We start from the raw sequence: 55,560 nt of genomic DNA, 5'->3' as shown, positions 1-55,560 counted from the left end.
CGGCGAAGAAGCTGTAGAACACCGCCTTACCGGCCGTCATCTTCTGCCAGTAGGTGAGCGGCGCGGCGAAACACAGCGACATCAGGGCCGCCACGTCCAGCCCGAAAATCATGAACATCGCCAGGATGTCCGAGCCCGCCACCTGCGGCTGGCCCCCTTCGCGTCCCTGGCGCGCCACCTGTTCCCAGAAGCCCGGATCGACCGCGAAGCGCGTGATCACGGCCATCAGGAGCGACACGGCCAGGTAGATCAGGCCCACCTTGCACAAATCCTTCACCACCGGCTGGCGGAAGCCCGTCAGCAGCACACCGGGCGTGACCCGTTCGCCGTTCTCGATCATCAGGCAGGCCTTCATGAAGGCCATCGAGAACGACGGGATCAGGACCACCGCGATCATCGGCCCGAGCAGGGGCACGGCACTGATGCCGATGCTGATCAGGATGTTCGCGAACAGCAGCGTGGTCAGCGCGGCCGGTTGTTTGCGGAACAGGCCGGCGCCTTGCTTGAGCCAGTGCCAGCCGGTGATTGCAGGAATAGAGTTCATGTAGGCAGTTGGGGCGCGCCGCGTTCGATGCGGGCGCGCAGGATGCGTTCGAAGTGGGTGGGGTCGTGGGGCGTGAGCAGTTCTGCTTCACGCGGAATATGCAGATCATACAGGCGCGACAGCCAGAAGCGCAGCGCGCCGGCGCGCAGCATCGGCAGCCAGGCAGCCTGTTCTTCCTGGGTGAACGGGCGCACGGCATGATAGGCCTCGAGCAGGGCGCGCACGCGTGCCTCATCGAGCACGCCGCTTGCCAGGTCGACGCACCAGTCGTTGACGGTCACGGCGACGTCGAACAGCCAGGTGTCGACGCCGGCAAAGTAGAAGTCGAAGCAGCCGCTCAGGCGCTCGCCTTCGAACATCACGTTGTTGCGGAACAGGTCGGCGTGTACCGGGCCGCGCGTGAGCGCGGCATAGGTGGCGGTGCGCGCGAAGTCGCTCTGGAAGCCGACTTCATTGCGCAGCAGGTCCGCTTCGGCTTGCGAGATCAGCGGCAGCACGGTGGGCGCGGTCGCCGTGATCCAGTCCAGGCCGCGCAGGTTGGGCTGGTGCAGGGCAAAATCCTGCGCCGCCAGGTGCATGCGCGCCAGCATGCCGCCGACTTCGGCGCAGTGCGCCGGCTGCGGATCGAGCTGCGAGGCGCCGCTCAGGCGGCTGACGATGATGGCCGGCTTGCCCTGCAGGGTGACGACCAGTTCGCCGTCGATCGTCGGCACCGGCGCCGGCACCGGAATGCCGCGCTCGGCCAGGTGGCGCATCAGCTGCACATAGAAGGGCAATTGTTCGAAGCGGAGGTTCTCGAAAATGGTCAGCACGAATTCCCCACGCTCGGTGGTGAGGAAGAAATTGCTGTTTTCAATGCCGGAGGAAATGCCCTGAAGCGCGAGGGCGTCGCCGAGGGGGAACTGCTTGATCCACTGGGAAAGGTCGTCCAGCGAGACCGCGGTAAAAACTGCCATGAGCTAGCAACAAAGGTGAGGGTCGGCTGCGGCCGGTGGCCGCAGCGTCAGGATTATTTTTTTTCGACTGGTTCCAGTGGCGGCGGGGGCGGCACATCGGCGCGCGCGGGCACGCCTGCCTTGGCCGGCGCAGGCGACGGCGACGACGCAACAGGCGTCGGAGCGCTGGTGGCCTGGTCGGTCTGCTGCTTTTTCGGATTGCCGAAGTCGAATTCCATGACCTGCCATTGTGGGGCGCGGATCGCGCTGCTCTGGGCGTCGCCGGGTTGGGCGTTTCCTGGTGCAACGTTGGGTTTCATGATGTAGCGGCTCTTGCCGCTTTGCACTTCCACTTCGGTGACCGAACCGTCGTTGCCCCGCTTTTCGGTGATGCGGGTGCGTTCTTTCGGCGGAATGGTGGTCGCCGGCGTGTCGCTGCCCGGCTCGATACGCTCGAGCTGGGGCGGGGTCTGCGCCGGGCGCTGTTGGGCGGGAGCCTGCTGTTGTGCCTGCGCCGCGGCCAGGCCGGCGTGCGCGATGAGGCACAGCGTCAGAAGTTTCAGGCGGGAGGATGTGCGCAACATGATGGTCACCTTGTGTCGTTTGGTTCATTGTAACAAACAGACACGCTTCCCTGTGAAAAGTGTGTGGAAGTTCGGCCAGGCCGATTCTGCGATAATGCCGGACACTTTGGCGCAGTCGCGCCGGCCTTATTTTGAGATGTCTCCCTATGGAAAATACCCTGCTGCTCGTTGACGGCTCCAGCTACCTCTACCGCGCCTACCACGCGCTGCCCGACCTGCGCAGCCCGGACGGTTTCCCGACCGGCGCCATGCACGGGATGGTCAACATGCTGCGCCGCCTGCGCGCCGACTACCCGGCGGCCTACATCGCCTGCGTGTTCGACGCCAAGGGCAAGACCTTCCGCGACGACCTCTACCCGGAATACAAGGCCACCCGCGCCTCCATGCCGGAAGACCTGGGCAAGCAGATCGAACCGATCCACGAAGTGGTGCGCCACCTCGGCTGGCCGATCCTGATGGTCGACGGCGTCGAGGCCGACGACGTGATCGGCACCCTGGCCGTGCAGGCCGCCGCGCGCGGCATGAAGACCATCATCTCGACCGGCGACAAGGACCTGGCCCAGCTGGTCAACGACAAGGTCATGCTCGTCAATACGATGAGCAACGAGAAGCTGGACGAGGCCGGCGTGCTGGCGAAATTCGGCGTGGCGCCGAACCGCATCATCGACTACCTGACCCTGATCGGCGACACCGTCGACAACGTCCCGGGCGTGAGCAAGTGCGGCCCCAAGACGGCGGTGAAGTGGCTGACCCTGCACGGCTCGCTCGACGGCGTGATCGAGAACGCCCATGCGATCGGCGGCGCGGTCGGCGAGAACCTGCGCGCCGCGCTGGAGTGGCTGCCGAAGGGCCGCGAGCTGATCACCGTGAAAACCGACTGCGACCTGGTGAGCCACGTGGTGTCGTTCGAGGAAACCCTGGTCGGCCGTCCGGAAGACGCCGAAGCCCTGCGCGACTTCTTCCAGCGCTACGGCTTCAAGACCATGCTGCGCGACCTGGGCGGCGCAGCCCGTGCCGACGGCGCGGTGGCGCCGGCGCGCGGCGCGGGTCCGGGCGGCGCACCGCTCAATTCCCCCGAAGGGGCATCCGGCACGCTGCCCGGCATGGCCATCATCAAGGGCGAGTACGAGACCATCCTCACCGACGAGCAGCTGGACAAATGGCTGGCGCTGATCGATGCCGCCGAACTGACCTCGGTCGACACCGAGACCACCTCGCTCGATCCATTGAGCGCCGAGATGGTTGGCATCTCGCTGTCGACCGAGGCCGGCAAGGGCGCCTACATCCCGGTGGCGCACCGCTACGCCGGCGCGCCCGACCAGCTGGGTCGCGAGCACGTCCTGGAGCGCATGCGTTCCTGGCTGGAGGATCCGGCCAAGCCCAAGCTGGGCCAGAACCTGAAGTACGACATGCACATCTTCGAGAACCACGGCATCAGGCTGAAGGGGATCGTGCACGACACCCTGCTGCAGTCCTACGTGTTCGAGTCGCACAAGCCGCACGACATGGACACCATGGCGATGCGCCACCTCGGCTACACCACGATTCCTTTCGTCGACGTGTGCGGCAAGGGCGCCAACATGATCTGCTTCGACCAGGTCGAGCTGGGCCGCGCCACCGAGTACGCCGGCGAGGATTCCGACATCACCCTGCGCCTGCACCAGACCATGCTGCCGCACGTCGAGAGCGACGCCGGACTCACCCGCATCTACCGCGAGATCGAGATGCCGACCATGGAAGTGCTGCAGAAGATCGAGCGCAACGGCGTGCTGATCGATTCGGAACTGCTGCAGGTGCAGTCGGGCGAGCTGGGCGCGCGCATGCTCGAGCTGGAGCAGCAGGCCTACGAACTGGCCGGCGGTCCCTTCAACCTCGGTTCGCCCAAGCAGATCGGCGAGATCTTCTTCGTCAAGCTCGGCCTGCCGGTGATCAAGAAGACCGCCACCGGCGCGCCGTCCACCGACGAAGAGGTGCTGCAGAAGCTGGCCGAGGATTACCCGCTGCCGAAGATCCTGCTCGAGCATCGCGGCATGTCCAAGCTGAAGTCGACCTATACCGACAAGCTGCCCAAGATGGTCAACCCGAAGACCGGCCGCGTGCACACCAACTATGCGCAGGCGGTGGCGATCACCGGCCGCCTGTCCTCGAACGAGCCGAACCTGCAGAACATCCCGGTGCGTAATGCCGAAGGCCGCCGCATCCGCGAAGCCTTCATCGCGCCGCCCGGCAGCGTGATCGTCTCGGCCGACTATTCGCAGATCGAGCTGCGCATCATGGCGCACATCTCGGGCGACCCGGCCATGCTGAAGGCCTTCGCCGAAGGCGAGGACATCCACCGCGCCACCGCCGCCGAGATCTTCGGCATCCCGCCCGAAGAAGTGCAGAGCGAGCAGCGCCGCTACGCCAAGGTGATCAACTTTGGCCTGATCTACGGCATGAGCGCCTTCGGCCTGGCCCAGAACCTGGGTATCGAGCGCGGCGCGGCGTCCAACTACATCGAGCGCTACTTCGCCCGCTTCGCCGGCGTGAAGCAGTACATGGACGAGACCCGCCTGCAGGCCAAGGCGCGCGGCTACGTGGAGACCGTATTCGGGCGCCGCCTGTGGCTCCCCGAGATCAACTCGCCGAACGGCCCGCGCCGCGCCGGCGCCGAACGCGCGGCGATCAATGCGCCGATGCAGGGCACGGCGGCCGACCTGATCAAGCTGGCCATGATCGCGGTGCAGAACTGGCTGGAAACCGACAAGCTCGGCACCCGCATGATCATGCAGGTGCACGACGAACTGGTACTCGAAGTGCCGGAAGCCGAGCTGGAACTGGTGCGCGTGAAGCTGCCGGAACTGATGGCGGGCGTGGCCACGCTGAATGTGCCGCTGGTCGCCGAGACCGGCGTGGGACCGAACTGGGAGCGAGCTCACTGAGCTTGCGCTAACCGAGGATCGACATATGCAAGAACGAAAACTGGGCCGTACCGGCGTCAAGGTTTCTGAAATCGGTTTCGGCGCCTGGGCCATCGGCGGCGCCTGGGGCGACGTCAGCATGGAAGACGCCAAGGCCGCCCTGCATGCGGCCCTGGACGGGGGTTGTACCTTCATCGACACCGCCGACGTCTACGGCGATGGCCGCTCGGAACAGATCATCGCGGAGGTGCTGGCGGAACGTGGCGGTGAGAAGCCGTTCGTTGCCACCAAGGCGGGCCGCCGCCTGGCTCCGCATGTGGCGGAAGGCTATACCAAGGCGAACCTGAGCGACTTCGTGGAGCGCTCGCTGCGCAACCTGCGCGTCGATTGCCTGGACCTGGTGCAGTTGCATTGCCCGCCGCCCGCGGTGTTTTACCGGCCCGAGGTCTTCCAGGCGATGGACGAGCTGGTTGCCGAGGGCAAGGTGCGTCACTACGGCGTCTCGGTCGAAAAGGTGGAAGAGGCGCTGAAGGCCATCGAATACCCGAACGTGGCGACCGTGCAGATCATCTACAACATCTTCCGCCAGCGTCCCGCCACGCTGTTCTTCGAACAAGCGAAGAAGCGCGATATCGGCGTGATCGTGCGGGTGCCGCTGGCGTCGGGACTCCTGACCGGCAAGATGGGCGCCGACACCGCATTCGCCGCCGACGACCACCGCGCCTTCAATCGCAATGGCGAGGCATTCGACAAGGGGGAGACCTTCGCCGGCGTTCCCTACCCATTGGCATTGGAAGCGGTGGAGCACATCCGCAAGCTGGTCCCCGGCGACGCGTCGATGGCGCAGTTCGCCCTGCGCTGGATCCTGATGGAAGAGGGCGTCAGCACCGTGATCCCGGGAGCCAGGAACGCCACGCAGGCAAGGTCCAACACCGAAGCGGCCGCGCTGGCGCCGCTCGCGCCGGAAGTCATGTCCGAACTGCGTGCACTCTACCGCGAGATGATCGCGCCGCATGTCCACCATCTCTGGTAACGCAAGCCGGGCAGGCCGGCTGCTGGCGCTGTCCCTGGCGCTCCTGCTCGCTGCGAGTCCCCGCGAGGCGTCGGCCCTGCCGCCGCCGCCGGAATACGTCGAGCTGACACCGGACACCATGAAGAAGCTGGGAATCGCGTACCGCATCTATCGAAAGGGCGAGATTTCGACCATCGACTTCGAGTATCCCGCCCGCATCCATAAGAAGCTGCGTCCCCGCAGAATATGGGTCGAAACGAAAGATCGGCAGGGAAGGCGGCTGCAGCGCTCGAACATCCATGCACACGAGAAGGGTAGTAACCTCTACCAACTGTTCGATCATCGCCATGTCGACCTGTCGCTCAGCGTGGAATACGGCGAACCCTATGTGTACGCATCCGCCGTGTACGGCATCACCTCGGTGTCGGCCTTCATCACGAAGTACATGAAGCCGAGCGACCTGCTGCCGCCACCGCTCATCGAGTACAAACCCTGAGCGGCATTTCGGTCAGACCAAATTTTTAAAATGGTCTGACCAAATTCGATTCATTTATGCTAACCTGAATCCTCCACTGCCGAGTTCGGCAGCTGGCGCTGAAGCGCTACCGGCCCACGAAGCCGGCAGGGCGGTGCAGCGAGCATCCGCAAGGCGCGGGCTTCATACGCGTCAAACACCGACACCCGGCACTGGCAACGGCCATGCACGGGCCGGGGGGCGGTGTCGTTTCTCCTAGTGACAAGCAATCGCGAACAGCGCGCTCCCAGCGAGGCGGCGGCTGGCGCTCGCCTGTCCACATCATCAATTGACCGATCAGGACCAAGAAATGAAAACAAAAATCATATTGGAGACACTGATACTGGCTGCAGCGCTCACCGCAACCCAGGCGGGCGCCGCACCCATATCCCTGCAAGGCAGCACGATCACCGCGACCTACAATGGCTCCGCCGAAGGCATGCTCGGGCTGGATCACTGGTTCGCTGCAGAACCCGGCAGCAACACGACTGCCATCGATCCCAGCGACGATCCGATGAACCAGGAATTCATCACGAGCGACTTCTGGTTCGCGTTCGACTTTTCGACCACCGGTCGACTGGCCGTCACACTCAACGACGATCCGGCGAATCTACCCGCTGGCGACTACCGTGCGAGCTTCGATTTCGGCGCCAGCCTGGCCAAGCAGATCGGCAGCTTCACGCTGCTGGATACCGGCGGGATTGGCGGCTTGCCTGCCTTGTCCGTGGTGAATGACCACACCATTGCGATCGACCTGTCCTCGGTCACCTGGAACGGCGCGTTCAGCACCTTTTACGCGCAGATCGGCGATGCGGCGGCAGTGCCGGAACCGGGCAGCATCGGCCTGGCGCTTGCCGGCGTCGCCGGCCTCGCCATGAGCCGTCGCCGCAAGGGCGTGGCACGCGCGCAACGTTAAGCATCCATCATCCTGTTCCAGGAGGGCATATGAAACATCCAGGTTTCAAGGCATCGGCTTGCGCCGCTGCCGTGCTGGCGTGCGCGTTCGGCGTGTCCGCAAGCGCGTTCGCCGAACCGGCACGGCAGGTGGCGCCGGCGGACGGCTGGGCTGGCCAGGCCGGCGGCACGCTCGGCGGCTCGGCAGCCGGTACCGAACACATCTACACCGTCAGCAGGCGCTCCGAACTGTTGGCAGCGCTGAACAATGGCGGCGACAACCCGAAAATCATCAAGCTGGTCGGCACCATCGACATGAGCGAGGGCAGGCCCTATACCTCGACCTCCGACCAGGCGGCGCGCGGCGCCATCCGGCTCAAGAGCAATACCACGCTGATCGGCGCCGACGCCAATGCGGGCATCGTCAACGGCACCGTGCTGGTGTCGAACGTCTCGCAGGTCATCATCCGCAACCTCAAGATCGTCGCGCCTTGCGACGTCGAGCCGGTCTGGGACCCGACCGACGGCGCCACCGGCAACTGGAATTCGGCCTACGACGCGATCGGGGTCTCGGGTTCGCACCACGTCTGGGTCGACCGCGTGACCCTGACCGACGTGCCGCTGACCGATGACTTCTTGCCGGTCGAGAACGGCAAAAAGAAGCAATGCCATGACGGTGCGCTCGACATCACCAACGCATCCGACTACGTGACTGTGTCGTACAGCGTCTTCGGCCAGCACGACAAGACCACGCTGGTCGGCGGCGGCGACTCGGCCACCGCCGATGAAGGCAAGCTGCGCGTCACCTTCAGCAACAACGTATACCGCGACGTGGCCCAGCGCGCCCCGCGCGTACGTTTCGGCCAGGTGCACGTGTTCAACAATTACTTCGTTGGCAGCAAGTCCGCCTCGCCGTATGCACACAGCTACAGCATCGGCGCCGGGAAGAATGCGAAAATCCTGTCGTCGAACAACGTGTTCGAGGTGGCCGGTGCGGCCAGCTGCGACGGGGTCGTCACCAACATGAGCAGCGGCAATCCTGGCGCCTTCAAGGACAGCGGTTCGGTCCTGAATGGCAAGGCGCTGGGCGCCTGCGCGGTCTCGAACGCCGTCAGCTGGACCCCGCCGTATGCCTTTGCACCGCGTCCGGTATCGCTGGTGAAGACCAATGCACTGGCCCAGGCCGGCGTTGGCAAGATCAGCACGACGATCAGCGGCACCGGCAAGGTCACGGTGGACCAGAATCCGACCCTGGCATGTCCGGCCACCGGCTTGTATTTCTGCGACGATTTCCAGAGCGGCAGCACTGCCAAGTGGAACCTGCTGCCGTTGGCGGGGCCGAACGGCAAGTTCAGCGTGACGTCCGAGGTGGCTGGCGGCGACAACAAGGTGCTGCAGTACACGGCCGCGACCACGGGTGGCGTCCTCGCCCTGGTCAAGCCGGAAGCCTTCGGCGGCGTGCCTTCGGGCGACTACTTTGTCGAGGCGCGCATCCGCCCGATGACGAACGGCACCACCGGCAACAAGTTCCTGTACCTGGTCACGCGCTACGTCGATCCGGCCAATTGGTACGCGGCCGGCCTGAACGTGCAGAACAGCACCACCAGCACGCGGGTGGAAATCGCCCGGATGCTGAACAATACATTGAGCCGGCCGCGCCAGGTGGCCGAGCCGATCGCGATGGATGCGCAGTTCTATACCGTGCGCTTCGAGATGATCGGCAGCACGCTCACGGTCTATCTCGACGGCCGCAACCTCGGCTCGGTCACCGACAGCTCGTTCGCGGCGCGCGGCCTGATCGGCCTGTACACCGCCAACAAGAGCTTCATGATCGATGACGTACGCGTCGGCGACCCGCGCCTGAAGCCAGTACAGCTGAATGTCGATCCGGCCGGCCTGGCCTGGTCGGCCGAAGTCGGCGACACTCCTTACCAGGTGAAGGTGACGGCGGTTGCCGGCGACGGCCAGCCGGACAGCTTCAGCGCCGAATCGAGCAACCCGGCGGTGGTGACGGTGGCCACCAGCGGCAATACCGTGACCCTCACGCCGGTGGGCGCGGGCAAGGCTGATGTCGTGATCCGGAGCGGCTCCGAGCCCTCGATCGGCCGCACGATCGCCGCCACCGTCGCGCCGCAGTTCATGCAGCCGACCCAGGTGTATGCGATGCAGGGCGCCAGCTTCCCGGCCCCGCTCGACGCGGCGACGCAGGTCGACACGCCGCTGCGGCTGGTCTTCGACAAGCCGCCGACCCTGGGCAGCAGCGGCAGCATCCGCATCTTCCGCAAGATGGACGACGCGCTGGTCGACGTCATCCGCCTGAGGGATGAAAACGACGCGCTGGGCTACGAGGGCCAGGCGCTGGTACGCAAGGTCAACACCACGCCGATCAAGATCGTCGGCAATACCGTGACGATCAAGCCGCACAGCGGCAAGCTGGCCTACGGCACCGAGTACTACGTGGCGATCGCCGATGGCGTGTTCACCGGCACCAGCCTGGGCGGCACGCCTTTCGTGGGCCTGGGCAAGGCGGCCGGCTGGACCTTCGCTACCCGTGCCGGCGCGCCCACCGGCAGCAGCCTGACGGTGGACGACGACGGCGAGGCCGACTTCCGCACCGTGCAGGGCGCGCTCAACCATGCGATGCAGCGTTTCGCGAAGGCAGACCCGGTGACCATCAACGTCCGCAACGGCCGCTACGAGGAACTGCTGTACCTGAACGGCAAGGACAACGTCAGCATCAAGGGCGAAAGCCGCGACGGCGTGATGATCTCGTACACCAACAACGAGACCTTCAACCCGGGTACCGGCAGCAGCCAGCCGGGCAGCGCGGCCGGCACGCCTTCCGGCGGACGCGCGCTGATGCTGGTCGAGGCCTCGGACATGCTCAGCCTCGAGACACTGAGCCTGAAGAACACGACCATCCGTTCCAGCAGCATCTCCGGACAGGCCGAAACCATCTACTTCAACAGCGAGGGCCGACTAGTGGCGAAGAACGCCGGCTTCTACAGCGAGCAGGACACCCTGAACCTGAAGGGCTGGTCCTGGTTCTATCGCACGCTGGTGGAGGGCAACGTCGACTTCATCTGGGGCAGCAGCCGCGCCGCCCTGTTCGAGGACAGCGAGATCCGCTCGGTGGGCGACAGCGCCAATGCCAACAGCGGCGGCTACGTACTGCAGGCACGCGTGCCCACAAGCACCGATATCGGCTACGTCTTCCTCAACAGCGCGCTGACCCATGGTCCAGGCCCGGGGCCGCTGCGTAGCGACGTGCCGAACGGCGCCACCTACCTGGCGCGCAGTTCGGGCAACACCGGCACCTGGGACAATATCGCCTTTATCAACTGCAAGATGGACACGCACGTGGCGGCGGTGGGTTGGGCAGGGCAGGGGGTGAACGGGCAGCCGGCGCCGAATCCGGCCGTGGCCCGCGCCGACGCGGGCTGGCGCGAGTACGGCAGCACCGACATGGCGGGAAATCCGCTCAACCTGGGGGCGCGCGTGGGTGGCTACATCCTGAGCGACACCGACGTGGCGAATCGCTTCGCTTCGCGCGACAAGGTATTCGCGGGGTATGGCAACGGAGCGGGGTGGAATCCGCAGCCCTGATGTGCGTGACCGGCGTTCCTGCAAAGCGGGAACGCCGGCATCCCCTCATTCGGCCAGTTGCAGGCCGTTCTCTTCGCACCAGCGCCGCAGCGCGCTGCGGGTGGCTTCCGCATGAAAGCGTTCCCAGGCTTCGCCCGCGCCGCGCTGCTCCAGCAGGCGGGCGAAGCCTTCGGTGTTACGGTCGCGGAACATGTCGCGCACGGCCTCCTGCTCTTCGGCCAGGTGGGTGGCGGCAAAGCGCAGCACCAGCCCGTCTCCGATGCCGAGCGTGCCCGCGGGCGGTACGGAAACGTAGCGCGCGTCGTCGCCGGACGCCGAGGGCGTTGGCGCCTCCTCGTCCATGTACTCGTCGTTCAGGAGGTGGATCATGCCTGTTTCGCGCGACACCATGGCCGTGACCGACCCGCCGCCATCCTCGACCATCATGGCCGCTCCTTCGAGTTCATCCAGATTGACTGTTGACATGGCTAATCCTGTGCGAGTAATCGGAGGAAGCAGTATGAAGCGCCTGCGTGCGACGGGTGCGCACGGTTAGCGGCAAAGTGAGCTTTCGTGATTTTTCCCGCTTGGCAAGATGCTATGCTGGGTTCAACGGCCGGGCTCGGCCGTCGGCTCCCGGGAACTGATATGCGCAAACTCATCTTGATTGGAATCGCGGCGCTCGCCATCGTCCATCCGCTCCGGGCAGCACCGGCGGCCGGCAACAGCCCACCCTCGGCCAAACCGGCCGGCGTGGCGCAAGCGGTGACGGTGACGGTCGACACCGATTCCACCAAAGCCGTGCTCGACGCGGTCCTGAACCCTGCGCTCACCATGGCGGAAGCGCTGCGCATCGCCGCCTTGCCCGGCAACCAGGGGCTGATCCGGAAGGCCCGTTCCTATGGCCGGCCAGGCACGGACGAGCTGTTCGCGAAAGCGCTGGTGGCCGCGGCACAGCGCGACGACGCCGCGGAGGATCCCGGGAAGTTTCGCTTCGGGCCGGTACGCGAGCATGCTGCGCAGATCAGGACCACCCTGGCGAAGCTGGAGGATCCCGCTTCCAATCTGCTGGCACGCGTCAAGGCCAGGATTGCCGAGTTCACCCCGCCCAGCCTCAACGGACATGTGACAGGCTATCTGATCGTTGGCGGCACCTCGGGCGGCTTCGCCTTCGGCGGGCCGGAGTTTTTCCTCAACCTGGACAGGTTCCCGTCCGCGGCGCTCGCCGCCACGATCATGGAACATGAGCTGTTCCATGCGATCCAGGGCATTGCCCGGACATCGTCGCCGCCGGCAGATGCCGCCTGCCTGGCGAAGATCCCGCACAGCGAGGAGCTGTCGCGGCTATTCATGTCCCTCGAGATGGAAGGCAGTGCCAGCCTGGTTGGCGATGTTCCCGCCATCCCCGCAGGAACCGACGAGGAAAGTGACAAGGTGCGCAAACAGACGCTTCGCAGGATCGACCAGGTCGGCCAGAGCATCACGCTGCTGGAGCTGTCGACCCATGGGCTGAGGACCGGGGCGCAGGTCAGCTACGGCGACATCTATGCGCTGGGCTTCTATGGCGACGAGGTGCTCTATACCCTCGGTTACGTCATGGCCCGCGCCATCGCCGCCGAGGAAGGAAAGGGCGCGATTGCCGCATTGACCGGACGGCCCGGCGCGCTGTTCGTGCAGCGCTACCGCAAGCTGAAAGGCTACGGCAAATCGGAGGATGTTCCGGTGCTGTTTCCTGCAACATTGCAAGCTGCGGAACAGCTTGCGGCCTGTGCGGAGGGCGCGCGCTAGCCAAGCGCCCCTGTCGGCACGCGCTCCGCTCCGGTATCATGCGGGGATGAATGCTATTTCCTCCCAACCGTTTGTGATTGGTGTCGCTGGCGGCAGCGGCAGCGGCAAGTCAACGGTGACCCAACAAGTACTGGCCTCGTTCGGCGCCGAGATGGTGTCGGTGGTGATGCAGGACGACTACTACCGCGACCAGTCCGACCTTACCCCCGAAGTGCGCCGCAAGCAGAACTACGACCATCCGGACGCTTTCGACTGGCCCCTGCTGGTGGATCACGTCGGGGCCTTGCGCAATGGCCAAACGATCCAGATGCCGGTATACGATTTCACGGTCAGCAACCGTTCCGACAAGACGATTCCCGTCAAGCCGGCCCCGGTGATCGTGATCGAAGGCCTGTTCGCCCTGTATGACGCCGATTTGCGCGACATGATGTCGCTGAAGATCTTTGTCGACACCGCCGCCGACGTCCGCTTCATCCGCCGCATGCAGCGCGATGTCGCCGAACGCGGACGCTCGGTGGAGAGCATCGTCAACCAGTACCTGGAAACGGTACGCCCGATGCACAAGCAGTTCATCGAGCCGACCAAGCGCAATGCCGACGTCATCCTGCCGCACGGCGCGAATGGTCCGGCAGTCGATGTCATCACCACCAAGGTGGCGAGCGTCATCGGCCAGTTGAAGCGGCGTTCGACCGATCACTGACAGCCTGTTCCGTTGCATTTCGGACAGCCAAACGCTGCTCATCTGTAAAGACTGTAAGCAACTGTTTCAAAGTGCGCGAAGCCACGTAACAGTTGCTTTTTGGAATGCTAGGATCCTTTCAAAGCTGCTTTTGGCAGACCAAGAAAGGTAATCCATCACATGTTCCAGACCAGATCCCGCCTCGCCCTCGTCGGCGCCACCGCCCTGAGCGCCGCCGTCCTGTCCGCCTGTGGCGGCGGTGGCGGCAGCGATGCCTCGCCCAGTACTCCCGTCAGCACCCTCGGCACCCTGGCCGTGTCGATGACCGACGCCCCCGCCTGCGGCTTCGACGCCGTCAACGTCACCGTTTCCAAAGTGCGCGTACACCGCAGCGAAGGCGCGTCGGAGCTTGATACCGGCTGGACCGACATCACGGTGAACCCGGCGAAGAAGATCAATCTGCTAAACCTGAGCAACGGCGTGCTCGAAGCGCTCGGCCAGACCTCGCTCGAAGCAGGGCGCTACACCCAGCTGCGCCTGGTGCTGGACAGCAATGGCAACACCGTGGTGCCGACCGCCGGCAAGACCGAGCAGCCACTCGAGACGCCAAGCGGCATCCAGAGCGGCATCAAGCTGGTCGGGAATGTCGAGGTGACTGCCGGCCAGAAGACCGACGTCGTGCTCGACTTCGACGCCTGCAAGTCGGTGCTCACCCGCGGCAAGGGCAGCTATGCGCTCAAGCCCGTGGTGAAGGTGGTGCCGGCGACCCTGAACGGCATCTCCGGTGTCGTCAGCACCGCACTGCTGGGCCGCAGCGTGCAGGTCTCGGCGCAGCAGAACGGCCAGATCGTCAGCGCCACCACGCCGAACCCCAGCACCGGCGAATTCGTGCTCTCGCGTCTCGCGCCGGGCAACTACGACGTCGTCATCACCGCCAATGACAGCGCGGCCAGCGTGGTGGCGGGCGTGCCGGTGGCATCGACCAGCAGCACCACGGTGCTGAGCACCTCGGCAGCGCCGATCCTGCTGGCGCCGGGCGCTACCGGTTCGATCGGCGGCACCGTGACCACGACGCCGGCCAGTCTCGATGCGGCCTACGTGTCGGCCAAGCAGAGCTTCGCGGCCGGTCCGACCGTCACCATCAAGTACCAGGGCGCCGACCTGGCCAGCGGCGCCTACACGATCGCCAGCCTGCCGGTGACGGCGCCGCAGTTCGCGACCTATACCAGCACGCTGCCGCTGGCCTTCAGCGCCAGCACCGCGGCACCAAGCGGCAAGTACCGGGTGGAGGCGGCGGCCACCGGCTACGTGACGAAGTCGGTCGACAACGTCGACATCAGCGTGGCCAACCAGTCGAACGTTAACTTTGCACTGAGCCGCTAATACTCAACAGTGAAACGTGCGCCCCTCCGGACTTTGTTAAGATAGCAAGCCTGTCCAACACAACCGGAGGGGCCACATGAAAGATCTCATTCGCGATGCCGAAAGCCTGCTGTCCGCCAGTTCCTTCAGCGAGGGTGTCGACCGCCGCGTCTTCCTGAAAGCCGCCGCGGGCGGCGGATTCGCCGTCGCCGCGCTGCCGGTGGTGGCGCAGACCCAGATCCAGACCAGTACCGAGGGCCTGGACGCCGCCGACCACATCGTCGTCGTCAACGGCCAGGACGTGCCGGTCTACCGCGCCCAGCCCAAGGACCGCACCAACCTGCCGGTGGTGCTGGTCATCTCCGAGATCTTCGGCGTCCACGAGCACATCAAGGACGTGGTGCGCCGCTTCGCCAAGGCCGGCTACCTGGCCGTGGCCCCGGACCTGTTCGTGCGCCAGGGCGACGCCACCAAGACCCCGATGCCGGACCTGATGAAGAACATCATCGCCAAGGTCCCGGACGCCCAGGTCATGAGCGACCTCGACACCATCGTCAAGTGGACCAAGCAGCGCGGCGGGAACACCGCCAAGCTGGGCATCACCGGTTTCTGCTGGGGCGGCCGCATCACCTGGCTGTACGCCGCGCACAACCCGGACGTCAAGGCCGGCGTGGCCTGGTATGGCCGCCTGGTGGGCGAGACCAACCCGCTGCAGCCGAAGCACCCGATCGACATCGCCCAGAACCTGAAGGTGCCGGTGCTCGGCCTGTACGGCGCCAAGGACAACGGCATCCCGCTGGACTCCGTGGAGCGCATGCGCAAGGCGCTCGACGCCGGCAACAGCCGCTCGATGATCCACGTGTACCCGAACTCGGGCCACGCCTTCCACGCCGACTACCGCCCGAGCTTCAATGCGGCCGACGCCAAGGACGGCTGGGCCAAGGCGCTGGACTGGTTCTCGAAGCACGGCGTGGCCTGATCTTGCACGGGCGCGGACCGGGCAGGGTACAATGCCCGGTTTGCTGCTCTGCGCAAGACCAGAACTAGAGGCCTCAAATCGACCCCGTCCTATCTTCCATCCTGCTGGCGACCGTGATCGCCGGCGTCGCCAGCATCACCGGCGCTGCCGTGTTTTCGTTCGCGCTGCTGTCGAAGGTGGTCGAACGGATGGTCAGCCTGTCGGTCGGCATCATGCTGGCCACCTCGTTGCTGCACGCGCTGCCGGAAGCCTTCGAATCGGGCGCCGACCCACGCAGCCTGTTCGCCACACTGCTGGGCGGCCTGCTGGCTTTCTTCGTGCTGGAGAAGCTGGCGATCCTGCGCCACTCGCACCACCACGAGGGCGACGGCCACCACCACGCGCACGGCCATGACGCCCACCAGGCCGGCAAATCCGGCTGGATGATCCTGCTGGGCGACGCGATGCACAACTTCACCGACGGCATCCTGATCGCCGCGGCCTTCCTCGCCAACCCGGAACTGGGCATCGTCACCGCGCTGGCCATCGTCGCCCACGAGATCCCGCAGGAGATCGGCGACTTCATCGTGCTGCTCAACGCCGGCTTCTCGCGCCTGCGCGCCTATGTCTTCAATCTCCTGTGCAGCCTGATGGCGGTGGTGGGCGGCCTGCTCGGCTACTTCACGCTGGACCAGGCCAGCGGCCTGATTCCCTACGTGCTGGTGTTCGCGTCCTCTGGCTTCATCTACATCGCGGTGAGCGACCTGATGCCGCAGATGCAGCGCCGCGCCACCGTGCGCGAATCGGTGCCGCAGGTGGCCCTGATCGCGCTCGGCGTGGCGATCGTGGTGATGCTGAACCACGCTTATTAAGCGACATCTTCCTTTCTCCTGAAGCTCGCGACTCCCCGCAAGGGGAGTGCGCATGCACGCGTTCGCCTGTTGCGTTGCTAATGATAATGACTTATCATTACCGCAGAAATCAACAAAGGAAGCCTTGCCATGTCCACTTCGACCTTCCCCCGCACGCCGCTCGCGCTGGCGATCCTGTTTGCCTTCGGCGCCCCGCTGGCGCACGCGCAGACCGACAGCCGCCTGCAGGCCGATCCCGACACCGTCCCGACCGTGGTGGTCTCCGCCAGCGCCCTCGGCGTGGTGAGCGACGACATGATCACGCCGGTGACCTCGCTCGGCCGCGGTGAACTGGTGCGGGTGCGCGAGTCGACCCTGGGCGAGACCCTGGCCAACCAGCCGGGCATCAACTCGAGCCACTTCGGCGCCGGCGCCAGCCGCCCGGTCATCCGCGGCATGGACGGCCCGCGCGTGAAGATCCTGTCGGACGGCGCGGAAGTGCAGGACGCCTCCACCATCAGCCCCAACCACGCCGTCGGTTTCGAACCGGTCCTGGCCGAGCGCATCGAAGTGCTGCGCGGCCCGTCGGCGCTGGCCTATGGCGGCGGCGCGGTCGGCGGCGTAGTGAACATCCTGGACCGCAAGATCCCGACCCGGGTGCCGGAAAAGGGCGTCGAAGGCAGCGCCGAAGTACGCGCCAATTCGGTGGCGCGCGAGAAGACCGGCGCCTTCGAAGTCACCGGCGGCAGCGGCAACTTCGCCGTCCATGCCGAGGGCGTCAAGCGCGACGCCGGCGAATACCGCGTCGGCAAGGGCTGGGATGAAGGCAAGCGCGTCCCCGGCAGCTACAAGGACACCGAGAGCGGTACCGTCGGCCTGTCCTGGGTCGGCGAGCGCGGCTACCTGGGCGCGGCCTACACCAAGGAGCGCACCGAATACGGCATCCCCGGCCACAACCACGAATTCGAAAGCTGCCACCCGCACGGCGACCACCTGCACTGCGGCGGCCACGGCGACCACGATGACCACGCCGGCCATGACCACGATCACGAGCATGGCCACGAAGAGGTGCCGGTCGTGAAGCTGGACAGCGACCGCTGGGACCTGCGCGGCGAGTACCGCAACCCGTTGCCGGGCTTCGCCAAGGCGCGCCTGCGCGCCTCGCTCACCGACTACCGTCACGACGAGCTGGAAGAGGGCGTGGTCGCCACCAGCTTCATGAATAAAGCGCACGACGCCCGCGTCGAGCTGGAACACAATCCGGTCGCGGGCTGGCGCGGCGTCGTCGGCGCGCAGACCACGCGCCGCGATTTCCGTACCGAGGGCGACGAAGCCTATGTGCCGCCGACCGTCACGAAGAAGCACGCGGTGTTCGTCACCGAGGAATACAAGCTGGACAACTGGCGCTTCGAAGCCGGCGCCCGCCACGAGTGGCAGGACATCCGGGTCGACAGCGCAAGCCAGCGCGATACCGACGCACGCGGCACCTCGGTGGCGCTGGGCGCGGTCTGGAAGTTCCAGCCGCAGTACTCGCTGCGTGCCGGCATCGCCCGCAGCCACCGCCTGCCGACTTCGGAAGAACTGTATGCGGACGGCGTGCACCTGGCCACCGCGACCTACGAGATCGGCAACCAGAACCTGGGCAAGGAGACCTCGAACAACATCGACCTCACCCTGCGCAAGTTCGAAGGCAACACGACCTTCTCGCTGAGCGCCTTCCACAACCGCGTCGACAACTACATCTACGCGCATACCCTGGACAACCACGAAGGCTTCCAGCTGGTCGAGTACGCCCAGCGCGACGCCACCTTCACCGGCCTGGAAGGGGAGCTGCGCCACAAGTTCTCGAAGGTCGTGGAAGGCACGCTGTTCGGCGACTACGTGCGCGCCCGCTTCGATGGCGCCAGCGAAGGCAGCCGCAACATCCCGCGCATTCCGGCGCACCGCATCGGCGTGCGCCTGAATGCGGACTGGCAGGCCTGGCACGGCATGGCCGAGCTGGTCCGCGTCGGCAAGCAGGACAAGGTGGCGGAATTCGAAGGGACGACCGGCGGCTACAACATGCTCAATCTCGGCACCCACTACACCACGCGCATCGGCGGCGTGCCGGCCCAGCTCTACGCCCGCATCAACAACCTGACGAACGAGCTGGCCTTCAGCCATACCTCCTTCATCAAGGAAGCGGCGCCGCTGCCTGGTCGTAACATCACCGCCGGACTGCGCTTCATCTTCTGATGAAGACCCTGATACGGTTCGCCGACTACGCCGGCATGGCGGCGTCGGCCCTGTGCCTGGTGCACTGCCTGGCGATGCCGCTCCTGATCGCGGCATTTCCTCTGCTGGGCCTGGGCGGGGAGCACCATGCGCTGCACGATGCCTTGCTGCTGGGTGTGACGGTGCCGGTGCTGCTGGCGCTGGTGCCGGGCTACCTCAAGCACCGCGATCCGGTTGCCTTGTCACTGGGGCTGGTGGGGCTGGGCGCCTTCCTGCTGGCGGTGTTCGTCGTCGGGCCGCAATTGGGGGACATGGCGGAGACGGTGGCGGCGGTGCTGAGCAGCGTGCTGCTGTTGGGGGCGCACCTGCGCAACCACCGTTATTGCAAGGATTGCCGTTCAGCGTGAGCGGCAGGCGCTGCACAAGCCGTACAGCGTCAGCTCGTGCGACTCCAGCACGAAGCCCTCCGGCGTCAGCTTCTGCATGTCGCCCGGGCAGGCGTGCACCTCGTACACCTTGTCGCACGAGCGGCAATGGAAGTGGTGATGGTGGCCGTGCCCCGCAATCTCGTAGCGGTCGCCCCCGCCCGGCAGGGACACCGTGGTGATCTCGCCCGCTTCCAGCATCGACTTGATGTTGCGGTAGATGGTCGCCATGCCGATGCCGGGCACCACGGCCTGGGCCTGCTCGAGGATTTCCTGCGGCGCCAGCGGACGCCCGGCGTCTTCCATGCACTGGTGGATCGCCTTGCGCTGGCGCGTATTGCGTTGTTCCATGGCGGGTTATTTCTTCGCGCGCAGCGATTCGAGTTCGGCGCGCAGGGCGCTGCGCTCGGCGTAGGACTTGTCCAGCTGCGCGCGCAGGGTCTTCACTTCGTTCTCGAAGTTGTCGCGTGCGGTGGTGGCGCCCACCAGTTCCATTTCGGCGGCCAGGCGCGCATCGGATTCGCTTGCCTGGGCCGCGACGTTGCGCTCGAGCTGGGCGCGCAGGTCGGCCAGTTGCCGGTCCTTGCCGTCGATCGCCAACTGGTCCTTGGCCTTGCTCACCAGCGCCTCGGTGGCGACCTGGCGCGCGTCGCGCAGTTCCGCCGTCAGGCGCTCGATCTCGGCCTGGTGTTCGCTGGAGGCAGCCAGTGCCTGGTCGCGTGCGGCTTCGAGCTCGGCCCCGGTCTCGCGCAGGGCGGCCGCATCGGCTTCGAGGGCGGCCAGCGCGTCGCGCACCGGCGCGGCGGTCTGCTCGGCCACCTGCTGCACCCAGCCGCTCAGGGCGGCGGCAACGGCTTCGGGAATCTCCAGCGCCGGGGCGCCTGCGTTCATCTTGTCTTCGTTCGACATTGCTGCGTGATCTTTCGTTGCTGCTTTTTTCATCAGGATGGCTCCCGCTCAAGCGTCGCCTTTGGCAACAGGGCGGCCGGTATCGTTCTTGCCGTCGCCCACCCATTCGCTCCACGACCCCGGATACAGCGCCGCCCCCGGCATGCCGGCGACTTCCAGCGCCAGCAGGTTGTGGCAGGCGGTGACGCCCGAGCCGCACTGCATGATGGCCCGTGCCGGATCGTCGACCAGCGGCGCGAATTCGTCCCGCAGGGTGGCCGCATCCTTGAAGCGGCCGTCCGCCTGCAGGTTGTCCTTGAAGAAGCGGTTGCGGGCGCCCGGGATATGGCCGCCGATCGGGTCGATGGTTTCGTTCTCGCCGCGGAAGCGGTCGGAGGCGCGTGCATCGATGACGATGCGTTCGCCCTTGTCCACGTTCTCCATGACTTCCGCGACGGTCACGGTCGGCACGAAGGGCGCGCGGACCGTAAGGCTGCCGCGCGGCTTCGATGCAGCGTCGGTGACAAGCGGCTTGCCGATCGCCTGCCAGGCCGCCATGCCGCCGTCCAGCACCGCCACCGCCTCGTGGCCGAGCCAGCGCATCAGCCACCACAGGCGCGCGGCGAACATGCCGCCGTGGGCGTCGTAGGCCACGACCTGGGAGTCGTCGTCGACGCCCCAGCCGCGCAGGGTTTCAAGCAGTGCTTCTTTTTCCGGCAAGGGGTGGCGGCCGCGGAACACGCCGTCCGGGCCGTGCTTGGCGCCCGACAGCTGGGTTTCGATGTCGCCGAAGACCGCGCCCGGCAAGTGGCCGGCGGCATAGCCTTCGCGGCCAGCCGCCAGGTTCATCAGGTCGTGGCGACAATCGACCACCACCCAGTCGGGATTGTCGATGTGCGCGGCCAGGTCTTGCGCCGAAATCAGTGTCGTATACATGTCGCTCCTCAAGTCTCGCTGGCGATCGGATCGGTGTCCTTGACCACGGCGCCCTTGGCCGTGCTGCGTGTATTGTAGAACGTCGCGGCGATGCCCGATGCAAGGATCACGGCGATGCCCAGCCAGACGTGCCAGTCGAAGCTGTCGTTCCACAGGGCCAGGCCCCACAGGCTGGAAAACACGATGCCCGTGTACTGCAGGTTGGCCACCACCAGCACCTTGCCGACGCGGTAGGCGCGCGTCATCGCGATCTGGGCCAGCAGGCCGAAGATGCCGACCGCCAGCAGCAGGGCGCCGCTATACAGGGTATGGCTCTGGAATACGGCGCCCGGGCCGGCCCCGCTGTCGCCCGCCAGCGTGCCGAACAGGCCGGCAATGGTGGTGCTGAGCGAGAAGTAGAACACCACGCGGTACTCGGGTTCGCCCATCTGGCCGAGTCTGCGCACCTGCATGTAGGCCGCCGCCGAGATCAGCGACGAGGCGATGCCTGCCAGGCCGCCTATCCACTGGTTGGTTTCGATCGCCGGCTGCAGCACCAGGGTCACGCCGAAGAAGCTCATGGCGATCGCCAGCACCAGCGGCCATTCGGGCAGCTTGGTGCCGCTCCACCAGCCGTGGGCGAACATCCAGGCCGCGATCCAGATCGGCGCCATGTAGTTGAGCGTGACCGCGGTGGCCAGCGGCAGGCGCGAAATGGCGAAGAACCACAGCCATAGCGAGACGACGCCGACGACGCTGCGCCAGACGTGGGCTGCCACAAAAGGAGTCTTGAAGGTGCCGCCCTGGTAGCGCACCGCCACCAGCAGCACCAGCGTGCCGATGAGGCCGCGGTACATCAGGAGTTCGGAGGTGGAGTAGAACTCGGAGGCCAGCTTCACGCCCGCGCCCATGGCGGCGAACGCGAAGCTGGCGAACAGCATCCAGAGTGAAGCCATTACATTACCGGTAATTACAGCTCAAGTTTGCTTCGGTACCACTCGTGGAAGTGCTGCATCCCGTCTTCCATCGGCGACTGGTAAGGGCCGACTTCGTTGACGCCGCGCTCGAGAAGGATCTTGCGGCCGGCATCCATGCGCAGCGCGATCTCGTCGTCCTCGACCGCGGTTTCCATGTAGGCGGCGCGCTCGGCCTCGACGAATTCGCGCTCGAACAGCACGAACTCTTCCGGGTAGTAGAACTCGACCACGTTGCGGGTCTTCTGCGGGCCGATCGGCCACAGGGTCGATACCACCAGCACGTTCGGATACCACTCGACCATGATGTTCGGGTACAGGGTCAGCCAGATGGCGCCGTACTTCGGCGGCTGGCCGTTGTTGAACTTCAGGACCTGTTCCTGCCACTTCTTGTAGGCCGGCGAACCCGCCTTCTGCAGCGCGCGGTTCACGCCCACGGTCTGGACGCTGTAGTCGCGGCCGAATTCCCACTTCAGGTCGTCGCACGAGACGAAGTTGCCCAGGCCCGGGTGGAAGGGCTCGACGTGGTAATCCTCCAGGTAGACCTCGATGAAGGTCTTCCAGTTGTAGTCGCACTCGTGGATTTCGACGTGGTCGAACATGTAGCCGCTGAAGTCGAGGTCCTTGGTGACCTCCATGTTCTTCAGCTTCTCCATGACGTCGTAGCCGTTCTGTTCGAACAGCAGGCCGTTCCAGTTCTGCAGCGGCGTCTTCGACAGGTTCAGGCAGGGCGTCTCCGGGAAGTGCGGAGCGCCGATCAGCTGGCCTTTCAGGTCGTAGGTCCAACGGTGCAGCGGGCAGACGATGGTGTTCGCATTGCCGCGGCCATTGAACATCAGCGCCTGGCGGTGACGGCAGACGTTGGACAGCACTTCGATGCCGCCCGCGTTGCGGACCAGCATGCGGCCTTCGTTTTCGGATGCAAGTGTCGCGAAATCGCCTACCTCAGGCACCATCAATTCGTGGCCGACGTAGCGTGGGCCCTTGTGAAACAGCTGCTGCAGCTCGCGCTGCATCAGCGCATCGTCAAAGTAGACGTTTACCGGAAGCTGAGCACACGAGCGCGCCAGCTTGGCGTGGGTAGCCAGATCGGACATCCCAACCCCCCTTTAATTTAACAGTACCAAAGAAGAGAAAGAATCCAAAGACCAGTATCTTGGAATGAGGATTACGGTATTTCGGACAGAACCGAAGATTATACCTCGGAAACAAGCTCAGGGGTCAGGGCCCATCGCGTGCGAGAGACGAAACCGCGCAAATAAGTGGTTGAATAATCACGGGTTTCATTGGGAGCAGGCGCAATCGCAGCAGAAGATTCAATTACAGCAAGTTGCGTTCGATGCAATGTGCGCCCCTTGAGGGGAAGGATTGGACTAAAATACGCGATTGGACTGTCCCATGGCGCACCCTTGCGCCGTCCCCTATTACATAGCTATGGCAAATATGACAAACGGCGCGCCGCCGGAATCCTTCGAGGGCGCGATGGCCGAGCTGGCCCAGCTCGTGTCGCAGATGGAATCCGGCCAGCTTCCGCTCGAAGCCTCGGTGGCCGCCTATGCGCGCGGTTCCGAGCTGGTGAAGTATTGCGCTGCCCAGCTGGAAAAGGTCGAGTCCCAGGTCAAGGTGCTCGAAGGCGACATGCTCAAGCCCTTCTCGGCCGAAGGCGAGGGCGAGCAATGACGCAGCCATTCCAGGACTGGATGCAGCAGGTGCAGCAGGACGTCGAGCATGCGCTCGAGACCTTCCTGCCGCCCGCCACCACCATCCCGCACAAGCTCCACGAAGCGATGCGCTACACCACGCTCGGCGGCGGCAAGCGCATCCGTCCGCTGCTGGCCTACGGCAGCGGCGCCCTGTTCGGCGGCGACGCCGAAGCCCTGGCGCATGTGGCCGCTGCCGTCGAGATGATCCACGTGTACTCGCTGGTGCACGACGACATGCCCTGCATGGACGACGACGACCTGCGCCGCGGCAAGCCGACCGTGCACGTCGCCTATGACGAAGCGACCGCGCTGCTGGTCGGCGACGCGCTGCAGGCCCAGGCTTTCGAGACCCTGGCCGGCATCGCTACCGTGCCGCCCGCGCGCCAGGTCACCATGCTGCGCCTGCTGGCCGAAGCGGCGGGCTCGAGCGGCATGTGCGGCGGCCAGGCAATCGACCTTGACAGCGTCGGCCTGGCGCTTCAGCGCGAGGAACTGGAGCGCATGCACCAGCTCAAAACCGGAGCGATGCTGCGCGTTTCGGTGATCCTGGGTGCGCTTGCCGGCCGTGATTTGTCGCCCACCGAACTGGAAGCATTGAACGCCTATTCGAAGGCGATCGGCCTGGCTTTCCAGGTGGTGGACGACGTGCTGGATGCGACGGCCGACTCGGCCACGCTGGGCAAGACCGCGGGCAAGGACGCGGCCGACAACAAGCCGACCTATGTGTCGATCCTTGGGCTGGACCAATCGAAGGAACTGGCCGAGCAATTGCGGCGTGAAGCGCACGATGCGCTGGCGCCATTCGGAGAACAAGCACTGCGGCTGCGCGAACTCGCGGACCTCATCGTGCGGCGGAAGGCATAAATGAACCTGCTAGAGACCATCAACGACCCCGCGGACCTGCGCAAGCTGCCGCGCACGCAACTGACCCCGCTCGCCACCGAGCTGCGCCAGTTCCTGCTCGACTCGGTGTCGAAGACCGGCGGCCACCTGTCCTCGAACCTGGGCACGGTGGAACTGACCATCGCGCTGCACTACGTCTACAACACCCCGCACGACCGCATCGTGTGGGACGTGGGCCACCAGACCTATTCGCACAAGATCCTCACCGGCCGCCGCGGCCGCATGCCGAGCCTGCGCCAGCTGAACGGCCTGTCGGGCTTCCCGAAGCGCGACGAAAGCGTCTACGACACCTTCGGCACCGCGCACTCGTCAACCTCGATCTCGGCGGCCCTGGGCATGGCCCAGGCGGCCAAGCTGAAAGGCGAAGACCGCCACGCGATCGCCGTGATCGGCGACGGCTCCATGACCGCCGGCATGGCCTTCGAGGCCCTGAACAACGCGGGCGTCGAAGAAGACTGCAACCTGCTGGTGGTCCTGAACGACAACGACATGTCGATCTCGCCGCCGGTGGGCGCGCTCAACCGCTACCTGGCGCGCCTGATGAGCGGCCAGTTCTACGCCGCCGCCAAGAATGTTGGCAAAAGCGTGCTGCCGGGCCCGGTGCTGGACCTCGCGCGCAAGCTCGAGGAACACGCCAAGGGCATGGTGGTCCCGGCCACCATGTTCGAGGAGTTCGGCTTCAACTACATCGGCCCGATCGACGGCCATGACCTGGATTCCCTGATCCCGACCCTGGAGAACATCAAGAAGCTCAAGGGTCCGCAGTTCCTGCACGTGGTGACGAAAAAAGGGCAGGGCTACAAGCTGGCCGAGGCCGAGCCGATCCTGTACCACGGCACCGGCAAGTTCAACCCGACCGAAGGCATCAAGCCGGCCACCGCGCCGAGCAAGATCACCTACACCGAAGTGTTCGGCAACTGGCTGTGCGACATGGCGGCCGTCGACAAGCGCCTGGTCGGCATCACGCCGGCGATGCGCGAAGGCTCGGGCATGGTGCGCTTCCACCAGCAGTACCCGGAGCGTTACTTCGACGTCGGCATCGCCGAGCAGCATTCGGTGACTTTCGGGGCCGGCATGGCCACCGAAGGCATGAAGCCGGTCGTGGCGATCTATTCGACCTTCCTGCAGCGCGGCTACGACCAGCTGATCCATGACGTGGCCCTGCAGAACCTGGACGTGACCTTCGCGCTCGACCGCGCAGGCCTGGTCGGCGCCGACGGCGCCACCCACGCCGGCAACTACGACCTGGCCTACCTGCGCTGCATCCCGAACATGGTCGTCATGGCCGCGTCGGACGAGAACGAATGCCGCCAGATGCTGACCACCGCCTACCACTACCCGGGTCCGGCGGCGGTGCGCTATCCGCGCGGCGCCGGCGTCGGCGCGGCGATCCAGGAAGAATTGACGTCGATCGAGATTGGCAAGGGGGTAGTAGCCCGCGAAGGCAAGGGCATCGCCATCCTGGCCTTCGGTTCGATGGTGGCCCCGAGCATCGCGGCCGGCGAAGAGCTGAACGCCACGGTGGCCAACATGCGCTTCGTCAAGCCGCTCGACGTGGAACTGGTCAAGCGCCTGGCGAAGGAGCACGACTACCTGGTGACGGTGGAAGAGGGCTGCGTGATGGGCGGCGCAGGCAGCGCGGTGATGGAAGCGCTGGCGGCGGAAGGGATTGCCAAGCCGGTGCTCAATCTCGGCTTGCCGGACAAGTTCATCGACCAGGGGGATCCGGCGGCGCTGCTGGCGTCGGTGGGGCTGGATGCCAAGGGGATTGCTGCTTCGATTCGTGCGAGGTTTGCCGTGGGTGAGCCGCGGCTGGTGGTGAATAACACCTGATCGGTGTGCTTGCGAAAATTGGATCCCGGCCTGCGCCGGGATGACGGTTTTAAAGCTAACGGTTAAAGCACACGTTACCTATGACGTTGAGTTAGCCTAAAGACCGTCGTTCCGGCGAAGGCCGGAACCCAATTTTCCATCCGAAGTCTTATACAGCAGCCTTACCCCGGCTGCCCAAACAAGGCCTCCGCCCTCTGGAACAAAATCCATGAGGTCGCAATATACTTGTCCCCGCTCCGCGACACATGCCCCTTGTGGGTATGCGTAAACCCCGCCGGCGCAATGATCAAGCGCCCCTTGCGCGCCTCGACCTTGCGCCCCTGGTACAGGAACTCCGTCTCGCCGCCATCGGCCACGTCGTTCAGGTAGAACTGCCACAGCAGCACCCGGTGCAGGGTCTCGCAGCTGGCGTTCTGCGGATAGATCTCGGAATGCCAGTGGTGGTAGCCCCCGGTCCCCTCCAGGTACTTCTGCAGGTTGACGTTCCCGACCCGGTAGATCGACTGCATCAGCGCCACCACGTTCGGCGTGCCGAACTCGTCGAAATTACCAAGTGACAGCGTCACCGGCTCGCCCGTCTGTGGATGCGCCACCTGCGGCGACAGCGCGCCGATCAGGAGCATGCGGTACTTGTCCATGTACTGCGCCAGGTGGCGCGCCATGGTCTGGGTGAGCAGGGCGCCGACGTCGTCCCACTCCGCATGCCCGTTGATGGTCAGGTCGTAGCTGTCCTTCTTGCTGACGTCCACGCCGTTGCCGGTGCGGCCGCGCGCGACCTTGCCGCTGGCGTCGAAGCGCGCGCGGATCGCGTCGCACTGCTCGGCGGTGAGGGCATTGTCGTAGATGCCGATGAAGTCTTCCATACGCCGGTTTCCTGCCTCAACCGCGCTTGCGCTCGTGCTGCCACAGCACGTCGCTGCCGCCGGCGAAGCGGTTCAGCACGCGCGCCAGCACGAACATCAGGTCCGACAGGCGGTTCACGTACTGGCGCGGATGCGGGCGGATCTGCTCGGCATGCGACAGCGCCACGATGCTGCGCTCGGCGCGGCGGCACACGGTGCGGCACACGTGGGCGAGGGAAGCAGCGCGCGAGCCGGCCGGCAGGATGAATTCCTTCAGCACCGGCAGGTCGGCGTTGTACTTCTCGAGCAGGCCGTCCAGGCGCGCCACGTGCTCGTCCTTGATCATCTCGTAGCCCGGGATGCACAGCTCGCCGCCCAGGTCGAACAGGTCGTGCTGGATCGAGATGAGTTCCTCGCGCAGGTCGCCCGGCATCTCTTCGCACAACAGCAGGCCCACGAAGGAGTTGAGCTCGTCCACTTCGCCGAGCGAATGGATGCGCGCGCTGTCCTTGCCGGTGCGGCTGCCGTCGCCCAGGCCGGTAGTGCCGTCGTCGCCCGTGCGGGTGGCGATTTTGGAAAGTCGATTGCCCATGATGCAGCCTTATGCAATATAGTAAAAAAACGATAGGGCGAGCATACGATAAAACGCAGCGCTTGTGCCCGATTCTGCCTACAATTCAACCATGAGCGCCATACCATCCACTCTCGCCGGAAGGCGCGACCAGGTCGCGGCAAGCCTGCGTGCGCGCCTGCCTGACGGCTGCGTCCTGTCCGACCCCGAAGACACCCGTCCCTACGAATGCGACGGCCTGGCGGCCTATCGCCAGCTGCCGATGATCGTCACCCTGCCTACCAGCGAAGAGCAGGTGCTGGCGATCCTGAACACCTGCCGCGAGCTCGGCGTGCCGATCGTGCCGCGTGGCGCCGGCACCGGTCTCTCGGGCGGCGCGCTGCCGATCGCGGATGGCGTCGTGATCTCGACCGCGCGATTGAACCGCATCGTGCGGGTGGACCCGTACGCGCGCACCGCCGTGGTCCAGCCGGGCGTGCGCAACCTCGCCATTTCCGAAGCAGCCTTTCAACACGGCCTGTACTATGCGCCCGATCCCTCGTCGCAGATCGCCTGCACCATCGGCGGCAACGTGGCCGAGAACTCGGGCGGCGTGCACTGCCTGAAATACGGGCTGACGGTGCACAACGTGCTGCGCGTGCGCGTCGCCACCATCGAAGGCGAGATCATCGAACTCGGCAGCGAAGCGCTGGACGCGCCGGGCCTGGACCTGCTGGCCGTGTTCATCGGCTCGGAAGGCATGCTGGGCATCGTCACCGAGGTGACCGTAAAACTGGTGCCGAAACCTGCGGTGGCCCAGGTCGTCATGGCTTCGTTTGATGACGTCATCACCGCCGGCAATGCGGTGGCCAGTATCATCGCCGCCGGCATCATCCCGGCCGGGCTGGAGATGATGGACCGCACCTCGGTGCGCATGGTCGAGCCGTTCGTGCGTGCCGGTTACGATACCGATGCGGCCGCCATCCTGCTGTGCGAGGCCGACGGCACCGCACTGGAAGTGGCGGAAGAAATCGAACGCATGAAGGCGGTCTTCGAAGGCGCCGGCGCCACGGCGATTGCCGTCTCGCAGAGCGAGGCCGAGCGCATGCGTTTCTGGTCCGGCCGCAAGAACGCCTTCCCTGCGGCAGGGCGCATCTCGCCGGATTACTACTGCATGGACGGGACCATCCCGCGCAAGCAGCTGGCGCGCGTATTGAAGGGCATCGAGGAGATGGAAACGAGCTTCGGCCTGCGCTGCTCGAACGTCTTCCATGCGGGCGACGGCAACATGCATCCGCTGATCCTGTTCGATGCGAACCAGCCGGGCGAATTCGATCGCGCCGAGGCCTTCGGGGCGGCGATCCTGGCGCTGTGCGTCGAGGTGGGCGGCACCATCACCGGCGAACACGGCGTGGGCATGGAGAAGATCAACTCGATGTGCGTGCAGTTCGGCCGCAAGGAGCTCGACGCCTTCTTCGAGGTCAAGCGCGCCTTCGACGCGCCCATGCTGCTCAATCCGGACAAGGCCATCCCGACCCCGCACCGCTGCGCCGAATTCGGCAAGATGCACGTGCATGGCGGCGAGCTGCCGTTTCCCGACCTCCCGCGTTTTTAACACATGCAATCGATCGAACAATTCCAGCAACGGGTGCGCGCCGCCGCAGCCGACAAGACGCCCCTGCGCATCCGCGGCGGCGGCAGCAAGGACTGGTACGGCCAGCGCCTGGAGGGCGAGATCCTCGACACGCGCGGCTATGCCGGGGTCAATGACTATGAGCCGACCGAACTGGTGATCACGGCCCGCTGCGGCACGCCGCTTGCCGAGATCGAAGCGGTACTGGCCGACCGCAACCAGATGCTGGCCTTCGAGCCGCCGCACTTCGGCGAGGGGGCCACCCTGGGCGGCGCCATCGCCGCCGGCCTGGCCGGCCCGCGCCGCGCTGCCAGCGGCGGCGTGCGCGACTTCGTGCTGGGGGCCAAGCTGCTGGACGGGAAGGGCGATGTGCTCACTTTCGGCGGCCAGGTGATGAAGAACGTGGCCGGCTACGACGTCTCGCGCATGCTGGCCGGTTCGCTCGGCACCCTCGGCCTGCTGCTGGAAGTGTCGGTCAAGGTCTTGCCGAAGCCCTTTGCCGAGACCACGCTGTGCCTGGAGTTGCCGGAGGGCGAGGCCATCCGCAAGCTGAACGAATGGGGCGGCCAGCCGCTCCCGCTGTCCGCCAGTTGCTGGCACAACGGCAGCTTGTGGCTGCGCCTGTCGGGCGCCCAGGCCGCGGTGGATGCGGCCGTGCGCCTGATCGGCGGCGAGACCATGCCCAACCCGGCGTGCTTCTGGGAAGAGCTGCGCGAACAGCGCTTGCCCTTCTTCGGCGGCGAGGAGGCATTGTGGCGCCTGTCGCTGCCCTCCACGACCGATACGCTCAAGCTCGGCGGCGTGCAGCTGATCGAGTGGGGCGGCGCCCAGCGCTGGCTGCGCAGCGACATGGATGCCGCCAGCATCCGCCGGAGCGTCTCCGCCGTCGGCGGCCACGCGACCCTGTTCCGTGGCGGCGACAAATCCGTGGGCGTGTTCCAGCCCTTGCAGCCGGCGGTCGCGCGCATCCACGAACGCCTGAAGAATTCCTTCGATCCGGCGCACATCTTCAATCCGGGACGACTGTACTGATATGCAAACCAACCTGGCCGATTTCATCAAGGACACCGCGGACGGCAAGGAAGCGGAAAGCATCCTGCGCGCTTGCGTGCACTGCGGCTTCTGCACCGCCACCTGCCCGACCTACCAGCTGCTGGGCGACGAGCTCGACGGCCCGCGCGGCCGCATCTACCTGATCAAGCAGGTGCTGGAAGGCGCGGAGCCGACCCGCAAGACCCAGCTGCACCTGGACCGCTGCCTCACCTGCCGCAACTGCGAAACCACCTGTCCGTCGGGCGTCAAGTATGGCCGCCTGGTGGATATCGGCCGCCGCGTGGTCGAGGAACGCGTGCCGCGCCCCCTGAAGGACCGTGTCAAGCGCAGCACGCTCAAGGAGTTCCTGCCCCGTAGCGCACTGTTCAAGCCGGCCTTCAGGGCAGGGCAGCTGGCCCGTCCGGTGCTCGCCAAAGGGCTGCAGGACAAGCTGCAGCCGGCGCGCAGCGCCGGCGCCTGGCCTGCCCGGACCCATGCGCGCAAGATGCTGGTGCTGGAGGGCTGCGTGCAGCCGGCGATGGCGCCCAACATCAACGCCGCCACCGCGCGCGTGCTCGACGCCTTCGGCGTGCAGCTGATCACAGCGCCGAAGGCCGGCTGCTGCGGCGCCGTGCGTTACCATTTGAACGACCAGGCGGCCGGCCTGGAGGACATGCGCCGCAACATCGACGCCTGGTGGCCTTGGGTGGAGCGGGGCGAGATCGAGGCGATCGTCATGACCGCTTCCGGCTGCGGCGTCACCGTCAAGGAATACGGCCACCTGCTGGCGCACGACGAGGCCTATGCGGCCAAGGCCGGGCGCATTTCGATGCTCACACGCGACCTGTCCGAAATCCTGCCGGAGTTCGAGGAGCAGATCGCCGCGAAGCTGCAAGGGAAGATCGCCAAGCGCGTCGCCTATCACCCGCCCTGCACGCTGCAGCACGGCCAGCAGATCCGCGGCAAGGTCGAGGGCGTGCTGCGCGCCGCCGGCGTCGACGTCACGCTGTGCGCCGATAGCCACCTGTGCTGCGGCTCGGCCGGCACCTATTCGGTGCTGCATCCCGAGATCGCGCACGAACTGCGGGACCGCAAGCTGGCCAATCTGCAGGCCTGCAAACCGGACGAAATCGTGTCCGCCAACATCGGCTGCATGACCCACCTGCAGTCAGGGACGCAGACGCCGGTCACGCACTGGATCGAGCTGATCGACCGGGCGCTGGACTGATTCGCGGGCGGCACGGCACGCGCCGTGTACCGGCCCCACCGTGCTAGGATCGCCTCGTTTTGCATGCAAAGGATCGATCTTGAGTTTCATTTTCCAACTTGTCCGTGAAGACGAAGGCCTGCCGCCCATGGTCGTCTTCGAGGACTCCACCACGCCCGGCCTCGTGCCGGTATGGGAGGAAGCCGGCATCTATGACGCGCTGTACAACAGCGACGGCAGACTGGCACGCGACGTATCGCGCGCCATTTCCTATGGCCTCGACCGCGTCACCGAAGACACCTCGCTCGCCCAGCTGATGCCGCCAGGCGTCTCGCAGGGGGAGGCCATCCGCTTCCTCGAAAACGTGAACCGCGCCTGCATCACCCACGGCGCCGCCTGGATCCGGACGCGTTGATTTGGTAGTCGAGTTACATCTTTTTGTCGTACTATGTGATGCTCAGCCGTAGTAGAGGTAGTTTTCCTACGGCGCATTACACGACAAGGAGACCCGATGCACTTCCACCGCTCATTTGCCACGGCCGCTGCCGTGGCAGCATCCTGCCTGCTGGCCCTGCCGGCCTGGGCCCAGAAACTGATCGCCAGCGCCGACTCCCCGGGCAAGGTCATCAGCGTGGAAGTGCAGGTCGACGGCATGGGCAAGCTGGCCTATGGCGTCAAGCGCAAGGGCAAGGAACTGATCGCTCCCTCGCGCCTGGGCTTCAACCTGGCCAATGCACACAAGCTCGACGGCGGCTTCAGCCTGCGCAAGCAAGCCGTGAGCGACCATGACAGCACCTGGGAACAGCCCTGGGGCGAGCGCCGCTTCGTGCGCAACCATTACCGCGAGCTGCGCGTCGATCTGGAGCAGAAGAATCGCGCCGGCCGCCAGTTGGCGGTGGTATTCCGCATCTACGACGACGGCGTCGGCTTCCGCTACGAATTCCCGGCCCAGCCGCAGCTGAAGGAAGCCGAGATCATCGACGAGCTGACCGAATTCACGGTGGCCCAGCCCGCCACCGCCTGGTGGATCCCGGCGGCCGAACTGCCGGGGCTCGAAGAAGAGATCCGCAAGGCGCCGCTCAAGGAAATCGGCATCGCCAATACGCCGCTCACCGTGCGCCTGATTGATGGCACCCACATCGCCTTCCACGAAGCGGCGCTGGTCGACTACGCCACCATGTGGCTGCGCAAGGTCGACGGCCAGAAGCTGCGCGCCATGCTGGCGCCGTCGCCGAGCGGCCCGGCGGTGGTGCGCAAGGGCGCCTTCACCACGCCATGGCGCACCATGCAGATCGCGGACAACGCGGCGGGACTGTACATGTCCGACCTGGTCCTGAACCTGAACGAACCGAACAAGCTCGGCGACGTGAGCTGGGTGAAGCCCTCGAAGTTCGTCGGCGTCTGGTGGCAGATGCACCTGCAGAGCGGCACCTGGAACGCCGGCCCGAAGCACGCGGCCACCACCGCCAACACGAAGAAGTACATCGACTTCGCCGCCCAGAACGGCTTCCGCGGCGTGCTGGTCGAAGGCTGGAACAAGGGCTGGGAGAGCGACTGGGGCCATGGCGGCGCCGACTTCAGCTTCACCCAGCCTTACCCCGACTTCGACCTGCCGGGCCTGGCCGCGTATGCCAAGTCGAAAGGCGTGCGCCTGATCGGCCACCACGAAACCGGCGCCAACATCGTCGCCTACGAAAAGCAGATGGATGCGGCGTACAAGCTGTATGCGAAGCTGGGCGTGGACAGCATCAAGTCGGGCTATGTGCACGAAGCCGGCAGCGCCCTGTTCACGGGCCGCGACGGCAAGCCGCGCTATGGCCACTACGATTCGCAGGAAGGCGTGAACCACTTCCTGAAGGCAGTGACCGAGGCGGCGAAATACAAGCTGTCGATCGACACCCATGAGCCGGTCAAGGACACCGGCCTGCGCCGCACCTACCCGAACTGGCTCACGCGCGAAGGCGCGCGCGGCGTCGAGTACAACGCCTGGGGCAATCCGCCGAACAGCGTCGACCACGAGGCCAAGCTGGTGTTCACCCGCATGCTGAGCGGCCCGATGGACTACACGCCGGGCGTGCTGAGCCTGGTGGGCGCGGACAACAAGGTCTTCAACTCGACCCAGGCCAAGCAGCTGGCGAATTTCGTCGTGATCTATTCGCCGATCCAGATGGCGGCCGACCTGCCGGAGAACTACGCCAAGTATCCGGCGGCCTTCAAGTTCATCAGGGACGTGCCGACCGACTGGGCCGACACCCGTGTGATCAACGGCGAAGTGGGTTCCTTTGCCACCATCGCGCGCAAGGACCGCGCGAGCGACGACTGGTATGTCGGCGCGGTGACCGACGGTGAAGCGCGTAGCTTGCCGCTGCCTCTCGATTTCCTCGACAAGGGCAAGCGTTATACCGCCGAGATCTACCGCGACGGCGACGCGGCCGACTACCGCAGCGAGCGCCGTTTCGACCTGGTGACGGAGACGAAGACCGTCACCGCGGCGGATACCCTGCAGCTGCGCCTCGCGCCCGGCGGCGGCCAGGCGATCCGCCTGACCCCACAGCCTTGATTTTCGTAGGGTGGGCGGGTCTCCCGCCCACGCGGTGATCATCTGCGGCAATATCATTTCGCACGAGAGCGAAGCCGATAGCTATCACCGCGTGGGCAAGAAACTTGCCCACCCTACAACTGCAATCCGCTATTGCGCCAGCAGCTTCTCGATGTCGCCGGCGATTTCGCTCGGCGCCGTCTGCGGCGCATAGCGTTTCACGACCTCGCCGTCGCGCCCGACCAGGAACTTGGTGAAGTTCCACTTGATCGCCTCCGTGCCCAGCACGCCCGGCTTCTCGCCCTTCAGGTGCTTGAACAGCGGGTGGGCGCCGTCGCCGTTGACGTCGACCTTGGCGAACATCGGAAAGCTCACGCCGTAGTTCTTCTCGCAGAAGGCGCCGATCTCGGCTTCCGTGCCCGGCTCCTGCTTGCCGAACTGGTTGCAGGGAAAGCCCATCACCACCAGCCCGCGCTCGCCGTACTGGCGGTGCAGCTCTTCCAGGCCCTTGTACTGCAGCGTGAAGCCGCAGGCACTGGCGGTGTTGACGACCAGGAGCATTTTGCCGCGGTAGGCGCTCAAGTCCATCGGCTTGCCGTCGAGCGTAGTGGCGCTGAAATCGAATACGTTCATGGTTGAGCCCTCGTCTGGAAAACCAGAAGTGTATGTCATGGCGGCGCAACACGTATGCATGCGCCGATCGCTCAAGTCCGTGCTTGTTATCTTTTGTTACAAACGATAAGAACTTGGCATGCGACAATCGCGCTCGCCTATATTGCAGAGCCGCTTCCATGCCTACCAATTCACACTTCGCCAGCCACTCCCGTCATCCGCGTCGTTCGCTGATCGCGCATCTCGTCGCAGGTACGCTGCTCGCCCCGTTCGCGGCGAGCGCGCAGCAGGCCCCCGCCGTGCAGGAGCAGGCGAAGCAGCAGGCCCCGGTCCAGGCCCAGCCAGCCCAGGCAACTGCTGCGCCGCCGGCGCAAACGCCGGTCGAGTCCACAGTGACCGTCAGCGCGACCCGCACCCAGAACCGCATCGACCGCCAGAGCTATGACGTCAAGGCCGATCCGGCCACCTCGGTCGACACCGTGGCCGATACCCTGAACAAGGTGCCCTCGGTGGCCGTCGACGGGGAAGGCAACGTCACGCTGCGCGGCCGCAGCGTGCAGATCCTGGTGGACGGCAAGCCCTCGGCGATGATGCAGGGCGAGAACCGCGCGGCCGCGATCAATGCGTTGCCGGCGGGCGACCTGGACTCGGTCGAGGTCATCAACAACCCGGGCGCGCAGTTCGGCAACGAAGGCGGCGGCGGACCGATCATCAACCTGGTGATGCGGCGCGAGCGCAGCCCCGGCGGTTTCGCGACCGTGAGTGCGAACGTCGGCACTGAGGGCCGTTACCGGACTAATGTCTTTGGCAACTACACGCAAGGCCGCTACAGCGTGCAGGGCAACCTGGGCCGCAGCAAGGGAAGGAACGAGAACAGCGGCGAGCTCCAGCGCGAGCGCATCGACCCCGTCACCGGCGCGATCGCGCGCAGCACCTCGTTCTCGAACGGCTTGAACGAAGACGAGAACACCAGCGCCAACGGCGGTCTGACCTACAACTGGGGCGACAAGGACGTCGTTGGCCTCACCGCGAACTATTCGCAAGTCGACAGAGCAGGCGAATCGACCAATCGCTACAGCAACACCAACGCCGCCGGCATCGTCGACTCCGAATATGTGCAGAGCAGCCTGCGCAACAGCAAGTCGCGTAATTACGGCCTGGGCGCTCGCCTCGACCACAAGGGCGACGCACCGGGTGAGAAATTCCAGATGGACCTGCGCCTGTCGGGCAGCGACGCCGACAGCGCATCGCGCAACAACTATGCCTACACCGTGCGTCCGGCGCGGATCGGCACGCCCGTCGTCCACCAGACCGGCGCGACCGAGACCCGCATCGCCGACTTCACCGGCGACTACGAGCTGCCAGGCGAGAACGGCGTGCTGAAGGTGGGCTACAAGGTGGCGCGCAACGAGAACGTGTTCGACAATGTGTTCTTCGATCTCGATCCGGTCACCGGCGCCGAGCGTGTGAGCACGTCCCGCACCAACCGCTTCGAGCTGAACGACACGACCTACGCGCTGTACGGCACTTACCAGTGGCGCGTCAACGAGGACTGGGGTGTGCTGGGCGGCCTGCGCACCGAGTACGCGGAGCTCGACATGAACCAGGTCACCACCGGCATGCGCGCGACCAATCATTATTTCGATGCGATCCCGAGCGCCTTCGTGACCTATGGCCTGTCGGACGACACCACGCTGCGCCTGAGTTATGCGCGCCGCATCCGTCGTCCCGGCGCTGGCGACCTGAACCCGTTCGTGGTGTACCGCGACGAGCAGAATGTCTCGTCTGGTAATCCGGACCTCCAGCCGACCAATACCGATTCGCTGGAGCTCGGCCTCGAGACCAAGCTGGGCAAGGTCGACACCAACGTGCGCCTGTACGCGCGCCGCGACGCCGACCTGATTTCCGAACGCCGCTTCGTGCTGGCCAACGATGTGCTCCTGACTACCCGGGAAAACGCTGGCAGCGCCCGTTCCGGCGGGCTGGAATTCAGCTTCAGCGGCCGCGCCACTCCCCAGCTGACACTCAGGCTCAACGGCAACGTCGGCTATTCGGAACAGACCGTGCTGGGCAGCGTTAGGGATGACAAGCGCAGCGCTACCTCGCTCACCCTGCGCGGGCACATGACCTACCAGCTGGACCCGAGCAACAACTTCATGCTGATGCTGACCGGGCAGGGCAAGACCCTGTTCGGCGAAGGCTACCGCGAGCCGAGCTACTGGGCCATGTTCAACTACAGCCGCAAGCTGACGCCTGCGCTGACCCTGAACCTCAACATCAACGACTTGTTCGATTCGCAGAAGTCGGAGATGATCACCGAAACTGACCGCCTGCGCGAATACAGGGTCAACCGCAACAACGGACGCACCGCTTTCATCGGCCTGAGCTACCGCTTCGGCGGCTTCAGCGGCCCTGACGGGCAGCGCCGCCAGATGATGTTCGGCGGTCCGGGCGGCGGCCGCGGTCCTGGCGGCCCCGGCCCCGGCTGATCAAGGCCTTTAGAGAAGCGCTTCAAACAGGGATGCGGCGGGGCGGCCGGACGTGTATGCTGTCCGGCCGAACCACCGCATCCTTGCCATGTCCCGCACCACCATCACCCTCGGCGGCGAAGCCCTCGACCGCGCCCGCATCGAATCCTCCCTCGCTTCCGGCAGCCTCCTCGTGTTCGAGGACTGCGACTTGTCGAGCCTCGACCTGTCGCGCCTCGACCTGCAAGACTGCGTGTTCCGCTCCTGCCAACTGGCGGAAACCTCGTTCTACGCGGCCAAGCTGGCGCGCACGCGCTGGCAACGCTGCCGTGGCGGGCACGCCGATTTCGAGTCCGCCGAGCTGGTCGACGCGCTCTTCGCATCCTCCGACCTGAACAACAGTAGCTGGCGCCGCGCGCGCCTGGCGTCCGCCTCCTTCCGCAGCTGCAAGCTGACCGGCGCGCAGTTCGAGGAGACCAGCCACCTGGCGCTCAGCTTCGAAGACACGCTGCTGGTCGGCGCCGACCTGCGCCGCATGTCCTTCCGCAAGGCGAAACTGGTGGGGCTGGATTTCGCGGATGCAGACCTAGCGGGCTGCGACTTCCGCGAAGCGGTGTTCGAAGGCGGCAGCCTGCGCGACGCCCACATCAGGGACACGCGCTTCGAGGGCGCGGACCTGCGCGAAGCCGATATCGGCGGCTTGAAGCTGGCGAATGCGAAGCAGTTCGCGGGTGCGACCATCTCGGCGCGCCAGGCGGCCGAGATGGTGCGGGAGATGGGGCTGAACGTGGCCTGAACGGGGCCGGCGCTACGTGAAGTCCGGCCTGAAGGTCTTGGCCGGCGCGGTGCAGGGCGTCGAAGATCGGATTCGGCGTCAGAAGGTTTCCCATTCCTCCTCGCGCACGGCGGCCTTGCGTGGCTCCGGATGGGCCGCCCTCAGGGCAGGCGCCGCCAGGCGCGTTGCCGGCCTGGCCTGCGCGGCAGGCGCAGCCACCGATGGCGACCGCGCATCGAGCTTGAACACCGACACCAGTTCGGCCAGCTTGCCGGCCTGGTCCTGCAGCGACTCGGCCGCTGCCGCCGCTTCTTCCACCAGCGATGCGTTCTGCTGGGTCACCTGGTCCATCTGGCTGACCGCCATGTTGATCTGCTCGATGCCCTCGGTCTGCTCGAGGCTGGCCGACGAGATCTCGCCCATGATGTCGGTCACGCGGCGCACGCTGGCGACGATCTCGTCCATCGTGGCGCCGGCCTGGTCGACCAGGCGCGCGCCGGCGTCGACCTTGCCTACCGAATCGTCGATCAGGAGCTTGATCTCCTTGGCCGCGCTTGCCGAGCGCTGCGCCAGGGTGCGCACTTCCGAGGCCACGACCGCGAAGCCGCGGCCCTGTTCGCCCGCGCGCGCGGCTTCCACGGCGGCGTTCAGGGCCAGGATGTTGGTCTGGAACGCGATGCCGTCGATGACGCCGATGATGTCGACGATCTTCTTCGATGAGTCGTTGATCGAGGCCATGGTGTCGACCACCTGCGCCACCACGGCGCCGCCGCGTTCGGCCACTTCCGAGGCCGAGGTGGCCAAGCCGTTGGCCTGGCGCGCATTGTCGGCGTTCTGCTGGACGGTCGAGGTCAGCTCTTCCATCGAGGAGGCGGTTTCTTCCAGCGAGCTGGCCTGTTCCTCGGTGCGCGAGGACAGGTCGAGGTTGCCGCTGGCGATCTGGCGCGAGGCCGAGGCGATCGCGTCGGTGCCGTTACGCACCTCGCCGACGATCTGCGCCAGGCTGTCGCGCATGGTCTTCATGGCGAACAGCAGGCTGGAGCGGTCGCCCTGGCGCAGCGCCACATCGACGCTCAAATCGCCCGCCGCGATGCGGCTGGCGATGTCGCCCGCGTAGGCCGGCTCGCCGCCCAGCTGGCGGGTCAGGCCGCGGGTGATCACGACGCCCAGGCCGACGCCGAAGACGGCGCTGCCCAGCACCAGCATCAGCATCATGGCGCGGCTCGATTCGTACAGGGCGCTCGCATCCTGCGCCGCTTCCTCGGCATTGCGTTCCTTGATGCGGGTGAGGCTGGTCATGCGCTCGTCGATTGCATTGGCGCGGGGCGCAACCGTGGCCAGCATGTAGTCGACCGCGGCGCGGTTTTCCTGCAGCCCTTCGGCCTGGACCAGTTTGAGGGCCTGCTCGACGGCGGCTTCATAGTCGCGCGTGCCGCTGTCGACCTCGGCGAACATGCGCTTGCCGTTCTCGGAGAAGAACAGTTGCCGTCCCTGGTCGAGATGGTCTTTCAGCCGGCCGCGCGCGGCGGCGATGGCGGCGATGGCGGCCTGACGCTCCTGCTCGCTCGAGGCGAGCATGACGTTGCGCAGCGCGCGCCCGACGATCACGAGGTTGATGTTGGCTTCCTTGACGTGGGAGATGCCGAGCAGTTCGCGGGTGTACAGCCGCTCGGTGCGCTCGTTCATCTGCGCCATGTTGTAGATGCCGATGGCGGCCACGATGGCGCCGAGAATGGACAGGGTCAGGAAGCCTGCGAGCAGGCGGGTGCCTACCTTCATGCGCTTGAACATGGGGAAACTCCGGTGTGGGTTGGGGTCAGGCGGCGAGGCGCTCGATCAGGCCGAGCTCTTCCGAGGACATCAGGCGCTCGATGTCGAGCAGGATCAGCATGCGTTCGTCGATGGTGGCGAGGCCGAGCAGGAATTCGGTGTCGAAGGCGCTGCCCAGTTCCGGCGCCGGACGGATGTCCCCGGGAGCCAGCCGGATCACGTCGGACACGCTGTCGACGACCATGCCGATCACGCGCCCACCGATGTGCAGGACCATGACGACCGTGAAGGGCGTGTCCTGCGTCGCGAGCCCGAAGCGCCGGCGCAGGTCGACGATCGGCACGATCACGCCGCGCAGCTGGACGACGCCCTGGATGAAGTCGGGGGCATTGGCGATGCGGGTTACCGGATCCTGGCCGCGGATTTCCTGCACCTTGAGGATGTCGACGCCGTATTCTTCCTGGCCGAGCCGGAAAGCGAGGACCTCGACATCGTGGGTCTGAGTATTCATGAGAACCTTCAAGTGAGCTTGGCGGCGTTGGCCGCCACCCTGAGAGCATATCAGCTCACTATATTGATTCCAATGAGAAACAAATTTGAAACAAATTTTACATTTTACAATTAAGAAGATTTTATACGTAAATTTGTAATTTTATGCAGATAAAATTTTGCTTTTCTCTTGAGAATGCAAATATCAGACATTTCCCTAGAAAAAATATTTTTTTCCGAAAAACAACATCACGGCTGTTTCAAACGATGCCGAGGTGATCCATCCCGGTCGAGAAATCGCGGTTCTTCGCGTGCTTGCTGTTGAGCTTGATGTTCAGGCGCAGGTCGTTCACCGAATCGGCATTGCGCAGCGCATCTTCGTAGCTGATCTTGTCCGCCTCGTACAGGTCGAACAGGGCCTGGTCGAAGGTCTGCATGCCCAGCTCTCGCGACTTCTTCATGATTTCCTTGATCTCGTGGACATCGCCCTTGAAGATCAGGTCGGAGATGAGCGGGGAGTTCAGCAGGATCTCCATCGCCACCACGCGGCCCTTGGCTTCCTTCTTCGGGATCAGGCGCTGCGACACCAGGCCCTTCAGGTTGAGCGACAGGTCCATCAAGAGCTGCTGGCGGCGCTCTTCCGGGAAGAAGTTGATGATGCGGTCCAGCGCCTGGTTGGCGCTGTTGGCGTGCAGGGTGGCCAGGCACAGGTGGCCGGTCTCGGCAAACGCGATCGCGTGCTCCATGGTTTCGCGGTCGCGGATCTCGCCAATCTGGATCACGTCCGGCGCCTGGCGCAGCGAATTCTTCAGCGCCGCCTCGAAGCTGTCGGTGTCGACGCCCACTTCGCGCTGGGTGATCACGCAGTTGCGGTGCGGGTGGACGAATTCGACCGGGTCTTCGATGGTGATGATGTGGCCGTAGCTGTTCTCGTTGCGGTAGCCGACCATGGCCGCCAGCGTGGTCGATTTGCCCGAGCCGGTGGCGCCGACCATGATGACCAGGCCGCGCTTGGTCATGATCACGTCCTTCAGGGTTTCCGGCAGCTCGAGATCCTCGAATTTCGGGATGGTGGTGGTGATCACGCGCAGCACCATGCCGACGCAGCCCATCTGCATGAAGGCCGAGACGCGGAAGCGTCCCAGGTCGCCCGGGCTGATCGCGAAGTTGGCTTCCTTGGTCAGCTCGAAGCCGGCGGCCTGCTTGTCGTTCATGATGGCGCGCGCCAGGTCGGCGGTATGGGTGCCGTTCAGTGCCTGGTTCGAGACCGGCGTCATCTTGCCGTCGATCTTGATCGCCGGCGGGAAGCCGGCCGTGATGAACAGGTCCGAACCGCCCTTGCTGGTCATCAGGCGCAGCAGGTCGAACATGAACTTGGATGCCTGGTCGCGTTCCATGGTGTGTCCTTGAAAGGCTTAGCCCGGGAAGTTTTCGGGGATTTTCGCAGCGGCGCGGGCGGCGGCGCTGGAGATCACGTTGCGGCGCACCAGGTCGGTCAGGTTCTGGTCGAGCGTCTGCATGCCGACGCTGCTGCCGGTCTGGATGCTCGAGTACATCTGCGCGATCTTGGCTTCGCGGATCAGGTTGCGGATCGCCGGGGTGCCGATCATGATCTCGTGCGCGGCCACGCGGCCCGAGCCGTCCTTGGTCTTGAGCAGAGTCTGCGAGATCACGGCCTGCAGCGATTCCGACAGCATCGCACGCACCATCTCCTTTTCTTCGGCTGGGAACACGTCGACGATACGGTCGATGGTCTTGGCGGCCGAAGAGGTGTGCAGGGTCCCGAACACCAGGTGGCCGGTCTCCGCCGCCGACAGGGCCAGGCGGATGGTTTCCAGGTCGCGCAGCTCGCCCACCAGGATGCAGTCCGGGTCTTCGCGCAGCGCCGAACGCAGTGCGTTGTTGAAGGACAGGGTGTGCGGGCCGACTTCGCGCTGGTTGATCAGGCACTTCTTGGAATCGTGCACGAATTCGATCGGGTCCTCGATGGTGAGGATGTGGCCGTATTCGTTTTCGTTGAGGTGGTTGACCATCGCCGCCAGCGTGGTTGACTTGCCCGAGCCGGTGGGGCCGGTCACCAGGACCAGGCCGCGCGGCCTCAATGCCAGCTCGCTGAAGATCTTCGGCGCGTTCAATTCTTCCAGCGACAGGATCTTGGACGGAATGGTACGCAGTACCGCGGACGCGCCGCGTTCCTGGTTGAAGGCATTGACGCGGAAGCGCGCCAGGCCGGGGATCGCGAACGAGAAGTCGCACTCCAGCACTTCCTCGTACTGCTTGCGCTGGCCGTCGTTCATGATGTCATAGATCATGCCGTGCACGTCCTTGTGCTCCAGCGGGGGCAGGTTGATGCGGCGCACGTCGCCGTGCACCCGGATCATCGGCGGCAGGCCGGCCGAGAGGTGCAGGTCAGATGCCTTGTTCTTAACAGAGAAGGCAAGCAGTTCCGAGATGTCCATTTATAATCCTGTGGCGTGTGCGAAGCACTCAAAATATTTCCTGTAGAAAATCATTATGTCCATAATCGCTGGGAACTTGCAAGCTGTCGAAGCGACAATCCAGGCCGCCTGTAGCGCTGCCGGAAGGGGCAGGAACGAGGTCCAGTTACTGGCCGTTTCCAAGACCTTCCCTGCGGAAGCCGTGGTCGAAGCGATGGCCGTGGGCCAGCGCGCCTTCGGCGAAAACTACTTGCAGGAAGCGCTCGACAAGATGCAGGAAGTGGCGCGCCTGCAACCGGATGCCCCGGTCAGCTGGCATTTCATCGGTCCGATCCAGAGCAACAAGACGCGCCCGATCGCCGCCCATTTCAACTGGGTGCACACGGTCGATCGCCTGAAGATCGCCCAGCGCCTGTCCGAACAGCGCCCTTTGGCGCTCGGTCCGCTCGACATCTGCCTGCAGGTGAACATCAGCGGGGAAGCCAGCAAGAGCGGCGCCGGCGAAGCGGAACTGCCGGAGCTGGCGCGCCAGGTGGCCGCCTTGCCGAACCTGCGCCTGCGCGGCTTGATGGCGATTCCCGAAGCGAGCAATGACCCGGCGCAGCAGCGCGCAGCGTTTGCCCGCCTGCGCGGCCTGTTCGAGGATCTGCGCGCCGACGGCCTGGCGCTCGACACCCTGTCGATGGGCATGTCGGGCGACCTGCAAGCGGCCATCGCGGAAGGCGCGACCATCGTCCGGATCGGCAGCGCCATCTTCGGCGCTCGCCATTACGAGCAATAAAAAAGGAACAGCATGAAGATCGCATTCATCGGCGGCGGCAACATGGCCACGGCCCTGATCGCCGGCCTGGCCGGACAACTCACCGGCGCCGGCAGCCTGCACGTGGTGGACCCCAATACCGAGGCGCTCGAGCGCCTGGCCAGCCAGTACGGCGTGAGCACGGCGGCAGGCATCGACGTGCAGGTGGGCGCCGCCGACGTCGTCGTGCTGGCCGTGAAGCCGCAGCAGATGCGCGAAGTCGCGGCCAGCCTCAAGCCGCTGCTCGCGAATGTTCCAGATAAGCAGCCTCTGGTGCTGTCGATCGCGGCAGGCATCCGCATCGCCGACCTGTCGCGCTGGCTGGGCGGCTACACCCGCATCGTGCGCTCGATGCCGAACACCCCGGCGCTGATCGCCATGGGCATCACCGGCATGGTGGCCGCCAGCGAAGTCGACGAGGCCCAGCGCTCGGCGGCCGATAAGGTGATGCGCGCGGTCGGCCAGACCGTGTGGCTGAAGGACGAGAGCCTGATCGATCCGGTAACGGCGGTGTCGGGCAGCGGCCCGGCCTATGTCTTCTACTTCCTCGAAGCGATGCAGCAGGCGGCGCTGGAGATGGGACTGGACGCGGAGCAGGGCAGGCAGCTGGCGCTGGCCACCTTTACCGGCGCGGCGCAGCTGGCGGCGCAATCGGGCGATCCGGTCGAGGTGCTGCGCCAGCGCGTGACCTCGAAGGGCGGCACGACGCATGCGGCGATTACCAGCATGGAGGCGGCGGGGGTGAAGGACGCGATCGTCGCGGCGATGAAGGCGGCGGCGGATCGCGGGCGCGAGCTCGGGGACGAGCTGGGGAAGGATTCGTAGGGTGGGCGGGGGAAATTAGTCCAGTGGACTAATTTCCCGCCCACGCGGTGATAGTTAGCAGATGAAGCTACGCACGGGCAGATCTCGCCAAGTTTGAACGCGTGGGCGGACAAGCCGCCCACCCTACGGTTCAGTGAACCTCGAAGCCCCTCCACCTGAGCACAGGCAGCAGCTTCTGCGCGAACTTGTAGGCCGACACGACCGCCGTCACCGTGCCCACCGCCCATTTCGGCTTGGTGAGGAACAGCCCCGCAGCCACGCCGGCCACGATCAGCGCCGTCTTCTGGTGCCTGGCCGCATAAGCCGGGATCAAACCCAGCGTCTGCGGCGAGGACAGCATGGCCACTTCCTGCGCCACCTGCGCGCGCTGGTCGGCGCAGCGGGCAACCAGGGCCTCGCGGCGCGCCGCCAGTTCCAGGGATTTAGACGCCATGGAGGTCGTCTCCCTTTAGGGCCGCCGCATCCTTGCGCAGTTCCGCCAGGGTGGCCGGCAGCATCGGCGGACGCGCGGCCAGGCCGGCGCGCAGCCTCATGACAGCGAACAGGGTGCCCAGGATGAACAGCACGGCCATGCCGCCGACCGCCGCCAGGCGGTGGGTGTCCCAGAACAGCACCAGCACGAACAGGATGACCAGACCCAGCGCGAACAGCCCCAGCACCGCGGCCGCGACGGCCCAGGCGAGGTAGCCGAACACACGCTGGGCGCCTTCCTGCAGTTCGATGGCGGCCAGCTCGAGGCGCGTGCGCGCCAGGTCGAGCACGTTGGCCCCGATCCTTCTCACCGCCGCCGTGATACTCATCTTAGCGGCGGGCGATCAGCATGCCGATCACGACGCCGACGGCGGCGCCCAGGCCCACGGACTTCCATGGGTTCTCGTGCACGTATTCGTCGGTGACGCGCGCCGCTTCCTTGGTCTTTTCGACCACGGTGTGCTGGTATTCACCCAGGCTTTCCTTGGCGGTCGACAGGGTCTGCTCGAACTTGGCCTTGGCGGCCTTCAGCTCGTCGCCGGTCAGCTGGCCGCCGTTGCGCAGCCAGGCTTCGGCGTCCTGGATCACGGTCTTCAGGTCGGACAGCAACTGGTCGCGGGTGCCGGTTTGGGTAGGGATCTTTTCCATCATGGTAGGCCTCGTCAAAGAAGGGTTGAATGCTTTTTGTGCAATATTACCTGAATGCATAGTCTAGCGCGACACCAATGAACAGTGCGGCGCCAAGCCAATTGTTGTGACGAAAAGCCTTGAAGCAGGCCATGCGTTCGCGATCGCGGATCAGGGTGTAGTGGTAGAGCGCCATGCCGGCCGCGACCACGACGCCGCCCACGAACCACCAGCGCAGGCCCAGGTACCAGCCGCACACCAGGTCGATGGCCAGCGCCGCGCCGTAGCACAGCATGACCGCGGCCACGTCGAAGCGCCCGAAGGTGATGGCCGAGGTGCGCATGCCGATCTTGAGGTCGTCGTCGCGGTCGACCATGGCGTATTCGGTGTCGTAGGCGACGGCCCAGAACACGTTCGCCACCAGCAGCCACCAGGCCACTGCCGGCACCGTGTCCTGCACGGCGGCCCAGGCCATCGGGATGCCGAAGCCGAACGCGATCCCGAGATAGGCCTGCGGGATCGCGAAGAAGCGCTTGAAGTAGGGGTAGGTGCCGGCCACGATCAGGGCCAGCACCGACAGCTGCTTGGTCAGCGTGTTGAGCGGCAGGATCAGCAGGAAGGAGAGCAGTGCCAGCACCCCCGCCACCATCAGCGCTTCCCAGCCGCGGATCTTGCCGCTGGTGAGCGGGCGGTCGACGGTGCGCTTGACGTGCTTGTCGAAGTCGCGGTCGGCATAGTCGTTGATGGCGCAGCCGGCCGAACGCATCAAGGCGGTGCCGACGACGAAGATCGCCAGCACGGTCATGTCCGGCACCCCGTCGGACGCCATCCACAGGGCCCACAGGGTCGGCCACAGCAGCAGGAGGATGCCGATCGGCTTGTCGGCTCGGATCAGGCGGAAATAGAGCGCCAGCTTGTTCATGATGTTGCGTCTTGTCGAGCAAGAACTGTTGAGCAGAAGACAGGGATTCTAAAGCCTTTTGGCGGAAGCGGCCGGCGCGCGTCTCCTATCCGGAAAGTTGCCATTTTGTTGTCATCGAACCGACATCTTTGTTTGTTTTAATGCATCGGCTCGCAACGCACGGATGAGCACCAGCCCGCCGTTCACCACCCATTGGAGAAGCAAGCATGACCGACAAAGACCTCCCCCCACCGAATTCGCCGCTGAGGCGCAACCTGCTCAAAGGCCTGGCCGGCTCGACCGCGCTGCCCTTCATCGGCGCCTTTGCCGCACTGCAGGCACAGCAGGCCATGGCCGCCAATGGCGTCACCACCCTGGTCGACAGCCCCTACGGCCCGATCTCCCCGGTCAAGGACCTGGCGACCGGCCTGCCGCTGCTGCAGCTGCCGGCCGGCTTTACGTATAAAAGCTTCGGCTGGCGCGGCGACCGGATGAGCGACGGGAAGACCTGTCCGGGCGGCCATGACGGCATGGGCGTGGTCCTGTCGCGCAAGCTGGGCCGCAGCACCGAGCTGGTGCTGGTGCGTAACCACGAAATCGGCGGCACTTCCCCCGGCAACTTCCTGGATGCGGTCGGTGTCTACGATAGCGGCACCGTCAGTACGGGCGTGAGCAACCGCTTCGGCGGCGGCACCACCAACCTGCTGTTCCGCGACGGGAACTGGGTCAGCATGACGCCCAGCCTTGGCGGCACCCAGACCAACTGCGCGGGCGGCATCACTCCCTGGGGTACCTGGCTCAGCTGCGAAGAAGTCGGTTCGGACAATGTCAGCGCCTCGGGCAAGAAGCACGGCTACGTGTTCGAAGTCCATGCGGACCCCGCGCTCACCACCGGCCAGCCGATCAAGGGCATGGGGCGCTTCGCGCACGAAGCCGCCGCCGTCGATCCGGCCACCGGCATGGTCTACCAGACCGAGGATTCCTCGGGCAAGTCGGGCTTCTACCGCTACGTCCCGGACATCCGGACCGGCGCCTACGGCAGCCTGGCCCTGGGCGGCGTGCTGCAGATGGCCAAGGTCAAGGGCGTCAACAACGTCAACCTGGCCACCATGCCGGTCGACGCCACCGTGGAACTGGAGTGGGTGAACATCGCCGATCCGGACGCCAACCGCGGCGACGCCACCGGGCCGAGCGGCGTGCGCATCACGAATGCCGCCGGTCCTTTCGTGCAGGGCTGGGTGCAAGGCGCCGCGCGCATGAATCGCGGCGAGGGCATCTGGTACGCGCAAGGCAAGGTCTACGTGATGGATACCGCGGGCGGCGCCGTGTCGCGCGGCACCATCTGGGAACTCGACCTGGCTACGCAGGTGCTCAAGTGCATCTACTCGAGCCCGAGCGCCCTGGTGGGCAATATGGGCGACAACCTGACCGTCAGCCCGCGCAACGCCATCCTGATCTGCGAGGATGCCTCGACCGCCGCCACCGACGCCTTCGGCTTCGGCCAGCGCCTGATGGGCCTGACCGGCGCGGGCGACGCCTACATCTTTGCCAAGAACAACATCAACCTGAGCGCCGCCCAGCTGACGGGCGCAGGCAAGCTGGCCTCGCTCGCCGGCGACCAGCGCGGCAACGAATTCGCCGGCGCCTGCTTCGACCCGACCGGCCGCTACCTGTTCGTCAACATCCAGACCCCGGGCGTCACTTTTGCGATTACCGGTCCGTGGGCCCTGGGCCCTTTATGAGCGCATTCCAGACCAAACGGAGAACCCCATGAAATTGACCAAACTGTGTGCATTCGCCGGCGCCCTGGTGCTGTCCGGCGCCGCCAACGCCGCCCTCCTGACCGGCAGCGCCGGCGCCAACCCCGTCGAGGATTTCAGCGGGGCGGGCAGCGTGGCCTTCAACCTCGACCTGCGGGATTTCAGCAGCAGCACGCTGAACTTCGTGCTGGAAGCGGATGACCTGCAGGGTCCGCTCAGCTTCGATGCGCTGGTGCGCAACCTGGCCGGGTCCGACCTTGGCCGCTTCACTTTCAGCCTGCAGGGCATCCGCTTCGCCAGCCCCGGCAGCGTCACGCCGGCCTTCGGCAGCATCAAGGCGATCGATGCGGGCGCCACCACCGCCGTGATCCACTTCGCCACGCCGGAGTACGCCGAGTTCCAGTTCGGCGACGTGTTCGGCGCTGCCGGCCAGGACTGGCTGCTCGACACCGCCGGCCTGCAGGCAGGCGACCGCTTCAGCATCACCGCGACCGTGCCGGAACCCTCGACCGCCGCGTTGGTGCTGCCGATGCTGTGCATGGCCGGCCTGACCGCCGCCGCCCGCCGCCGCAGGAAGGACTGAGCACTTATCCAGGTGTGAAGGAAAGGGCTTGCCGGTACAATCGGTCTCCTGCCGACAAGCTCTTCTTCATCATGCATATCTGGGTCGATGCCGACGCCTGCCCGGGCGTCATCAAGGACATTCTTTTTCGCGTGGCCGAGCGCCTGCAACTGGACGTCACGCTGGTGGCCAACCAGCTGATCCGGGTGCCCGGTTCGCGCTTCATCCGCGCCCTGCAGGTGCCAAGCGGTCCGGACGTGGCCGACGCCGAGATCGTCGCGCGCGTGAACGCGGGAGACATCGTCGTCACCGGCGACATCCCGCTGGCGGCGCAGGTGCTGGAGAAGGGCGGGCTGCCGCTCAATCCACGCGGCGAGTGGTACACCAAGGACACGATCGCCCAGCAACTCACGATGCGCGCCTTCATGGAAGAGCTGCGCGGCAGCGGCGTCGATACCGGCGGGCCGGCCGCCTTCAGCCAGGCCGACAGCCGGAATTTCGCGAATGCGCTGGACCGGCAGCTGGCGCGCTCACACATCCGTAGGGTGGGCGGCTCCACTCCTACGACATGATCATTCGCGCTACTGCTGCCGCCCACGCGTTCAGCTCCCTCATGAGCAGACGCGCCGGCTATTCGTAGTGTGCTTGAACGCGTGGGCGGCTTCACCATGCTGGCTGATCACCCCGTCGGGTATAGCCGCCCACCCTACAAGAATCAGGCGGCGGCTTCGAGCGCCACCATGTCCACGCCGGGCAGCTTGCACTCGCCCACCGCCGCGGCCACCGCGTCGATCGCCGCGCGGCGAGTAAAACTCTTGCGCCACAGGATGACGACCCGGCGCGAGGGCGCCGGATGGGAGAAGGGCACGTAGGTCAGCAGGCCGTTGGGGTCGTGCATGTCGGCCACCGAGGCGCGCGGCAGCACGGTCAGGCCGATGCCGCTCGCCACCATGTGGCGGATGGTCTCCAGCGAGGAGCCTTCGAAGGTGCGCTGCATGCCGTTGCCCGGCGACGAATAGCGCGCCATCTCCGGGCACACTTCCAGCACCTGGTCGCGGAAGCAGTGGCCCGCGCCCAGCAGCAGCATGGTTTCCAGCTTCAGGTCGTCGGCCGGGATTTCCTTGCGCTTGGCCCAGGGATGCGAGCGCGGCATCGCCACCACGAAGGGCTCGTCGTACAGGGTCTGCATCGACATGCCGTGTTCCGGCAGGGGCAGGGCCACGATGGCGGCGTCGAGCTCGCCCTGGCGCAGCAGTTCGAGCAGCTTGTGGGTGTAGTTCTCCTGCAGCACCAGCGGCATTTGCGGCACGGTGTCGATCAGGCGTTTCACCAGCGGCGGCAGCAGGTAGGGGCCGATGGTGTAAATCACGCCCAGGCGCAGCGGCCCGGCCAGCGGGTCCTTGTTCTGTTTCGCCAGTTCCTTGATGGCGGCGGTCTGCTCCAGCACGCGTTCGGCCTGGGCCACGATCTGCGCGCCCAGCGGCGTGACGGAGACTTCGGAACCGCCGCGCTCGAACAGCGTTACCCCGAGCTCGTCCTCGAGTTTCTTGATGGCGACGGAGAGGGTGGGTTGGGCGACGAAGCAGGCTTCGGCGGCATGCCCGAAGTGTTTGGCGCGCGCCACGGCGACGATGTATTTCAGCTCGGTCAGTGTCATAGGTTTTTTCCACGATGTCACGGCTGGTATGCCGTTTATCCTGACATAATGTTGGCATTTAGTCAGCCAGGATTTCATCACCCCCTCATCATAGTCGATATAATTGCCGGGCAGGATTTCCGCCTGCGTTTACGCGAGGTACCCATGTCGTCCACCTTCGGTCCGGCGGAAGCCCAGGCCTACATCCACAAGCTGCTGACGGTCATGCATCACCAGGGCGGCTCCGACCTGTTCATCTCCAGCGATTTCCCGCCCAGCATGAAGCACCAGGGCGCGATGAAGCCCCTGAGCCAGCAGCGCCTGTCGGGCGAGGTCACGCGCGCGCTGGCCCTGTCCCTGATGAACGAGCGCCAGCGTCTCGAATTCGAAGCCGAGATGGAGTGCAACTTCGCGATCTCGCTCCCCGGCGTGTGCCGCTTCCGCGTCAACGTCTTCGTGCAGCAGCAGAGCGTGGGCATGGTGGTGCGCACGATCGCCTCCGAGATCCCGAACTTCGAGAAGCTCGACCTGCCGGACGTGCTGAAGGACGTCGTGATGACCAAGCGCGGCCTGGTGCTGGTGGTCGGCGGCACCGGTTCCGGCAAGTCCACCACGCTGGCGGCGATGATCGACTACCGCAACAGCAACTCGGCCGGCCACATCATCACCGTGGAAGACCCGGTGGAGTACGTCCACAAGAACAAGAACTGCCTGGTCACGCACCGCGAGGTGGGCGTGGACACCCATTCCTGGCACAACGCCCTGAAGAACACGCTGCGCCAGGCGCCGGACGTGATCCTGATCGGCGAGATCCGCGACACCGAGACCATGGAGCACGCGATCGCCTTCGCCGAGACCGGCCACCTGTGCCTGGGCACCCTGCACGCGAACAACGCCAACCAGACCCTGGACCGCATCATCAACTTCTTCCCGGAAGAGCGCCGCAACCAGCTCCTGATGGACCTGTCGTCCAATTTGCGCGCGGTGGTGTCGCAACGCCTGATCCGCACGGAGGACGGCAAGGGCCGCAAGGCGGCCATCGAGATCCTGCTGAACACCCCGACCATCGGCGAGATGATCCTGAAAGGGAACTTTCAGAACATCAAGGAGATCATGCACAAGTCGCGCGAACTCGGCATGTGCACCTTCGACCAGGCCTTGTACGAACTCTACAACAAGGGCTACATCGGCTACGATGAAGCGATCCGCAACGCCGATTCGGCCAATGGCCTGCGCCTGCAGATCAAGCTCTCGGGCGAGCGCAAGGGGCCGGACGGCAGCGCAGGCAGGGCCACCGAGCTGTCGATGGCGATCGAGGAAGAACCGGAAGACGACGCACCCACTACCACCTGATTTTTTACAAGCCTTATGCCTGCATTCGAAAACAAGATCTGCACGCGCGCCGAGCTGGCGCAGCGTATCGCCCAATTACCGAAGCCGGTGGTGCTGACCAACGGCGTATTCGACATCCTGCACCGCGGCCACGTGACCTACCTGGCGCAGGCGCGCGAACTGGGGGGCTCGCTGGTGGTGGCCGCCAACACCGACGCCTCGGTCAAGCGCCTCGGCAAGGGCGACGACCGCCCGCACAACACCCTGGCGGACCGCATGGCGGTGCTGGCGGCACTGGAATCGGTGAGCCTGGTGGTGGACTTCGACGAGGACACCGCGCTTGCCGTGGTGCTGGAGGCGCGCCCGGAAATCTATGCCAAGGGCGGCGACTACGACATGACGAAGATTCCGGAAGGGCAGGCGGTGCTGGCCTATGGCGGGCGGGCGGTGGCGGTCGACTTCGAGCATGACCGCTCGACGACCAAGCTGGTGGCCAGGATCCGGGGCTGACAAAGGAGTCCGCATGCTGATCGCCCAAGTCACCGACCTGCACCTGCACGCGGACCCCGGCCATCCAAACCTGGCGCGTTTCAACAGGGTGCTGGATCACCTCCTGTCTCTGCAGCCGCAGCCCGCACTGCTGGTCCTGAGCGGCGACCTGGCCGACGACGGCGCGCTGGAGAGCTACCGGCACCTGCGGCAGGCCTTGGCGCGCTGGCCGCATCCGCTGCGTTTCGCGCTGGGCAACCACGACCATCGTGGGCATTTCCGCGCCGTGTTCGGCGAGCGCCACGACGCGGACGGTTTCGTGCAGGGCCGCGCCGAGTTCGGCGGACTGGAGGTCCTGGTCCTCGACAGTCTCGAGGAGGGCCGCCACGGCGGCGCCTTCTGCGAGGCGCGCGCCGCCTGGCTGCGCCAGGCCGTGCAGGACAGCCGGGGTGCGCCGCTGCTGGTCTTCCTGCACCATCCGCCCGTCGACGTCGGCATCCCCTGGATCGACCCGGGGCCGGGCCAGGACTGGATCGCCCGCCTCGACGCCGCGCTGCAGGGCGCGCAGGTCGCGGGCATCTGCACCGGCCACGTGCACCTGGCAGGCGTGTTTTCCTGGCGCGGCCGCCAGGTCGTGACCTGTCCGTCCTCGTCCTCGGACCTGAGCCTGGCTTTCTCGCCCATGGCGGCCGGGCAGCCGGACGGCCGGCCACTGGTGGAGCAGGGCGAGCCGGCCTTCGCGCTGCACCGCTGGGAAGACGGCGCCCTGGCGACGCTTTTTGGCCGCTGCCCGCAGCGCCTGCTGGCCCGCTGGGATGCCGGCACGCAGCCCATGGTGGCGGCCATGCTGGCCGAAAAAAAACCGGCCTAGGCGATCCTGTCGCTCTCGATGCGGCCGTCCACCAGGGTGATGGTGCGGTCGCATTGCTCCGACAGGCGCGGGTCGTGCGTCACCAAGAGCACCGCGCAACCGAACTCGCGGTTGAAACGGCGGAACAGCTGGAACACTTCGGCGGCGGATTTGCTGTCGAGGTTGCCGGTCGGTTCGTCCGCCAGCAGCAGGGCCGGGCGGGTCACCAGGGCGCGCGCCACCGCCACGCGCTGTTGCTGGCCGCCCGACAACTGGTCGGGCTTGCGTGCTTCCATGCCCGCCAGTCCCACCTGCTCCAGCAGGGCGCGGGCGTGATCGGCCTGCGCGCGGGTAGGCTTGCCGCCCACGGCCATCAGCGGCATCAGCACGTTCTCCAGCGCGGTAAAGGCCTGGATCAGGTGGTGGAACTGAAACACGAAGCCGATGGTGCCGCCGCGCAGGGCGGTACGGCGGGCGTCGTCCATGGCGCTGGTCGGCTCGCCGAGCAGGAACAGCTCGCCCGCCGTGGGCCGGTCGAGCAGGCCGATCAGGTTGAGCAGCGTGCTCTTGCCGGACCCCGAGGCGCCCACCAGGGCGGCGAAGTCGCGCCGCTCCAGGCGCAGGTCGATACCGTGCAGCACCTCGACCTCGGTCGGCTTGCCGACGTTGTAGCTCTTGCGCAGGCCGTCCAGGCGCAGCACTTCCTGGCCGGCGTCGTGCCCGGGATCGCGTTCAGACATGGCGAATCGCCTCCACCGGATCGAGGGCCGCCGCGCGCCGCGCCGGCACCGCCGCCGACACGATCCCGGTCACGGTCGCCAGCGCCGCCGCGCCCGCCAGCAGCGCGGGATCGAGCGGGATGGTGAACAGCTTCGGCCCGAAGGTATTGAACGCGCCCACCAGGGCGTAGCCGGCGCCGCCGCCCAGCAGCGAACCAGCCAGCCCGAGCAGCGCGCCCTGCACCAGGAACACGCGCAGCATCTGCCCGCGCGTGATGCCCATTGCGCGCAGGATTCCGATCTCGCGGGTGCGCTGGACCACGCTGACCGACAGCACGCTGGCGATGCCGAGGGCCACGCTCAGGGCCACGAAGGTGCTGATCATCCGCGTCGACAGGCTTTGCGAGCGCAGCGCGTTCATCAGCTGCGCATTGGTCTCCATCCAGCTCTCCACTTTCAGGCCGGTCAGGCGGGCGGTGCGCGCGGCGATCTCGCGCGCCGCGAAGATGTCGTCCACGGTCAGGTCGATCACGGTGGCGGCGCCCGGCAGGTCGAGCAGCGACTGGGCCTGCTTCATGTCCAGGTAGACGTAGCGCGCATCCAGCTCGCGCACGCCCAGCTCGAAGATGCCGGCCACGTTCACCACGCTCTCGCGCCCCTGGCCGCCATCGAGCCGCAGCTTGTCGCCGACCCGCATGCCGAGGTCCTTGGCCAGCTGCCTGCCGATCACCGCGTCGCCCGCGCCGATGCGGAAGGCCCCTTCCACGATGTCCTGCTGGATCGGGATGATGCGCTGGTAGCGCGGCGGATCGATGCCCACCAGCGCCACCGACTCCAGCGCATCGCCGCGCCGCGCGAAGGCCGGTCCCGAGATCAGGGGCGAGACCGCCGTGATGCGCGGCAGGGTGTCGAGCACGTCGCGCACTTCCTGCCAGTTGTTGATCGAGCGCAGGCGCTGGGCGCGCTTGCTCTCCAGTACCAGCTGGGTGGTGCCCGCGGCCGGCGGCAGTACCCGGTTGTGCTCTTCGGTGGGCTGGACCTTGATGTGGGCCTGGGTGCCCAGGGTACGGTCGATGATGTTGGCCTGCAGCCCGTTGATCAGGGCGGTCAGGAACACGATGACGGCGACGCCGACGCCGATCCCCACCAGGATCAGGATGCTCTGCGCCCGCCCTTCGCGCAGGAAGCGGGTGGCGATGGTCCACTCGAGCCACATGGGTCAGTCCAGCCTGGCCGGCAGTTCCCTGCGGGTGGCCGAGTCGGCCGGCATCGCGGCCGGCGCCGGCCGTACCCGGTCGCCGGCGCGCAGGGTGGCGGGCGGATCGGCCAGCACCCAGTCGCCGGCGCGCAGGCCGGCCGTGACCTCGGTCTGGACCAGGCCGCGCAGGCCGAGCTGCACGCGGCGCCGCTCGGCCCGGCCGTCCGCCACCACCCAGGTCTCGGCCTGCCGGCCCTGCACCGCCAGCAGGGCGTCGTTCGGGACCACGATGGCGTGCTCGCGCCGGCCGGTTTCCACGTTCACCGAGACGGTCATGTCCTGGCGCAGGAAGGCGGGCGCCGGATCGACCGCGAGGCGCAGGTCCACGGTGCCGCGCTGGGGATCGACGGCTGGGGCGATGAAATCGACCCGGGCCTTGAAGGGCTGCAGCGGATAGGCGTCGGCGACGCAGAGCGCGCCCTGGCCGACGGCCAGCACTTCGAGATTCTTCTCGTCCACCGGCACCAGGATCTCGGTGTCTCCCGCGCGCGCGATCTCGAACAGGATGCGGCCCG

The 55,560-nt window shown here is 65.8% G+C and carries 54 protein-coding genes (1 of these 54 only partly in view); 30 read left to right on the top strand and 24 right to left on the bottom strand.

Annotation, left to right across the window (positions count from 1 at the left end; translation table 11 throughout):
• The 3 genes in view from B2R83_RS02315 to B2R83_RS02305 are tightly spaced (at most 53 nt apart) and all read right to left on the bottom strand, a layout consistent with a single transcriptional unit that may run on beyond the window.
• Positions 1–544 carry the 5' portion of a BPSS1780 family membrane protein gene (locus tag B2R83_RS02315; protein ID WP_292038101.1) on the bottom strand. The gene continues 242 nt to the left of window position 1, outside the view, so the window shows 544 of its 786 coding nt (coding positions 1–544); the start codon lies at positions 542–544; its stop codon lies off the left edge, out of view.
• The gene (locus B2R83_RS02310; protein ID WP_292038099.1) at positions 541–1,500 is read right to left on the bottom strand and encodes a homoserine kinase; all 960 of its coding nucleotides are present in this window, start codon (positions 1,498–1,500) and stop codon (positions 541–543) included. Before B2R83_RS02310 ends, B2R83_RS02315 begins: the two co-directional genes overlap by 4 nt.
• Positions 1,501–1,553: 53 nt before the next feature.
• Positions 1,554–2,063: a hypothetical protein gene (locus B2R83_RS02305; RefSeq protein WP_292038098.1), complete on the bottom strand. Its 510-nt coding sequence runs from the start codon at positions 2,061–2,063 to the stop codon at positions 1,554–1,556.
• A gap of 146 nt (positions 2,064–2,209) precedes the next feature.
• On the opposite strand from B2R83_RS02305, the gene polA reads away from it, so the two are divergent.
• From polA to B2R83_RS02280, 5 genes are all read left to right on the top strand, one after another.
• Complete coding sequence (gene polA / locus B2R83_RS02300; protein WP_292038097.1) at positions 2,210–4,984, top strand: DNA polymerase I; 2,775 nt, start codon at positions 2,210–2,212, stop codon at positions 4,982–4,984.
• 25 nt (positions 4,985–5,009) lie between these two features.
• Positions 5,010–5,996 (top strand): aldo/keto reductase, encoded by a 987-nt coding sequence (locus B2R83_RS02295; RefSeq protein ID WP_292038095.1) that lies wholly within the window; start codon positions 5,010–5,012, stop codon positions 5,994–5,996.
• Positions 5,977–6,471, top strand: a complete 495-nt coding sequence (locus B2R83_RS02290) for a hypothetical protein (RefSeq protein WP_292038094.1) — start codon at positions 5,977–5,979, stop codon at positions 6,469–6,471. The genes B2R83_RS02295 and B2R83_RS02290 overlap by 20 nt, the downstream gene beginning before the upstream one ends.
• Before the next feature lie 328 nt (positions 6,472–6,799).
• Positions 6,800–7,405: a PEP-CTERM sorting domain-containing protein gene (locus B2R83_RS02285; RefSeq protein WP_292038092.1), complete on the top strand. Its 606-nt coding sequence runs from the start codon at positions 6,800–6,802 to the stop codon at positions 7,403–7,405.
• Between the two features lie 29 nt (positions 7,406–7,434).
• The gene (locus B2R83_RS02280) at positions 7,435–10,989 is read left to right on the top strand and encodes a pectinesterase family protein (RefSeq protein ID WP_292038091.1); all 3,555 of its coding nucleotides are present in this window, start codon (positions 7,435–7,437) and stop codon (positions 10,987–10,989) included.
• Positions 10,990–11,034: 45 nt separating this feature from the next.
• On the opposite strand, the gene B2R83_RS02275 is transcribed toward B2R83_RS02280, so the two are convergent.
• Positions 11,035–11,454: a hypothetical protein gene (locus B2R83_RS02275; RefSeq protein ID WP_292038089.1), complete on the bottom strand. Its 420-nt coding sequence runs from the start codon at positions 11,452–11,454 to the stop codon at positions 11,035–11,037.
• A gap of 162 nt (positions 11,455–11,616) precedes the next feature.
• Between B2R83_RS02275 and B2R83_RS02270 the strand changes: the two genes are divergently transcribed.
• The 7 genes from B2R83_RS02270 (at position 11,617) to B2R83_RS02240 (ending at position 19,227) form a co-directional block, all read left to right on the top strand.
• Positions 11,617–12,756: a DUF5700 domain-containing putative Zn-dependent protease gene (locus B2R83_RS02270; RefSeq protein ID WP_292038088.1), complete on the top strand. Its 1,140-nt coding sequence runs from the start codon at positions 11,617–11,619 to the stop codon at positions 12,754–12,756.
• Between the two features lie 46 nt (positions 12,757–12,802).
• Positions 12,803–13,456 carry a uridine kinase gene (gene udk, locus B2R83_RS02265; RefSeq protein ID WP_292038086.1) on the top strand — a complete coding sequence of 218 codons (654 nt, stop codon included), beginning with the start codon at positions 12,803–12,805 and terminating at the stop codon, positions 13,454–13,456.
• Between the two features lie 159 nt (positions 13,457–13,615).
• On the top strand, positions 13,616–14,818 hold the full coding sequence (locus tag B2R83_RS02260; RefSeq protein ID WP_292038083.1) for a DUF4382 domain-containing protein: 1,203 nt from the start codon (positions 13,616–13,618) through the stop codon (positions 14,816–14,818).
• A 76-nt stretch (positions 14,819–14,894) separates the two neighbouring features.
• On the top strand, positions 14,895–15,776 hold the full coding sequence (locus tag B2R83_RS02255; RefSeq protein ID WP_036210575.1) for a dienelactone hydrolase family protein: 882 nt from the start codon (positions 14,895–14,897) through the stop codon (positions 15,774–15,776).
• 113 nt (positions 15,777–15,889) lie between these two features.
• A complete protein-coding gene (locus B2R83_RS02250) occupies positions 15,890–16,627 on the top strand; it encodes a ZIP family metal transporter (protein ID WP_229445903.1) in 738 nt (245 codons plus the stop codon).
• A 129-nt stretch (positions 16,628–16,756) separates the two neighbouring features.
• Positions 16,757–18,841 (top strand): TonB-dependent receptor domain-containing protein, encoded by a 2,085-nt coding sequence (locus B2R83_RS02245; protein ID WP_292038082.1) that lies wholly within the window; start codon positions 16,757–16,759, stop codon positions 18,839–18,841.
• Positions 18,841–19,227, top strand: a complete 387-nt coding sequence (locus tag B2R83_RS02240) for a MerC domain-containing protein (protein ID WP_292038080.1) — start codon at positions 18,841–18,843, stop codon at positions 19,225–19,227. The genes B2R83_RS02245 and B2R83_RS02240 overlap by 1 nt, the downstream gene beginning before the upstream one ends.
• Here B2R83_RS02240 and B2R83_RS02235 read toward each other — a convergent pair.
• From B2R83_RS02235 to B2R83_RS02215, 5 genes are read right to left on the bottom strand one after another with little or no spacing between them, the layout of a single operon-like run.
• Entirely contained in the window at positions 19,219–19,596 is a 378-nt protein-coding gene (locus tag B2R83_RS02235) for a Fur family transcriptional regulator (protein WP_027865755.1), read from the bottom strand. The two genes, B2R83_RS02240 and B2R83_RS02235, sit on opposite strands and share 9 nt — an antisense overlap.
• A 6-nt stretch (positions 19,597–19,602) precedes the next feature.
• Positions 19,603–20,187, bottom strand: coding sequence for a hypothetical protein (locus B2R83_RS02230; RefSeq protein ID WP_292038079.1), 585 nt, complete (start codon positions 20,185–20,187; stop codon positions 19,603–19,605).
• A 15-nt stretch (positions 20,188–20,202) separates the two neighbouring features.
• Positions 20,203–21,069: a sulfurtransferase gene (locus B2R83_RS02225; RefSeq protein ID WP_292038078.1), complete on the bottom strand. Its 867-nt coding sequence runs from the start codon at positions 21,067–21,069 to the stop codon at positions 20,203–20,205.
• An 8-nt stretch (positions 21,070–21,077) separates the two neighbouring features.
• Positions 21,078–22,004 carry a DMT family transporter gene (locus tag B2R83_RS02220; RefSeq protein ID WP_292038077.1) on the bottom strand — a complete coding sequence of 309 codons (927 nt, stop codon included), beginning with the start codon at positions 22,002–22,004 and terminating at the stop codon, positions 21,078–21,080.
• A 14-nt stretch (positions 22,005–22,018) separates the two neighbouring features.
• On the bottom strand, positions 22,019–23,119 hold the full coding sequence (locus tag B2R83_RS02215) for an aromatic ring-hydroxylating oxygenase subunit alpha (protein ID WP_292038076.1): 1,101 nt from the start codon (positions 23,117–23,119) through the stop codon (positions 22,019–22,021).
• A 337-nt stretch (positions 23,120–23,456) separates the two neighbouring features.
• Here B2R83_RS02215 and B2R83_RS02210 point away from each other — a divergent pair, with 337 nt between their 5' ends.
• Genes B2R83_RS02210 through dxs form a run of 3 tightly spaced genes read left to right on the top strand, consistent with a single transcriptional unit; the run spans position 23,457 to position 26,461 of the window.
• Positions 23,457–23,702: an exodeoxyribonuclease VII small subunit gene (locus B2R83_RS02210; protein WP_027865751.1), complete on the top strand. Its 246-nt coding sequence runs from the start codon at positions 23,457–23,459 to the stop codon at positions 23,700–23,702.
• A complete protein-coding gene (locus B2R83_RS02205; RefSeq protein ID WP_292038074.1) occupies positions 23,699–24,589 on the top strand; it encodes a polyprenyl synthetase family protein in 891 nt (296 codons plus the stop codon). The genes B2R83_RS02210 and B2R83_RS02205 overlap by 4 nt, the downstream gene beginning before the upstream one ends.
• Positions 24,590–26,461, top strand: a complete 1,872-nt coding sequence (gene dxs, locus B2R83_RS02200) for a 1-deoxy-D-xylulose-5-phosphate synthase (RefSeq protein ID WP_292038072.1) — start codon at positions 24,590–24,592, stop codon at positions 26,459–26,461.
• Positions 26,462–26,622: 161 nt separating this feature from the next.
• Here dxs and B2R83_RS02195 read toward each other — a convergent pair whose 3' ends face one another.
• Positions 26,623–27,324 (bottom strand): 2OG-Fe(II) oxygenase, encoded by a 702-nt coding sequence (locus B2R83_RS02195; protein WP_292038071.1) that lies wholly within the window; start codon positions 27,322–27,324, stop codon positions 26,623–26,625.
• A gap of 16 nt (positions 27,325–27,340) precedes the next feature.
• Entirely contained in the window at positions 27,341–27,895 is a 555-nt protein-coding gene (locus B2R83_RS02190) for a cob(I)yrinic acid a,c-diamide adenosyltransferase (protein WP_027865747.1), read from the bottom strand.
• 91 nt (positions 27,896–27,986) lie between these two features.
• Between B2R83_RS02190 and B2R83_RS02185 the strand changes: the two genes are divergently transcribed.
• The 5 genes from B2R83_RS02185 to B2R83_RS02165 all read left to right on the top strand — a co-directional run bounded on the left by B2R83_RS02185 (position 27,987) and on the right by B2R83_RS02165 (position 34,285).
• Positions 27,987–29,468, top strand: coding sequence for an FAD-linked oxidase C-terminal domain-containing protein (locus B2R83_RS02185; RefSeq protein ID WP_292038070.1), 1,482 nt, complete (start codon positions 27,987–27,989; stop codon positions 29,466–29,468).
• A 3-nt stretch (positions 29,469–29,471) separates the two neighbouring features.
• The gene (glcE, locus tag B2R83_RS02180; RefSeq protein WP_292038069.1) at positions 29,472–30,518 is read left to right on the top strand and encodes a glycolate oxidase subunit GlcE; all 1,047 of its coding nucleotides are present in this window, start codon (positions 29,472–29,474) and stop codon (positions 30,516–30,518) included.
• A 1-nt stretch (position 30,519) separates the two neighbouring features.
• The gene (gene glcF, locus B2R83_RS02175; RefSeq protein WP_292038068.1) at positions 30,520–31,746 is read left to right on the top strand and encodes a glycolate oxidase subunit GlcF; all 1,227 of its coding nucleotides are present in this window, start codon (positions 30,520–30,522) and stop codon (positions 31,744–31,746) included.
• A gap of 79 nt (positions 31,747–31,825) precedes the next feature.
• Positions 31,826–32,140 carry a hypothetical protein gene (locus B2R83_RS02170; protein ID WP_292038066.1) on the top strand — a complete coding sequence of 105 codons (315 nt, stop codon included), beginning with the start codon at positions 31,826–31,828 and terminating at the stop codon, positions 32,138–32,140.
• Positions 32,141–32,236: 96 nt separating this feature from the next.
• Positions 32,237–34,285 carry a glycoside hydrolase family 97 protein gene (locus tag B2R83_RS02165; protein WP_292038065.1) on the top strand — a complete coding sequence of 683 codons (2,049 nt, stop codon included), beginning with the start codon at positions 32,237–32,239 and terminating at the stop codon, positions 34,283–34,285.
• A gap of 129 nt (positions 34,286–34,414) precedes the next feature.
• On the opposite strand, the gene B2R83_RS02160 is transcribed toward B2R83_RS02165, so the two are convergent.
• A complete protein-coding gene (locus B2R83_RS02160) occupies positions 34,415–34,897 on the bottom strand; it encodes a glutathione peroxidase (protein WP_292038064.1) in 483 nt (160 codons plus the stop codon).
• 158 nt (positions 34,898–35,055) lie between these two features.
• On the opposite strand from B2R83_RS02160, the gene B2R83_RS02155 reads away from it, so the two are divergent.
• A complete protein-coding gene (locus tag B2R83_RS02155; protein ID WP_292038063.1) occupies positions 35,056–37,365 on the top strand; it encodes an outer membrane beta-barrel family protein in 2,310 nt (769 codons plus the stop codon).
• 88 nt (positions 37,366–37,453) lie between these two features.
• Positions 37,454–38,140 carry a pentapeptide repeat-containing protein gene (locus B2R83_RS02150; protein ID WP_051996459.1) on the top strand — a complete coding sequence of 229 codons (687 nt, stop codon included), beginning with the start codon at positions 37,454–37,456 and terminating at the stop codon, positions 38,138–38,140.
• A gap of 78 nt (positions 38,141–38,218) precedes the next feature.
• On the opposite strand, the gene B2R83_RS02145 is transcribed toward B2R83_RS02150, so the two are convergent.
• From B2R83_RS02145 to B2R83_RS02130, 4 genes are all read right to left on the bottom strand, one after another.
• On the bottom strand, positions 38,219–39,910 hold the full coding sequence (locus tag B2R83_RS02145; RefSeq protein WP_292038060.1) for a methyl-accepting chemotaxis protein: 1,692 nt from the start codon (positions 39,908–39,910) through the stop codon (positions 38,219–38,221).
• 25 nt (positions 39,911–39,935) lie between these two features.
• Positions 39,936–40,400, bottom strand: a complete 465-nt coding sequence (locus B2R83_RS02140) for a chemotaxis protein CheW (RefSeq protein ID WP_292038059.1) — start codon at positions 40,398–40,400, stop codon at positions 39,936–39,938.
• Between the two features lie 238 nt (positions 40,401–40,638).
• Positions 40,639–41,775 carry a PilT/PilU family type 4a pilus ATPase gene (locus tag B2R83_RS02135; RefSeq protein ID WP_027866973.1) on the bottom strand — a complete coding sequence of 379 codons (1,137 nt, stop codon included), beginning with the start codon at positions 41,773–41,775 and terminating at the stop codon, positions 40,639–40,641.
• A gap of 18 nt (positions 41,776–41,793) precedes the next feature.
• Positions 41,794–42,837, bottom strand: coding sequence for a type IV pilus twitching motility protein PilT (locus B2R83_RS02130; RefSeq protein WP_292038057.1), 1,044 nt, complete (start codon positions 42,835–42,837; stop codon positions 41,794–41,796).
• Between the two features lie 55 nt (positions 42,838–42,892).
• Between B2R83_RS02130 and B2R83_RS02125 the strand changes: the two genes are divergently transcribed.
• A complete protein-coding gene (locus B2R83_RS02125; protein WP_292038056.1) occupies positions 42,893–43,597 on the top strand; it encodes a YggS family pyridoxal phosphate-dependent enzyme in 705 nt (234 codons plus the stop codon).
• Between the two features lie 12 nt (positions 43,598–43,609).
• Complete coding sequence (proC, locus tag B2R83_RS02120; RefSeq protein WP_292038055.1) at positions 43,610–44,440, top strand: pyrroline-5-carboxylate reductase; 831 nt, start codon at positions 43,610–43,612, stop codon at positions 44,438–44,440.
• Positions 44,441–44,570: 130 nt separating this feature from the next.
• Here the strand turns inward: proC and B2R83_RS02115 are convergent, their stop codons facing one another.
• Genes B2R83_RS02115 through ubiA form a run of 4 tightly spaced genes read right to left on the bottom strand, consistent with a single transcriptional unit; the run spans position 44,571 to position 46,460 of the window.
• A complete protein-coding gene (locus tag B2R83_RS02115; RefSeq protein ID WP_209587823.1) occupies positions 44,571–44,873 on the bottom strand; it encodes a hypothetical protein in 303 nt (100 codons plus the stop codon).
• The gene (locus tag B2R83_RS02110) at positions 44,863–45,240 is read right to left on the bottom strand and encodes a phage holin family protein (protein WP_292038054.1); all 378 of its coding nucleotides are present in this window, start codon (positions 45,238–45,240) and stop codon (positions 44,863–44,865) included. Before B2R83_RS02110 ends, B2R83_RS02115 begins: the two co-directional genes overlap by 11 nt.
• 1 nt (position 45,241) lies before the next feature.
• Complete coding sequence (locus tag B2R83_RS02105; protein ID WP_285376976.1) at positions 45,242–45,562, bottom strand: DUF883 family protein; 321 nt, start codon at positions 45,560–45,562, stop codon at positions 45,242–45,244.
• A gap of 43 nt (positions 45,563–45,605) precedes the next feature.
• Positions 45,606–46,460: a 4-hydroxybenzoate octaprenyltransferase gene (ubiA, locus tag B2R83_RS02100; protein WP_292038051.1), complete on the bottom strand. Its 855-nt coding sequence runs from the start codon at positions 46,458–46,460 to the stop codon at positions 45,606–45,608.
• Between the two features lie 206 nt (positions 46,461–46,666).
• On the opposite strand from ubiA, the gene B2R83_RS02095 reads away from it, so the two are divergent.
• From B2R83_RS02095 to B2R83_RS02085, 3 genes are all read left to right on the top strand, one after another.
• Positions 46,667–48,181 (top strand): PhoX family protein, encoded by a 1,515-nt coding sequence (locus tag B2R83_RS02095; protein WP_292038050.1) that lies wholly within the window; start codon positions 46,667–46,669, stop codon positions 48,179–48,181.
• 28 nt (positions 48,182–48,209) lie between these two features.
• Positions 48,210–48,782: a PEP-CTERM sorting domain-containing protein gene (locus tag B2R83_RS02090; RefSeq protein ID WP_292038049.1), complete on the top strand. Its 573-nt coding sequence runs from the start codon at positions 48,210–48,212 to the stop codon at positions 48,780–48,782.
• Between the two features lie 71 nt (positions 48,783–48,853).
• Entirely contained in the window at positions 48,854–49,333 is a 480-nt protein-coding gene (locus B2R83_RS02085; protein ID WP_292038047.1) for a YaiI/YqxD family protein, read from the top strand.
• Between the two features lie 143 nt (positions 49,334–49,476).
• Here B2R83_RS02085 and B2R83_RS02080 read toward each other — a convergent pair whose 3' ends face one another.
• The gene (locus B2R83_RS02080; protein WP_036210663.1) at positions 49,477–50,418 is read right to left on the bottom strand and encodes a hydrogen peroxide-inducible genes activator; all 942 of its coding nucleotides are present in this window, start codon (positions 50,416–50,418) and stop codon (positions 49,477–49,479) included.
• A 144-nt stretch (positions 50,419–50,562) separates the two neighbouring features.
• On the opposite strand from B2R83_RS02080, the gene B2R83_RS02075 reads away from it, so the two are divergent.
• Genes B2R83_RS02075 through B2R83_RS02065 form a run of 3 tightly spaced genes read left to right on the top strand, consistent with a single transcriptional unit; the run spans position 50,563 to position 53,089 of the window.
• Complete coding sequence (locus tag B2R83_RS02075; protein ID WP_209587830.1) at positions 50,563–51,750, top strand: PilT/PilU family type 4a pilus ATPase; 1,188 nt, start codon at positions 50,563–50,565, stop codon at positions 51,748–51,750.
• A 15-nt stretch (positions 51,751–51,765) separates the two neighbouring features.
• Positions 51,766–52,239: an adenylyltransferase/cytidyltransferase family protein gene (locus B2R83_RS02070; RefSeq protein WP_292038042.1), complete on the top strand. Its 474-nt coding sequence runs from the start codon at positions 51,766–51,768 to the stop codon at positions 52,237–52,239.
• Positions 52,240–52,252: 13 nt separating this feature from the next.
• Complete coding sequence (locus tag B2R83_RS02065; RefSeq protein ID WP_292038041.1) at positions 52,253–53,089, top strand: metallophosphoesterase; 837 nt, start codon at positions 52,253–52,255, stop codon at positions 53,087–53,089.
• Here the strand turns inward: B2R83_RS02065 and B2R83_RS02060 are convergent.
• The 3 genes from B2R83_RS02060 to B2R83_RS02050 all read right to left on the bottom strand — a co-directional run.
• Entirely contained in the window at positions 53,086–53,808 is a 723-nt protein-coding gene (locus B2R83_RS02060) for an ABC transporter ATP-binding protein (RefSeq protein ID WP_292038040.1), read from the bottom strand. The two genes, B2R83_RS02065 and B2R83_RS02060, sit on opposite strands and share 4 nt — an antisense overlap.
• Positions 53,801–55,003, bottom strand: a complete 1,203-nt coding sequence (locus B2R83_RS02055; protein WP_292038038.1) for an ABC transporter permease — start codon at positions 55,001–55,003, stop codon at positions 53,801–53,803. Before B2R83_RS02055 ends, B2R83_RS02060 begins: the two co-directional genes overlap by 8 nt.
• 3 nt (positions 55,004–55,006) lie before the next feature.
• Positions 55,007–55,560: efflux RND transporter periplasmic adaptor subunit (locus B2R83_RS02050; RefSeq protein WP_292038037.1), on the bottom strand; the 554-nt coding region annotated here is incomplete at its 5' end.

The organism is Massilia sp. UBA6681 (assembly GCF_002454935.1).
In the GTDB taxonomy this organism is placed as follows: domain Bacteria; phylum Pseudomonadota; class Gammaproteobacteria; order Burkholderiales; family Burkholderiaceae_D; genus Telluria; species Telluria varians.
The sequence above is the reverse complement of the archived record's forward strand: the minus strand, read 5'-3'. Positions and strand labels throughout refer to the sequence as shown.

What these genes read in the sequence shown, in the direction of transcription:
- glcE (WP_292038069.1), top strand. Translation starts at nt 29,472, where the DNA reads ATGCAATCGATCGAACAATTCCAGCAACGGGTGCGCGCCGCCGCAGCC.
- B2R83_RS02070 (WP_292038042.1), top strand. Translation starts at nt 51,766, where the DNA reads ATGCCTGCATTCGAAAACAAGATCTGCACGCGCGCCGAGCTGGCGCAG.
- B2R83_RS02280 (WP_292038091.1), top strand. Translation starts at nt 7,435, where the DNA reads ATGAAACATCCAGGTTTCAAGGCATCGGCTTGCGCCGCTGCCGTGCTG.
- B2R83_RS02150 (WP_051996459.1), top strand. Translation starts at nt 37,454, where the DNA reads ATGTCCCGCACCACCATCACCCTCGGCGGCGAAGCCCTCGACCGCGCC.
- udk (WP_292038086.1), top strand. Translation starts at nt 12,803, where the DNA reads ATGAATGCTATTTCCTCCCAACCGTTTGTGATTGGTGTCGCTGGCGGC.
- B2R83_RS02275 (WP_292038089.1), bottom strand. Translation starts at nt 11,454, where the DNA reads ATGTCAACAGTCAATCTGGATGAACTCGAAGGAGCGGCCATGATGGTC.
- glcF (WP_292038068.1), top strand. Translation starts at nt 30,520, where the DNA reads ATGCAAACCAACCTGGCCGATTTCATCAAGGACACCGCGGACGGCAAG.
- B2R83_RS02105 (WP_285376976.1), bottom strand. Translation starts at nt 45,562, where the DNA reads ATGATGGAAAAGATCCCTACCCAAACCGGCACCCGCGACCAGTTGCTG.
- B2R83_RS02245 (WP_292038082.1), top strand. Translation starts at nt 16,757, where the DNA reads ATGTCCACTTCGACCTTCCCCCGCACGCCGCTCGCGCTGGCGATCCTG.
- B2R83_RS02295 (WP_292038095.1), top strand. Translation starts at nt 5,010, where the DNA reads ATGCAAGAACGAAAACTGGGCCGTACCGGCGTCAAGGTTTCTGAAATC.
- B2R83_RS02065 (WP_292038041.1), top strand. Translation starts at nt 52,253, where the DNA reads ATGCTGATCGCCCAAGTCACCGACCTGCACCTGCACGCGGACCCCGGC.
- B2R83_RS02125 (WP_292038056.1), top strand. Translation starts at nt 42,893, where the DNA reads ATGTCCATAATCGCTGGGAACTTGCAAGCTGTCGAAGCGACAATCCAG.
- B2R83_RS02270 (WP_292038088.1), top strand. Translation starts at nt 11,617, where the DNA reads ATGCGCAAACTCATCTTGATTGGAATCGCGGCGCTCGCCATCGTCCAT.
- B2R83_RS02290 (WP_292038094.1), top strand. Translation starts at nt 5,977, where the DNA reads ATGTCCACCATCTCTGGTAACGCAAGCCGGGCAGGCCGGCTGCTGGCG.
- B2R83_RS02075 (WP_209587830.1), top strand. Translation starts at nt 50,563, where the DNA reads ATGTCGTCCACCTTCGGTCCGGCGGAAGCCCAGGCCTACATCCACAAG.
- B2R83_RS02055 (WP_292038038.1), bottom strand. Translation starts at nt 55,003, where the DNA reads ATGTGGCTCGAGTGGACCATCGCCACCCGCTTCCTGCGCGAAGGGCGG.
- B2R83_RS02310 (WP_292038099.1), bottom strand. Translation starts at nt 1,500, where the DNA reads ATGGCAGTTTTTACCGCGGTCTCGCTGGACGACCTTTCCCAGTGGATC.
- B2R83_RS02060 (WP_292038040.1), bottom strand. Translation starts at nt 53,808, where the DNA reads ATGTCTGAACGCGATCCCGGGCACGACGCCGGCCAGGAAGTGCTGCGC.
- B2R83_RS02160 (WP_292038064.1), bottom strand. Translation starts at nt 34,897, where the DNA reads ATGAACGTATTCGATTTCAGCGCCACTACGCTCGACGGCAAGCCGATG.
- B2R83_RS02240 (WP_292038080.1), top strand. Translation starts at nt 18,841, where the DNA reads ATGAAGACCCTGATACGGTTCGCCGACTACGCCGGCATGGCGGCGTCG.
- B2R83_RS02285 (WP_292038092.1), top strand. Translation starts at nt 6,800, where the DNA reads ATGAAAACAAAAATCATATTGGAGACACTGATACTGGCTGCAGCGCTC.
- ubiA (WP_292038051.1), bottom strand. Translation starts at nt 46,460, where the DNA reads ATGAACAAGCTGGCGCTCTATTTCCGCCTGATCCGAGCCGACAAGCCG.
- B2R83_RS02115 (WP_209587823.1), bottom strand. Translation starts at nt 44,873, where the DNA reads ATGGCGTCTAAATCCCTGGAACTGGCGGCGCGCCGCGAGGCCCTGGTT.
- B2R83_RS02235 (WP_027865755.1), bottom strand. Translation starts at nt 19,596, where the DNA reads ATGGAACAACGCAATACGCGCCAGCGCAAGGCGATCCACCAGTGCATG.
- B2R83_RS02190 (WP_027865747.1), bottom strand. Translation starts at nt 27,895, where the DNA reads ATGGGCAATCGACTTTCCAAAATCGCCACCCGCACGGGCGACGACGGC.
- B2R83_RS02305 (WP_292038098.1), bottom strand. Translation starts at nt 2,063, where the DNA reads ATGTTGCGCACATCCTCCCGCCTGAAACTTCTGACGCTGTGCCTCATC.
- B2R83_RS02260 (WP_292038083.1), top strand. Translation starts at nt 13,616, where the DNA reads ATGTTCCAGACCAGATCCCGCCTCGCCCTCGTCGGCGCCACCGCCCTG.
- B2R83_RS02255 (WP_036210575.1), top strand. Translation starts at nt 14,895, where the DNA reads ATGAAAGATCTCATTCGCGATGCCGAAAGCCTGCTGTCCGCCAGTTCC.
- B2R83_RS02185 (WP_292038070.1), top strand. Translation starts at nt 27,987, where the DNA reads ATGAGCGCCATACCATCCACTCTCGCCGGAAGGCGCGACCAGGTCGCG.
- B2R83_RS02085 (WP_292038047.1), top strand. Translation starts at nt 48,854, where the DNA reads ATGCATATCTGGGTCGATGCCGACGCCTGCCCGGGCGTCATCAAGGAC.
- B2R83_RS02195 (WP_292038071.1), bottom strand. Translation starts at nt 27,324, where the DNA reads ATGGAAGACTTCATCGGCATCTACGACAATGCCCTCACCGCCGAGCAG.
- B2R83_RS02090 (WP_292038049.1), top strand. Translation starts at nt 48,210, where the DNA reads ATGAAATTGACCAAACTGTGTGCATTCGCCGGCGCCCTGGTGCTGTCC.
- B2R83_RS02155 (WP_292038063.1), top strand. Translation starts at nt 35,056, where the DNA reads ATGCCTACCAATTCACACTTCGCCAGCCACTCCCGTCATCCGCGTCGT.
- B2R83_RS02210 (WP_027865751.1), top strand. Translation starts at nt 23,457, where the DNA reads ATGGCAAATATGACAAACGGCGCGCCGCCGGAATCCTTCGAGGGCGCG.
- dxs (WP_292038072.1), top strand. Translation starts at nt 24,590, where the DNA reads ATGAACCTGCTAGAGACCATCAACGACCCCGCGGACCTGCGCAAGCTG.
- proC (WP_292038055.1), top strand. Translation starts at nt 43,610, where the DNA reads ATGAAGATCGCATTCATCGGCGGCGGCAACATGGCCACGGCCCTGATC.
- B2R83_RS02225 (WP_292038078.1), bottom strand. Translation starts at nt 21,069, where the DNA reads ATGTATACGACACTGATTTCGGCGCAAGACCTGGCCGCGCACATCGAC.
- B2R83_RS02130 (WP_292038057.1), bottom strand. Translation starts at nt 42,837, where the DNA reads ATGGACATCTCGGAACTGCTTGCCTTCTCTGTTAAGAACAAGGCATCT.
- B2R83_RS02080 (WP_036210663.1), bottom strand. Translation starts at nt 50,418, where the DNA reads ATGACACTGACCGAGCTGAAATACATCGTCGCCGTGGCGCGCGCCAAA.
- B2R83_RS02165 (WP_292038065.1), top strand. Translation starts at nt 32,237, where the DNA reads ATGCACTTCCACCGCTCATTTGCCACGGCCGCTGCCGTGGCAGCATCC.
- B2R83_RS02215 (WP_292038076.1), bottom strand. Translation starts at nt 23,119, where the DNA reads ATGTCCGATCTGGCTACCCACGCCAAGCTGGCGCGCTCGTGTGCTCAG.
- B2R83_RS02135 (WP_027866973.1), bottom strand. Translation starts at nt 41,775, where the DNA reads ATGGAACGCGACCAGGCATCCAAGTTCATGTTCGACCTGCTGCGCCTG.
- B2R83_RS02230 (WP_292038079.1), bottom strand. Translation starts at nt 20,187, where the DNA reads ATGAAAAAAGCAGCAACGAAAGATCACGCAGCAATGTCGAACGAAGAC.
- polA (WP_292038097.1), top strand. Translation starts at nt 2,210, where the DNA reads ATGGAAAATACCCTGCTGCTCGTTGACGGCTCCAGCTACCTCTACCGC.
- B2R83_RS02095 (WP_292038050.1), top strand. Translation starts at nt 46,667, where the DNA reads ATGACCGACAAAGACCTCCCCCCACCGAATTCGCCGCTGAGGCGCAAC.
- B2R83_RS02220 (WP_292038077.1), bottom strand. Translation starts at nt 22,004, where the DNA reads ATGGCTTCACTCTGGATGCTGTTCGCCAGCTTCGCGTTCGCCGCCATG.
- B2R83_RS02140 (WP_292038059.1), bottom strand. Translation starts at nt 40,400, where the DNA reads ATGAATACTCAGACCCACGATGTCGAGGTCCTCGCTTTCCGGCTCGGC.
- B2R83_RS02205 (WP_292038074.1), top strand. Translation starts at nt 23,699, where the DNA reads ATGACGCAGCCATTCCAGGACTGGATGCAGCAGGTGCAGCAGGACGTC.
- B2R83_RS02145 (WP_292038060.1), bottom strand. Translation starts at nt 39,910, where the DNA reads ATGTTCAAGCGCATGAAGGTAGGCACCCGCCTGCTCGCAGGCTTCCTG.
- B2R83_RS02110 (WP_292038054.1), bottom strand. Translation starts at nt 45,240, where the DNA reads ATGAGTATCACGGCGGCGGTGAGAAGGATCGGGGCCAACGTGCTCGAC.